Raw genomic sequence first — 54,029 nt, forward strand, 5'->3', positions numbered from 1 at the left:
GGAGCAGCGCATCCATCGCGATCAGGTTCTTCTCGACATCGTCGACGACGAGGATCTTCACGGCTTCAGGCTGCGGCATGGTCGACCTCCACAGCTATCGGCAGGATGTTGCGCCGGTATATCTTCTCCTCCGACACGAAATCGGCAAAGGCGTCGGCATGAGTGGAGAAGCGCAGATTTTCCTTCGCGCCCAGCCCCAGGAAGCCGCCGCGCACCAGGCTCTGCCCGAACAGGCCGAGCGCGCGATCCTGCAGCACCCGATCGAAATAGATCAGCACGTTGCGGCTCGACACGAGATGCGCTTCGGCGAAGACCTGATCGGTCGCGAGATTATGCTCGGCGAACACCGCCCGGGCGCGCAGGCTCTTGTCGAACACCGCCCGGCCATAGCCCGCGGTATAATGGTCGGAGAGCGATCCCCTGCCGCCCGAGGCGCGGTGGTTCTCGGTGAACAGCGCGATGCGGTCGAGCGCATAGACGCCGGCCTCCGCCCGCTCCAGCGCGGCGGGGCTGATGTCGGTGCAATAGAAGATCGTCCGTTCCTCCAGCCCCTCCTCGCGGAACAGGATGGCGAGCGAGTAGAATTCCTCGCCATTGGCGCAGCCGGCGATCCACACCTTGAGCGACGGGAAAGTGCGCAGATGCGGCACCACCTGCTCGCGGAGCGCGCGGAAATAGGCGGGGTCGCGGAACATCTCGCTCACCTGGATGGTGAGATAGCCCATCAGCTCGGCGAACAGCGCCGGCTCGCGCAGCAGCCGGCCCTGCAGCTGCGACAGGGTGTCGCAGCCGAAGCGCGACTGCGCCCGCTCGAGCCGCCGCCGCAGCGAGCCGCGCGAATAGCCGCGAAAGTCGTGATGGTAGCGCCGCCAGATCGCCTCGAGCAGCAGCTCGAGCTCCAGCGCGTCCACCGGATCCGCGGCATCGCTCATCGCGGCATCCACACCCGGACGAGGCTGAGCAGCTTGTCGACGTCGAGCGGCTTGGCGAGATAGTCGTTCGCGCCCGCCGCGATGCAGTCCTGCTGGTCGCGCGCCATCGCCTTGGCGGTAAGCGCGATCACCGGCAGCCCGCGCCATTCCGGCCGCCCGCGAATCTCGCGGGTGGCGGCGATCCCGTCCATCTCGGGCATCATCACGTCCATCAGCACCAGCTCTACCGGGGCACCCCCGCCCTGCGCCGCGTCGAGCGCCGCCAGCGCCTCGATCCCGTTGCGCGCGATCTGCACCTTCGCGCCGTGCGGCTCGAAGATCGAAGTGAGCGCATAGACGTTGCGGATATCGTCCTCGACGACGAGGATGTGCCGCCCGTCAAGCGCGGCGTCGCGCTTCAGCGCCTGGCTGAGGATCGCCTGCTGCTGCTCGGGCAGGTCCGACACCACCTGGTGCAGGAACAGCGTCACTTCGTCGAGCAGCCGCTCGGGCGACTTCGCGCCCTTGACGATGATCGACTTGGAATAGCGCCGCAGCCGCAACTCCTCATCGGCCGAAAGGTCGCGCCCGGTATAGACGATAACCGGCGGGAAGCCGACGCTCTCGTCCATGCTGAGCTGCTCGAGCAGGTCGAGTCCCGGCATGTCGGGCAGGTTGAGATCGAGCACCATGCAGTCGAACGTCTCGCTGCCGAGCCGCTCCAGCGCCGCGGCGGCGCTGTGCGCGTCGATGGTCTCGACATCGCGCGAGGCGAGCAGCAGCCGCACGCTCTCGGCCTGTAGCGCATCGTCCTCCACCACCAGCACCCGGCGCAGGCGGCGCGTCATGTGCGCCTCCAGCCCCTCGAGCACGCCGACCAGCTGGTCGCGCGGCACGGGCTTGAGCATATAGCCGATCGCCCCGCCGGCGAGCGCCACCTGGCTGTTGTCGTCGGCCGAGACGATGTGCACCGGGATGTGCCGCGTGCGCGGATCGCGCTTGATCCGGTCGAGCACCGACAGGCCGGTATGGTCGGGCAGCCCGATGTCGAGGATCACCGCATTGGGCAGATATTGCCGCGCCATCAGCGCACCCTCGTCGGCGGTGCCCGCGATCAGGCAGTCGAAGCCCAGCTCGTGCGCCAGCTCGTACAGGATGCGCGCGAAGGCGGGATCGTCCTCGACGACGAGCAGCACCCGGCTGTCCCCGCTGAGCTGCTCGCGATCATCGGCCAGTTCGGCGGCGCGCGCCGCGCGCCTGGGCGCAGCCGCCGGGGCCATGGCGGCGGCGAGCAACGGCGCCTCGGCCGGGCGCGCCGCCTCGACCAGCCCCGGATCATAGGCCTCGGGCAGCAGCAGCGTGAAGATGCTGCCCTTGCCGGCGCCGCTCTCCAGCCGGATCTCGCCGCCCAGCAGCCGCGCCAGCTCGCGCGAGATGGAGAGGCCCAGGCCGGTGCCGCCATATTTCCGGCTGATCGTGCCATCCGCCTGGCGGAACGCCTCGAAGATGATCTTCTGCTGTTCGGGCGCGATACCCACGCCGGTGTCGCGCACCGCGAAGCTCAGCCGCCCGTCCGCCGCCCGGCCGACGCTCAGCGCCACTTCGCCCTTGCCGGTGAACTTCACCGCATTGGAGAGGAAGTTGCGGAGCACCTGCTCCAGCCGCTGCGGATCGGTCTCGATGTCGCCGGGCGCGCCGGGCAGCGCCTCGCAGCGCAGCGCCAGCCCCTTGGCCTCCGCCGCCGGCGCGAAGCCCTGGCGGAGCTTCTCGAGCATCGGCGAGATCCGGATGCGGCGCGGCTGCAGCTCCAGCTTGCCCGCTTCGATCTTCGAGATGTCGAGCACATCGTTGATCAGTGCGAGCAGGTCGTTGCCCGACGTCTCGATCGTCTCCGCGTGCCGGATCTGCTCGGCGGTCATGTTGCCCGCGCGGTTCTCGGCGAGCAGCCGGGCCATGATCAGCAGCGAGTTGAGCGGCGTGCGCAGCTCGTGGCTCATATTGGCGAGGAATTCGGACTTGTAGCGGCTCGCCTGCTCCAGTTCGCGCGCCTGGCCGGCGAGCGAGGATTGCGCGCGCGCCAGGTCGTCGCGCTGCGCCTCCAGCGTCTGGGTCTGCTCCTCGAGCTGGGCGTTGCTTTCCTCCAGCTCGGCCTGCTGCACTTCCAGCCGCGCCTGCGATTCCTGGAGCGCGCGGGCCTGTGCCTCCAGTTCCTCGTTGCTCGACCGCAGTTCCTCGCCCTGCGCCTGCAGCTCCTCCGCCTGTGCCTGAGTCTCCTCGAGCAATTCCTGGAGCTGCGCGCGATATTTGGCGGAGCGCACCGCGATGCCGAGCTGCTCGGCGATCCGCGCGAGCAGGTCCTGCGCCGCCGCCGGCATCGCGCCGCCGGCGAAGCCGAGCTCCACCACCGTATTGACCTGGCCGTCGATCCGGGCGGGCGCGATCAGCAGCTGCCCCGGCTTGGCCTGGCCGAGCGCCGAGCCGAAATAGAGATAGCCGTGGGGCACTGGCGCCAGCGCGAAGCTCCGCCCGTCGGCGATCGCCTGGCCGAGCAGCCCGTCGCCTGGCGTCACGCGCTCGGGCACTGCGGCGCCGGCCGGCACGCCGTAGCTCGCCCGGCGCAGGAAACCGTCGCCGTTGCGGATGAAGATCGCCCCTGCGGTCGCGCCCAGATATTCGGCGAGAAAGCGCAGCGCGTTCGCGCCGAGCTTCTCGATCGCAAGGTCGCCGGCGATGGCCTGGCCTAGCCCCACCTGCCCCGCCTGAAGCCATTCCTCGCGGCGAACGGCCAGCCGGTTGCGGACGAACAGCACGCCGACGATGCCCAATGTCCAGGCGGTGAGCACGCCCAGGGTGCGATTGACCCGCGCGATGCTGGGGTCGACGCCGCTGCGCGCCAGCATGAAGCCGGTGATCGTCAGCACCGTCGCGACCAGCGCGACCGCGGCCGGCACCGCCGGGCGCGGCGCCAGATAGGCGAAGACGATCGGCAGCAGGTAGATCACCCATACCGAGGTGCCGAGCGGCAGCTGGAGATCGGCGAGGAACGGCGCCACGAGGAGAGCCGCGAGCGCGCCATAGAGCAGCATTTCGTATTTCGCGCCGAACCGGTGGATCATCAAACCCCGTTCTCTAAGGCAAGCCCGAGAAATTACCGCCTTATTCCAACGGTATCCGGGGATCGCAACCAAGATCGGCGCCGAACGACGCCGCCCGGCGCAACGTTCTGCACGCGGATTCGGTTCCGGGAAATGCGCAAATTACGGACAGCGGTCCGAATCGGGACGGCGATGGCTGGGGCAATGCACGCCGGCACCCGATGGGCGCCAAGGCGTTCGGGTTCCAGGGGATTGGAAACAAGGGGCGGTGGTGGAGCTGAGGGGAATCGAACCCCTGACCTCTGCAGTGCGATTGCAGCGCTCTCCCATCTGAGCTACAGCCCCGCCGCCTGTCCCCGGGTGGCCCCGGGAGGCGCTCCATTAGCGGCGCTTTTTCCCCAATGCAACCGGCTTGAAACAAGCGCGGCAAAACGCTTCGCCCGCGCGCCGAACTGCGCTGAAAAACCGGGCTTTTTCCGGAACCATTGCCAGCACTCGCCCGCTGAATCCGCACCGGCCCAGCCCCCCAAGGGCCGGCAGTGGAGAAGATTCCCATGAGCGACCGTTACTCCGATCCCCGCTATTTCGGCCCCGAAGACCAGTATCAGGTGAGCGGCGCGCGCCGCGCCGGCGGCGAACATTATTCGAGCGCCCGCGAGTATGCCGCGGCCGGCGAGCTCGGCCGAACGCGCGGCCATCGCGGCTATGGCCCCGGCGGATATGGCGGCGAATATCGCGGCGGCTGGGATCGCAGCGCCCGCGACCAGCGCGGCTGGGACGAGCCGCGCTCCTATCGCGGCCAGGATCCGGACCGCGGCTTCTTCGATCGCGCCGGCGACGAAGTCCGCTCCTGGTTCGGCGACCAGGAGGCCGAGCGCCGCCGCGAGGCGGACCTGCGCTACGATGCTCGCCAGGCACGCGATACGCGCTGGTCCTACGGCCCCGACGATCACTATGGCGGCTGGCGCCGCCAGCGCATCGCCGAGCTCGACAGCGACTATGACGAATATCGCCGCGAGAACGCCCAGCGCTTCGAGAGCGAGTTCAACAACTGGCGCACCGATCGCCAGGGCCAGCGCGACGGCCTGCGCCGGGTCGCCGAGCATATGGAAGTGGTCGGCTCGGACGGCAGCCATGTCGGCAAGGTCGACAAGGTGCGCGGCGATCGCATCGTCCTCACCCGGAACGACAGCGATGCCGGCGGCCATCATCATTCGATCCCGTCGCGCTGGATCCAGTCGGTGGACGACAAGGTGACGCTGCGCAAGACTGCCGACGAAGCGCATGCGGCCTGGCGGGACGAGGAGCGCGCCGGCGCGTTGTTCGGCGAACGCGACGACCAGGATTGGAATCGCGACAGGAATCTCAACCGGAGCTTCTCCGGAACCTATTGATCCCCAGATTGGGAATGTGAGCAGAACTGGGCCCGGGAGCATCTCCCGGGCCCTTCTTTCGCCGATCCCCGCGGCTCAGCCGGCCAGGCCGATCCCCGGCTCTGCCGGCAAGGCCGATCCCCGGCTCAGCCGGCAAGAAACGCCGCCAGCGCCGCGCGGAACGCCTCGGGCTGGTCGAGCATGATGAAATGCCCGCTATCGGCCACGCCCTTCACGCTCACCTTGGGCGCGCCGGCATATTCGCGCTTGTAGAGATCGAGCATCGGCGCCTCGCCGCCGCGCGCCGCCAGCCAGGGCACCAGCACGGTGATCGGCGTGGCGATATCCTTCAGGCCGGGGCGCAGATCGGTCTGGAGATCCTCGAACATGGTCTGGGCGGAAACGCGCATGTCCGCCTTGGCCACCCAGGCCGCGACTTGCGCCTGCGATTCGGGCCTGGCCGCGTTCTGCCGCGCGATCGCCTGGCCCACCGCCTCGGGCAATGGCTTGCCATGGAGGCCCGCCATCTGGGCGCGCATCGCCTCGGCCTGGGGCTTGACCGATTCGACCGTCGAGCCCGGGAAAAAGGCCGAGCCGACAAACGGCATCGCATCGACGATCAGCGCCTTGCCGACATCGCCGGGATGCGCCTTGGCCAGCATCAGCGTCAGCAGCCCGCCCATCGAATGGCCCACCACCGCGGCCCCCGCGATCCTGCGCTCCGCGACCAGCTTGTGCAGCTCGGCGACCATGGCCGGGAGCAGCCCCTCGCCCAGATTGGCGCCCGGCGCGTCGCCGCCGAAGCCATTGACCTGGACGAGATACACGGTGTGCGTCTTCGCCAGCTCGGGCGCCACGCCGTCCCATACCGCGCGCGGGCTCGACAGGCCGGGGATCAGGATCACCGGGCTGCCCTTGCCGATCACCTGCACCGAGAGATGGTCCATCTGGATCAGCTCGGGCGCCGCCGGCGCGGTCGCGGCATGCGCTGCGGGGGCATGGAGGATGGCGGGGATGCTGGCAGTGGCGAGCAGGGCGAAGGCGATGCGCTTGATCATGACGGTCAATCCTTGCGGTTGGGGTTGGTGAAGATCTCTTCGATGGTCAGGCCGAACACGTCGGCGATCTTGAAGGCGAGCGGGAGCGAGGGGTCGTAGCGGCCGGTCTCGATCGCGTTGACGCTCTGGCGCGACACTTCGAGCCGCTCGGCCAGGTCCTGCTGGCTCCAGGCGCGCTCGGCCCGCAGCACGCGGAGGCGATTGATCATTCGCCGCCTCCGCGCATCGCCGCGAGCTTGTTGAAGCAGCGGCCCACGCCCAGCCCGGCGAACCACAGGATCGCGGCATAATAGGCATAGACGTGCGGCACGAGGCCGAAATTCTCGAGAAAGCCCCAGGCCGTCGCGATGCTCAGCGCGAAACCGGTGGCGACCAGCGCCTGGCGCGTCACCTGCACACGCAGATATTCGTCCTGCTCCTCGACGAGATAGCGCCCGAGGACGAAGAACACGCCGATCACCGGCAGCGCGGGCAGCACGCCGGCGACATAGCCCAGCAGCCCGTGCAGCGGGCTGTTCCGCGCATGCATGACCACGCCGATCAGGATCAGCACATAGCTCATCATCAGCAGGATCACCGATTTCGTGTAGCGCCGCTGCGCCCGATTGCCGGCCATGATTGGCTTCCTTTGCAGTTTGTAAAGGGAGCTTTACTCATCGAGTCGCGCAATGTCAACCATGCTTTCCATATGGGAAAGCTTGCCAGACTAGATGCTAATCGCGCTTTCCAGTCGACGCTTCGACATCGAGGTGCCAGCCCTCGAACTCGCGGATCATCGGCCTGCCGCACCCCTCGCACCAGGAACGGAAGGCAGTGCCGTCATTCCATGCACGGCTACGGCTGCGGTGATGTTTGCCGACAAGACAATAGATTGGCTGCAGCAAGCGCATGTGCCGCCTCCCCGGAATCTCGCGGGAATGGTGGCATTTCCACGCAAAAAGTCCATGTTTTTGCGCAACTATGCGAAAATATTACGGGTTTTTAATCCTGGAGCCGCGCCAGCATCTCCGCGGCGAGATGACTGAGCGTGTCGTCGCGCGCGCCCATCACCACGATGCGATCGCCGGCGCGCGCCGCGGCGACGAGATGCGCCGCCGCCGCCGCGCGATCGGGAATGTGGAGCGCGTGGCGCCCGGTCGCCGCGACGTCGGCGACGATGTCGGCGCTGGTCACTTCGCGGCTGGTGGTGCCGCCCTGGTAGACCGGGTCGGGCAGCACCAGCACGTCCTCATCGCTCAGCTTCTCGGCGAACATCGCGACGAGCTCGGCGCGCATCACCTTGAGCGGGCCATAGCCGTGCGGTTGGAACAGCAGGAGCAGCCTGCCCTCAAAGGCGTGCAGCGTGTCCAGTGTCGCGGCGATCTTGTCGGGATTGTGCCCGAAATCGTCGATCACGGCGATCCCGCCCGCCTCGCCGACCAGCTCGAAGCGCCGCTTGAGGCCCTGAAAGCCCTGGATCGCCTGGGCAGCCTCCGCCACCGCGATCCCCGCCGCCGCCGCCGCGCCGATCGCCGCCAGCGCGTTGGAGACATTGTGCCGGCCCGGCACCTGCAGCGTCACCGGGATCGACGCCTCGCCCTCGCGCGCCAGCTCGAAGGTGATGCCGTAGCGCTGCTCGCGCAGGTTGATCGCGACCAGATCCGCCGGCGCGCCGATCGCGAAGGTGAGCAGCCGCGCGCGCGGCATCGTCGCCGCCAGCAACGCGCCCTCGCCATTGTCGAGGTTGATCACCGCCTTGCCCGCCCGCGCGATGAATGCGCCGAACAGCTCGATCAGCTTGTCCATCGGCAGGTGATCGAGGCTGACATTGTTGAGCACCGCCACGCCCGGGCGATAGAGCGCGATCGAACCGTCGCTCTCGTCGACCTCGCTCACATAGGCCCCGCCCCCGCCGACCAGCGCGCTGGCGAAGGGCGCGTCGGGCGTGACGAAATTCTTCATCACCGCGCCGTTCATCACCGTGGGGTCACGGCCCAGCGCATGGAAGATCCAGCCGATCATGCCCGTGACGGTGGACTTGCCGCTGGTGCCCGCCACGCCGATCGAGAGCGGCGCGGCGTTGAACAGCCGGGCGTTGAGCTCCGCCCGGGTCATCCGTGCATTGCCCAGTTCGGCGGCGCGGCGCGCATCGGGCACGGTCTCCTCGATCGCGGCCGAGGCGACGACGATCTGCTCGGCCGAGCCGATCCCGCTGCCGTCCTGCGGGAACAGGGCGATGCCGCTGCGCGCGAGGAAATCGAACTTCGCGGGCAGCCGCGCCTGGTCGAGGCTGCGGTCTGACCCCGCCACCCTGGCGCCCTGTCCGGCCAGGATCATCGCCAGGGGCATCATGCCCGACCCGCCAATGCCCACGAAGAAGTAAGGTTTGCGATGCTCCATGGCCTCGCGCTATCGGCAATTCGAAGCGAAGGGGCAAGGCATGCGCATCGGAGTCGTCGCACCAGCAAGACCGGTCAGCCGCGAGGGATCGCTGCGCATGGCCGCGTTCATGGCGCTGACCTATCCGGGGCACGAGATCGTGTTCCATCCGCAATGCTATCTGCAGGCCGGCCATTTCGCCGGCACCGACGCCCAGCGCGCCGCCGCTTTTCTCGAATTCGCCAATGATCCGGCGTTCGACGCGATCTGGTTCGCGCGCGGCGGCTATGGCTCGAACCGCATTCTCGAAGCGGTGATGCCGAAGCTCGGGCCGGCGGCTCACCACAAGACCTATGTCGGCTTCTCGGACATGGGGTTCCTGCTCGGCGCGCTCTATGCCCGGCGGATCGGCCGGGTGGCGCATGGCGCGATGGCCTCCAGCCTGGGCATGAACGATACCGGCGAGGGCGCCGGCTGGGTGCTCGGCTGGCTGATCGACGGCGACCGGCGCGGCTTCGAGCCGGGCCTTGCCGACGGGCGCCCCGCCGCCGCGTTCAACCTCGCCATCCTGGCCGCGCTGATCGGCACCAAATATCTGCCCGACCTTACCGATCACGTGCTCTATATCGAGGAAGTCGACGAGCCGCTCTACCGGATCGACCGGATGCTGTTCCAGATGGCGCACGCCACCCAGCTCAAGGGCATCGCCGGCGTGCGGCTGGGCGCGGTCACCGCGGTCAAGGACAATGGCGAGGCCGACGGCAATTACAGCTTCGGCGAGACCATCGACGAGATGATCCTGCGCTGGTGCGGGGAAATGGGCGTCCCCTATCTCGGCCGCGCCGAGATCGGCCATGTCGAGCTGAACCGCGTGGTGCCGTTCGGACTGGTGTAGGGGCCTGAAGCACAATCGGCGAGCACCACCTCCCGCCACTCTCTCCGCCCTCCCGCTCTTTCCCGCTCCTCCCCGTCCTCCTCGCTACCCATCCATCATCCCCGCTACCCTCCCGTCATCCCCGCGCAGGCGGGGATCCAGGGCCAGGAGCAATGGTCGTGCGGTCCGTTCTGCCTTCTCCGGCAAGTCGCACCCGCGATTGCTTCGATCGTCCCGAGCTACCCTGGATTCCCGCCTGCGCGGGAATGACGGACCAATCCTGGATGCTCGCTTGGGTTCTAACCCTGGCCCCGCTTCCGGCACCACAGATGGAACATGCCCGCGAAGAGATGCGGGAAATCCGCCTCCAGCCGATCCCACAGCATCAGGTCGTGCCGGTCCGCCGCCGTTCCGAAGCGCTCGGCGAAGCGGGCCTGCGCCTCGGGCGGGGCGTCGAGCATCAGCGGCTCGAAGCCCGCCGCCGCGAGCATCGCCTGGATCGCGGGCAGGCGATACCAATGCTCGCGGACATGGAAGCACAGGTCGCGGCAGCCGCTCAGCGTGTAGAAATCGTCGCTCTCGCGCAGGCCCGCCAGCGGCCGCTCGGGCGGCAGGGAAAGCACATGCGCGCGAAAAGCCCGGATCCCCGCCGCGCTCGCGTCCCAGCCATGTTCGGCGATCGCGCGGCGCGCCTCGGCCACCCGGGCCCGCGCCCGCTCGCTGTAGAGCGCGACGCGCAGCACGCCGCCCGGCACGAGCGCATCCGCAAGCGCGGCCAGCCCCTGCTCGGGCCGCTCCATATGGTGGAGCACTCCGGTGCAGCTCACCATGGCGAAACGCTCGCCCAGCCCAGCCATGTCGAGGATGTCGCCCTGGACGAAGCGCACATTCTCCACGCCCAGCACACCAGCCATGCGCTGGCCATGGGCCAGGCTCGCGGCACTCAGGTCGAGCGCGGTGATCGATAGCGACGGGTCCATCCGCGCCAGGTCGATCGGCTCGAACCCGGTGCCGCAACCCGCGACCAGCACCGCGAGCGGCTCGGCCTGCTGGGCGCCCAGCGAAGCGAGATGCCGGGCCAGCGCGGCATGCGGCCGCGCCGGCGGCACCCGCCAGCGCGGATAGGGATTGGCTTCGTACTGGGCGCGCACCGCCCGCGAGATCGCGTCTCCGGGAATGCCGAGCGACGGCATCGCTTCGGCCAATGCCCGCTCCTCGGCGATCTCGGCGGCGGCGGCGGGAGGAACGCCCAGCGCTTCCCCGCCCCAGGCATATTCGCTCGCAAAAGCCTGTATCGCCAGGGCCTTGCGCAACCCGTCCGGCAGCACCCGCCCGGCGAGCCAGGCCAGCCGCGCCTCCATCGCCGGATCGACATTGATGCAGCGGGTCAGGAACGCGTCCCACAACGGGTCCTCCGCCACTACCGGCTCGGGATATTTGACCAGCAGCATGCGCGCCGCCGTCCGCGCCAGCATCTGGGGATCGGGCGAGCCGGCGCACAGGCAGGTTGCCAGGTCCGCTTCGAGCTGCGGCGGCCAGCCGGTGAGCGACAGCCGGGCGAGCAGATCGGCATAGGCCGGCGCGACGCCCTCGATGTCGAGCGCGAGCGCACGGCTCAGCATCGGCAGGGCCTGGCCATATTGGCCCCGCCGCGCCGCCTCCGCCGCCATGCCCAGCAGTTGCGCGGCTTCAGGATGCAATGCGGCCCACCCGCACCAGCGTCCCGTCCGGATCGCTCACCGCGAACTCATAGCAGCCCCAGGGCTTTAGGCTCGGCCCTTCCTTCTCGATGATCAGCTCGCGCACGCGCTCCGCCACCCCGTCGACATCGTCGGTGTAGAGATAGATGCCGAACGGATTGTGCCCGGGCACCAGCCAGCCGAGCACTGCCTTGTTGAGGTGCAGATGCCAGCCCCTGCCGTCCTCGAGGATCTTGTAGTCGCCATAGTCGCTCACGAGCCGGAAGCCGAGCCGTTCGTAAAAGGCCAGGCTCGCGCCAAGGTCGTTGCAGGGCAGAATGGTGGCGACGCGGTGGTCTTCGGACATCTGGCTACTTTCCGGCAAGGGCGCGGAGCCCCATCTAGCGCGAACGCCGTCCTTGCCCTATAGCGATCCATATGCAGCGTAAGCGCGCCTTCGCCACGACTACTACCGTCCCGGTTTACCGGGAAGTGTTCGGCGCGCGCATCTTCCGCTAACGCTTGCCGAGCACCTCACCCGGACGGGTGAGGTCGCGCCTTCCTCCCTCGTTCGGCCAATCACGGGGCGCCCGAGGGACGACGATGCGATATTATCTGGACAGCGAATTCAACGGCAATGGCGGGCAATTGCTCAGCATTGCCCTGGTGCGCGCCGACGGTGCGGAATTCTACGAAGTGCTGCACGCGCACGAATTGATCGTGCCCTGGGTGAAGGCAAATGTGATGCCCGTGCTGGAGCGGCAGCCGATCGACCGTGCCACGGTGGTGAAGAAGCTGCAGAAATTCCTGCGCAAGGATCCGGGCCCGCACAGCTTCATCGCGGACTGGCCCGAGGATATCGCGCATTTCTGCAAGCTGCTGGTGCGCGATCATGGCAAGCGCAACGATCCGCTACGCTTCCGCTGCCTGTTGCTCGACTTGCCGGGGTTCGACACCGCAAATGCCAGTGCCGCACCCCATAACGCCCTGTCGGATGCCCGGAGCCTGCGCGATCATGTGGAGGCCGGGCTCGCGCCTGGCGGCGAGGGCCTGTCGCCCGAGGACCTCGCCTTGTTGCACGGCAGCTGAGCAGCTCGATCCGACCTTGCCTATATCATGCCCGGGCGGGCATAAGCCGCCCGCCTCGATTTCAACCCTGTAAGTGAAAGCCCATCATGTCCGAGATGTTCCGCATAACGCTGCCCGACGGTTCCGTCCGCGAGGTAGCCCCGGGGACTACCCCGGCGGACATCGCCGCCGCGATCGGCCCGGGCCTGGCCAAGGCCGCGCTCGCCGCGCGCGTCGATGGCGAGCTGCGCGACATCGGCCGCCCGTTCGAGGGCGACGCCCAGCTGGCGCTCGTCACGGCGAAGGACGAGAAGGACGCGCTCGAGCTCGCGCGCCACGATTATGCGCACATCCTGGCCGAAGCGGTGCAGAACCTGTTCCCCGGCACGCAGATCACCTTCGGCCCGGCGACCGACGATGGCTTCTATTACGACTTCGCGCCCAAGGACCGCCCCTTCACCGAGGAGGACCTGCCGGCGATCGAGGCCGAGATGCGCAGGATCATCGCCGCCGACGCGCCGCTGATCCGCGAGGTCTGGTCGCGCCAGCAGCTCATCGACCGCTGGACGAAGCAGGGCGAGACCTTCAAGGCCGAATGGGCGCAGGAACTGCCCGAGGGCGAGGAACTGACCGTGTACCGCGCCGGCAAGGGCGAGGACGCCTGGCTCGACATGTGCCGCGGGCCGCACCTCGCCTCCACCGGCAAGGTCGATCCCAACGCGTTCAAGCTGACGCGCGTCTCGGGCGCCTATTGGCGCGGCGACCAGAAGAACGCGATGCTCTCGCGCATCTACGGCACGGGCTGGCTCAACAGGAAGCAGCTCGACGAGCATCTGATGCGCCTGGAGGAAGCCGCCAAGCGCGACCATCGCAAGCTCGGCCAGGAGATGGACCTGTTCCACCTCCAGCAGGAAGCGCATGGCTCGGTATTCTGGCACCCCCACGGCTTCACCATCTGGCGGGCGCTCGAAGCCTATATGCGCCGGGCGATCGATGCCGCCGGCTATAGCGAAGTGAAGACGCCGCAGGTGATGGATGCGCGCCAATGGGAGCAGTCCGGCCATTGGGGCAAGTATCGCGAGAACATGTTCGTCATTCCGGACGAGGTGCCGAACGTCGATGACGAGGGCCCGATCGTCTCCGACGCCGCCGACTGGATGGCGCTCAAGCCGATGAACTGCCCGGCGCACGTGCTGATCTTCCGCCAGGGCATCAAATCGTATCGCGAGCTGCCGATCCGGCTCTACGAGAACGGCTGCTGCCACCGCAACGAGCCGCATGGCGCGCTGCACGGGCTGATGCGCGTCCGCCAGTTCACGCAGGACGATGCGCACATCTTCTGCCGCGAGGACCAGATCGTCGAGGAAGTGCAGGCCTTCTGCCGCCTCGCCGACCGCATCTATCGCGACTTCGGGTTCAAATATTCGATCAAGCTGGCGCTGCGCCCCGACAAGCGCTTCGGTACCGAGGAGATGTGGGACAAGGCCGAGGCGGAACTGCGCGACGCCGTGGTCCGCGCCGGCCTGGCCACCGAGGAATATGGCTGGGAAGAGCTGCCCGGCGAAGGCGCCTTCTATGCGCCGAAGCTCGAATGGCACCTGACCGACGCGATCGGCCGCACCTGGCAGGTCGGCACGATCCAGTCGGACCGCGTGCTGCCCGAGCGCCTCGACGCGTCCTATGTCGGCGAGGATGGCGAGCGCCACCGCCCGGTGATGCTCCACCGCGCGATCTTCGGTTCGTACGAGCGCTTCATCGGCATCCTGATCGAGCATTTCGCCGGCAAGCTGCCGGCCTGGCTGGCTCCAACCCAGGCAGTGGTGGCGACGATCGTCTCGGATGCCGACGACTATGCGCACGAAGTAACCCGGAAGCTCCAGGCGGCCGGCATCCGCGTCGCGAGCGACCTGCGCAACGAGAAGATCAACTACAAGGTGCGCGAGCATTCGGTCGCCAAGGTCCCGAACCTGCTGGTGGTCGGCAAGCGCGAGGCCGAGGAGGGCACGGTGGCGCTGCGCGTGCTGGGCAGCCAGGGCCAGCAGATGCTGAGCCTGGACGAGGTGGTGGCGAAGCTGGTGGCCGAGGCGACTCCGCCCGACCTCGGATGAGCCCGGCCGGCACCCGGCGGGCCAATTGGGTCCTGTTCGCAGCGGCCGTTACCGGTGCACTGGCAGCTGCGTTCATCCTGTTCGGCTTCCTGGCGCTCGGCGAATGCCTGCCGCGCGACGGCGGCGCCGCGATGCAGGCATGCGACGCCGCGAAGCAGCGCGAGTTCTGGCTCTATCCCGCGCTCGTGATCGTGTCGCTCGCGGCCGCGGCCAGGCTTCATGCGGCCCGGCCGGCCCGGGGCCTGGCACTGGCGGTCGCCAGCCCGCTTCTCGGCATGATCCTGCTCGTGTCGATCGAGAGGCTGGTCGGCGGATGAACCCGGCCACGCTTGCGATCTACGCGGTCGCCGCGCTGGCGGAGATCGCGGGCTGCTTCGCCTTCTGGGGCGTGCTGCGGCTGGGCAAGCCCGCCTGGTGGCTCGTCCCCGGCGGCGCCTCGCTCGCCCTGTTCGCCTGGCTGCTCACCCTGAGCAGCGCGGACGCGGCCGGACGCGCCTATGCCGCCTATGGCGGTATCTACATCCTGGCCTCGCTCGGCTGGCTGGTGCTGGTCGAGCGGGTGCCGCCCACACGCTGGGACCTGGCCGGCGCGGCGCTGGCGGTGCTCGGCTGCGTGGTCATCCTGTGGGGGCGCCGCTGATGGCCCATATCCGCCCAGGCACCGAAGCGGACGTACCGCGCGCGCTGGCGATCTGGCGCGCCGCGGTGGACGCGACGCACGGCTTCCTCTCGCCCGAGCATCGCGCCGAGATCGACATGATCGTCGCCGAGCAGTTCCTGCCCGTCGCCCCGCTCTGGCTGGTCGAGGACGACGCCGGCACGGTGCAGGGCTTCCTCGCCATGGACGGGGCGATGATCGACGCGCTGTTCGTCGATCCGGCCGCCCATGGCCGCGGCTTCGGCACCGCGCTGATCGATCATGCGCTGGCGCTCTCGCCGGACGCGCTGGTCGATGCCAATGAGCAGGCGGACAATGCCCTGCCCTTCTATCTCGCCCGCGGCTTCGAAGTGATCGGCCGCTCGGAGACCGATCCGCACGGCCGGCCCTATCCGATCATCCATCTGCGCCATGCAGGGGTGCCGGCCTGACTAGGCACAGGCGCACGGGGACCTGCACCCCGAGCAGCAGGCCACGCGCCCGCAGCCACGCAAGCGGCGCCGGTTCGTGCCGTTCGAAGTTCGCCGCGCGCAGCACCTGCCCGCCGGCGCACGGCGCCTTGCCGAGCGTGAGCAGGTCACGGCGCGGCGCTTCCTCCACCAGCGGCAGGGCGGCGGCGCCGGGGACCAGCGCGAAGGTCCGCCGCGTCCATTCGTCGGTCGCGAGGCTTCCCGGCGGCGCCGCCGCGATCCAGGCCGAGGCGGCAACCCGCGCCGATGCGAGGTCGGGCTGGTCATAGGCCGTCAGCAGCGCGCGGCCGGCGAGCAGGGCGAAGAGCGCCGCGACGATCAGCCGGCCGCCGTCGCGCCAGGCCCGCGCCCCGAGCACGCCCAGCGTCGCCGCCGCCGCGGCATAGGCGAAGGGAAACATGCGCGGCTTGGGGTCGACTGCCAGCACATAGGTCAGCAGCATGAAATGGAGCAGCGCCGCGACCGCGATCAGGCGCAGCCACCGGTCGCGCCGCCAGGCCCCGGCCCGCGCCACCGCGAGCGCCAGCGCGCCGCACAGCGTCAGCCCGCATAGCGGATCGGCGAGCAGGTTGAGCAGCGGGTCCACCGTCCAATGGACATGGATGCCCATGCTGCGCCGCCAGTTGCGGATGAAGTCTAGGTTGAGCAGCGGGCTGCGGCTGGTGTCCACGCCCGCCGCCAGCTCGGTGGTGGGGATGCGGCCATGATGGAGCGACAGCTTCCAGCCATATAGCGGATCGCCGGTCGCCATCGCATAGCCGAGCGCCTCGATGCCGAGCAGCGCCACGGCCGCGGCGGCGAAGGGCAGCGCGAGCCGCCGCCGGTCCGGCACCAGCATCAGCCACCCCAGGCCGAGCAGCGGCAGCAGCGCCAGGCTGCTCATCCGCGTCATCACGGCCAGCGCCAGCATCGCGCCCGCGATCGCGGCCCAGCGCGCGGCGTTCCGCTCGAGCGCGATCTGGAGGGCGAGCAGACAGGCCATGGTCCAGGCGAATTCGGGCTGGTCGACCAGCGGCTGGAGCGCGTTGAGCGGGAACAGCGGCGTCAGTGCCAGCGCCGAGCCCGCCAGCATCGCCGCCGTGGCGCCGAAGCGGCGCTCGACATTGCCGACGAACAACAGCAGCCCCGCCATGGTGTAGAGCAGCGGCACCAGCCCCACCGTCCAGGGCCGCTCGCCGAACAGGGCCAGTACGGCGCCCATCGGCGCCACCAGCGGAAAGCGCGCCGCCCAATGCGTGCCGGGAAGACAGATGCCGTTCCGGGCCACGCACCGCGCCGCCTCGAGATAATGCCAGTCGTCGCCGCCTCCACCGACATAGAAGCGTGGAAACAGCAGCACGACCCCGAGCAGCAGCGCGAGCGGCGGCGCCCAGGCGGGCATGCGCCCCCCGGTTCCGCTCGAATCGATCGCGGCGATGCGCGCCATGCCCTGCCCTTTCGGCCGTCTTCATGGCCCGGCCGGCCCTAAGCCATCGCTAAAACCGGGCTTGCGGGCAGCGGCTTTACACCCGATATCTGCGGTTGCCGTGCCACAGTGCGCGGAATTTCGGCGGAAATGCAGGTGCCGGACTACCGGAGTGCCGCATCCTGCGTTATTGAGCCGCCCAAACCCCGAGTCTGCAACAACAGGAGCAAGTCGTATACGTCCGCCCATGAATCGCCGCTCGATGGTGGCGCCGCCGATGAACGGTCCGCGGTTTAACGAATTCATTCAGTCGCCCAAGGTCCGCGTGATCGACCATGAGGGTGAGAATCTCGGCGTGATGTACACGCGCGAGGCGATGGAACAGGCGCAGGAGCTCGGGCTCGACCTGGTCGAGGTGTCTCCCAATGCGGACCCGCCCGTCGCCAAGTTCCTCGATGTCGGCAAGTTCAAGTACGAGGCGCAGAAAAAGGCGAACCTCGCCCGGAAGAGCCAGAAGACGCAGGAGATCAAGGAGATCAAGATGCGTCCGAACATCGACGATCACGATTATGACGTGAAGATGAAGGCGATCCACAAGTTCATCGGCGAAGGCGACAAGGTGAAGGTCACCCTGCGCTTCCGCGGCCGCGAGCTTTCGCACGGCCAGCTCGGCATGGCGCTGCTCCAGCGCGTCCAGCAGGATTGCGCCGAGGATGCCAAGGTCGAATCCTATCCGCGCATGGAAGGCCGCCAGATGCTGATGGTGCTGGCGCCCAAGTGATCCGATGCGGCGCCCTGGCGGCGGCACTACTGCTGCCGGGCGCCGCTTCTGCCCAGACGATCCAGGCCCCGCTCTCCACCGCCCATGCCGACGAGCCGATGGCGGTGCCGGCCGACTATGTCCGGGTCTGGTCCGACGAGTTCGACGGCAAGCGCCTCGATCCGCGCAAATGGGCCTATGACACCAGCCGCAACAAGGAAGGCTGGTGGAACAACGAGCTGCAATATTACGCCGCGAACCGCCGCGAGAATGTCCGTCTCGAGCGCGGCAAGCTCGTCATCGAGGCGCGCAGGGAGCGGCTGAGCGGCCGCGCCGATTATGGCGGCCAGGACTATAGCTCGGGCAAGATCCAGACCCGCGGCCTCGCCGACTGGACCAATGGCTTCGTCACGGTCCGGGCGAAGCTGGCCTGCGGCAAGGGGATGTGGCCGGCGATCTGGATGCTCGGCAGCGACGAGAAGGCCGGCTGGCCGGGCCTGGGCGAGATCGACATCATGGAGCATGTCGGCTGGGATCCCGGCCGCGTCCATGGCTCGATCCACACCAAGGCCTATAACCACGTCGCCAAGACGCAGAAGACCGCCCAGGCGATAGTGCCCGACGCCTGCACCGCCTTCCACGACTACCAGCTGGACTGGAACCAGGACCGCATGCTGATCGGCGTCGACGGCCGGGCATTTCTGCGCTTCGACAACGACCGCAAGGGCAATCCCGACACCTGGCCCTTTGCGGGACCCCAATATCTGATCCTCAACGTCGCAGTCGGCGGCTGGGGCGGCGACAAGGGGATCGACGCGGATGCGTTCCCGTCGCGCATGGAAGTGGATTATGTGCGGGTGTGGCAGAAGAAGCGGGATTAACGGCGAGCCGGGGAAGGCGCAAAGCCCCGGCCATCGCCTTCCTCTCCATCGGCATCCCGCCCCACGCCGTCATCCCGGCCGAAGCTCAGGCCAGGGGCGGCTCCCACAGCTCGATCGGATTGCCCTCGGGGTCGTGGATGCGGGCGAAGCGGCCGGTCTCCGGCGTGTCCCATTCGTCCTTGGTGATGATCTCGATCCCGCGCGCGTTGAGTTGCTCGAGCAGGCTGTCGAGATCGCGCACGCGGAAGTTGAGCATGCAGCTCTTGTCCGACGCGAAATAGTCGGTCGTCGCCTTGAACGGCTCGAACACCACCGGGCCGGGCTCCGGATGCCAGAACCACGGGCTGGCCTGGCCGCTCTCGTCGGCCCCGAAGCCGCCGCCCACGCCCAGCACCTCGCCATACCAGGCCTTGAGCCCCTCGGGGTCCTGCGCCCGGAAGAAGAAGCCCCCCAGTCCGATCACCGGCATCGTCGATCTCCTTCGCTCAGGCGGCCTCGGCCACCGTTCCATCGCCCGCGGCGGCCTCGAGCAGGCGGCGCTCGATCGTCTTCAGCCGGCCACCGCTTTCGATCTTATCGCCGATCAGGTCGGTCAGATAGAAGGTATCGACCGCGCGCTCGCCATAAGTGGCGACATGCGCCGAATGGATCGTCACCTTCGACTGGAACAGCGCATAGGCGAGGTGGAACAACAGGGCCGGCCGGTCGCGCGCATTGATCTCGACCACGGTGAAGCGGTTCGAGGCATTGTTGTCGATCAGCACGTTCGGCTCGATCGCGAAGGCCTCCGCGCGCGGCCGGACCAGCGGCTTGGCCTTGAGCCGGTCCTGGAGCTTGGCGCGGTTAGCCAGCGCGTCGGCGATCGTCGCCTTGATCCGGTTGAGCCGCGCCTCCTCGTCGAAGGGGCGCCCCAGCGGATCCTGGATCAGGAAATTGTCGAGCGCCATGCCGTCGCGCGTGGTGTGGATGCGCGCGTCGATGATGTTGCCGCCCGCGACATGGATCGCGCCGGCTATGCGATAGAACAGGCCGGGATGGTCGGCGGCATAGACCGTCACCAGCGTCGCCCCGCGCTCGGGATAGACCTGCGCCTCGACCGAGAGCTGAGCATCGCCCGCCGCGTCGATCTGGCGGGCGTTGCGCTCGAGCACGTCGGCCGGCTCGGCGATCCAGTAGCTCTCGGTCATCCGCTTCCGGAATGCGGCCATGCGCGCCTCGTCCCAGCGGAGCAGCTGGGCGAGCTCCTCCTGCTTGGCGGCGATCCGCTCGGTCCGCCCGCGCTGCTTGTGGCCGAGGCGGAGCACTTCCTCGGTGGCGTCGTAGAGATCGGCGAGCAGCTGGCGCTTCCAGCCGTTCCACACGCCGGGCCCCACCGCGCGAATGTCGACGATGGTGAGAAGCAGCAGCATGCGCAGCCGCTCGGGGCTCTGCACATGGCCGGCAAAGTCGAGGATCGTCTTGAAGTCGCTCAGGTCGCGCTTGAAGGCGGTGGCGGACATGATCAGGTGCCAGCGCACCAGCCATGCCACCGTCTCGGTCTCGGCCGGGCTCATCCCCAGGCGCGGGCAGAACCGCCCGGCGACTTCGGCGCCCAGGATCGAATGATCGCCGCCGCGGCCCTTGGCGATGTCGTGCAGCAGCACCGCGACATAGAGCGCGCGGCGCTGGGCGATCTGCTTGAAGATGCTGGTCCCGAGCGGATGGTCGTCCTTGAGCTCGCCCTTCTCGATCTGGTTGAGCAGCCCGATCGCCCGGATCGAATGCTCGTCCACCGTGTAGTGATGGTACATGTCGAACTGCATCTGCGCGACGACCCGGCCGAAATCGGGCACGAAACGGCCGAACACGCCCGCCTCGTTCATCCAGCGCAGCACCGTCTCCGGGTTGCGCGGCGAAGTCAGCACGTCGAGGAACAGGGCGTTGGCGCGGGGATCGTCGCGAACATCATCGACCAGCTTGGCGTCGCGCGCGGCGGCGCGCATCGCCAGCGGATGGACCTCCAGATTGTGCAGGTCGGCGAGCTGGAACAGCTCGATCAGCCGGACCGGGTCTTCCCGGAAGAAATCGTCGCGCGGCAGGGCGAGCCGGCCCCGATCGAGCGTGAAGCCCTTGAGCTTGCGGGGGCGGCGCCACAATGTCGGGAAGCCGAAGCGGCTGCCGCGCGCCGCGAACTTCTCGTCCAGATGGGCCAGGAACACGCCGGTCAGGTCACCCACCACCTTCGCCTGAAGGAAATAGAAGCGCATGAACCGCTCGACCTTCGACATGCCGGGCCGGTCCGCATAGCGCATCCGCTCGGCGATCTCGCGCTGGACGTCGAAGGTCAGCCGGTCCTCGGCGCGGCCGGTGATCAGGTGGAGATGGCAGCGCACCGCCCAGAGGAAATTCTCGGCCCGGCGGAACTGGCGGAACTCGAGCTTGGTGAGCAGCCCCTTCTCGACCAGTTCGGCCGGCTCGCGGACATTATAGGCGTATTTCCCGATCCAGAAGAGCGTATGCAGGTCGCGCAGGCCGCCCTTGCCCTCCTTGACATTGGGCTCGACGACATAGCGGCTGTCCCCCATCCGCTTGTGCCGCGCCTCGCGCTCGGCGAGCTTCTCGGCGATGAAGGTGCGCGCGGTATCGGCCTGGACCTCCGCCTTGAAGCGCGCCGCGGCCTCGTCGTAGAGCGCGGTGTCGCCCCATACATAGCGCGCCTCGAGCAAGGCGGTGCGCACCGTCACATCGGCCTTGGACTGGCGCACCATCTCGTCGAGCGACCGCGACGAATGCCCCACCTTCAGCTGCATGTCCCACAGCGAATAGAGCATCGATTCGATCACCTGCTCGCACCAGCCGGTGACTTTCCAGGGCGCGAGGAAGCCGATGTCGATATCCGAATGCGGCGCCATCTCGCCGCGGCCGTAGCCGCCCACCGCGATCAGCACCATGCGCTCGGCGGCGCTGGGATTGGGATTGGGGTGCAGCCGCTCCGTGGTGAAATCCCAGAGCAGGCGCAGGAGCTGGTCGATCAGAAAGGCACCCGCCGCCGCGATCTCGTGCCCCCGGGAGGGATGTTCGGCGAGACGGGCGGCGATCTCGGCCCGACCGGCATCGAGCGCCGCCTTGAGCTCCTTCGTCCCCGCCGCGCGCAGCTTCGCGCCATCCCTGGCCTGCAGCGCGTGGAGCCGCTCGGCAACGCCGCGCCGGTCGATCAGCGCACGGCGATTGGGGACATTGTCGAAGCGGCTGGACATGCCGCGGAGATAGGGCGTGCCGGCCCGCACGTCACGTGCAAAGCCGGAAAGCACCTGGCATTCCCTGCCTCCGCCATTCCGGCGAAAGCCGGGATGACAGGCAAGCGAGGCTAATCGCCGGCCTCAGCCGACAAAGGCGCGTTCCAGCACGAAGCTGCCGGGGTTCGCGTTCGAGCCCTCCGTGAAGCCATGGCCCTCGAGCATGTGCGCGAAATCCTTGATCATCGCGTTCGAGCCGCAGAGCATGATGCGATCGGTCTCGGGATTGAGCGCGCGATCGCCCACCACGGGCGGCTGGAACAGCCAGCCATTCTCGATCAGCTGGCCGATCCGCCCCGTGGTGCGGAACGGCTCGCGGGTGACGGTGGCGATATAGTGGAACTGGAGCAGCGCCTGGTCCGCCACCAGCGGATCGCCCGCCAGCTGCGCGGTCAGCTCGTCATGATAGGCAAGGTCGCTCACCCGGCGCGTCGAGTGGACGATCACCACCTGGCTGAACCGGTCATAGATGTCGGGATCGCGCGCCAGGCTCAGGAACGGCGCCAGGCCGGTGCCGGTGGCGAGCATGAAGAGCCGCTTGCCGGGCAGCAGCGCATCGGCGACGAGCGTGCCGGTCGGCTTCTTGCCGAGATATACCTGGTCGCCCGGGCGGACGAGCTGCAGGCGCGACGTGAGCGGGCCGTCCTCCACCTTGATCGAGAGGAACTCGATCTCGTCCGACCAAGTCGGGCTGGCGATCGAATAGGCGCGCATCAGCGGCTTGCCGTCCACCTCGAGCCCGATCATCACGAACTCGCCCGCGCGGAAGCGGAAGCTTGCCGGGCGCTCGATCGCGAAGCTGAACAAATGCTCATTCCAATGCCTCACCCAGCGGACGGCGCAGGTCTGGAACGCGGCGTGCTCGGGAAGGACGATCGGCGGACGGGCATGCATGTTCACGGGATCAGGTCTCTCTAACTTCACTTCAGCGCCCGACGGCGACGGCAATCCGCGCCACCGCTACGGATAGCGGGAGGCGCGCCTCGGGCTTCACGATCTGCTCGATGATGGCATCGACGCGCGGCTGCGCGCCGGCGCGTGCTAGCGCATGCAGCGAAAGGAGCAAGGCCTCGTCGTCGCCTATTTCCGCCGCGAAGGGCGGTTTGAAGCGAAGTTGGGACAATGATTCACGCTCGAGCAGCAGCATCGACATATTGAGGTCGGGGAGCATCTCCGCAAGCCCCTGCCCCAGCAGCGCCGGCCCCAGCGCCGAGCACGGGCAACGCCCGGCACGCACGCTCGCCACCCATTGCCGCATCGAGGAGAGCAGCAATCGGTCGATCGGCGAGACCTCGGCGATGGAGCGATCCAGGAACTGGTACAAAGGCGATCCCCATGCCCCGGGGGGGAATCCGGGCACGCGAATCGCCTTAGCGCTTGTTGCGAATGATTAGCAATAGCGTAGTTTTTATTCGACCCGCGAAAGCCTGGCTATCTCCGCGGTCAGCGCGTCGATCTTCGCGTGCAGGCTGTCGATCTGCACCTCCGTGCGCAGATTGGTCTCATAGTCGAGCCGCGCCTCGAGCCGGTCCTTCGCCGCCTGGCGGTTCTGGCTCATCATGATGATCGGGGCCTGCAGCGCGGCGAGCATCGACAGCATCAGGTTGAGGAAGATGAAGGGAAAGGGATCAAAGGCATGCGCGCCGAGCAGCACCGTGTTCAGCAGCGCCCAGGCGCCGAGGAACAGGCCGAAGCCGATGATGAAGCTCCACGAGCCGCCCACCGCGGCGACCCGGTCGGCCAGCTTCTCGCCAAAGGTCAGCCGCGCGTCGAACAGCGCGTTCGGATCGCGCCCGATGCCCAGGCGGCGGAGATCCGACAGGAAACGGATGGCTGCGTTCATATTACACCTCACTGCCGACCGGCCGCCCTTCCCGATTCCTCGGGGGCCGGTGCGCGAGGTGAGCAGATCAGCTCAGCGCGGCGGCCCTGGGCGGCACGGTCGATCGACTATGATCGTTGCTGGACATGCCCCCATTCTCGGAGTTGTGGCGGTTGCGGGCGCACGATTGTGCGTCCAGCGTCGAGATGGCGGTGCCATCCCCCGATTTCAAATGAAAAAGCCGTCATGTTTCGCATCGGCAGCCCCCGCGAATCCGCGACCCGTTCCTTCCGGATGCTTAAGCAGTTGCTGGGCACCCCATCCGGGTGCGATGACGGATATGTCTGAGCAACACGGATTGGAAAGTCGCGATGCTTCGGGGATGGGCCGATCTCTTGCCGCCGGATGAAAGGCTCCGGGCCTTCGGGCCGGGACGCCGGCGCGCGATCGCCGTCATCGCGATCGCGGCATGAACGAGCTGCCGGCCGGACTGACCGCCGAGCAGGTCGAGGTGCTGCGCCTCGTCCAGCAGAACCTGTCCTCCAAGGAAATTGCCCGCCTGCTCGGGATCTCGAAATCGGCCATCGACCAGCGGCTCGACCGCGCGCGCCAGGTGCTCGGCGCCTCCTCGCGGCGCGAGGCCGCGCGCATCTTCGCCGGGCTCGAGCCGGGATATGACCGAATCACACGTGACCCGGCGGCGCTTGTCTATCCGGCCCCGGCCACTGCATTTCCGTCGGCGGCGGACAGGAACGACATGCCCGTCCAGCGGGTCCAGGCGACGCGGAGCGCGTTCGACATGGAGCCCGGGGTCGGACATGTCAGCCTGCGCCAGCTGTTGAAGGGGGTACGGCCAAATGATCTCAGTACCGCACAGCGGTTCATCCTCACGCTGCTGGTCGCCATCGGCGTGCCGATGCTGCTCGGCGGGTTGAGCATGCTGCTCTACGGCGTCGTCGCCATAGGCCGCCTCTTCCTCCGCTAGCCCTCGCCAAAACCCAATGTCGCAACAACCTGCGCCGGCCCTGCCGCGCGGGGAAAGGAAAACGCATGTCCAATCTCCCGCATCTCGACGCCATCACCATCGTGGCCAAGGCCACCATCGCCGGCGAGCAGGCCTCGGACGCCGCATTGCGCAACCTGGCGGACCTGGTGAGCGCGACCACGACGCAGGCCGAGGCGATCCAGCTCCCGCCCCATGCCACCCAGCCGACGCTCGACCATCTCCGCACCGCGATGATCGCCGCCTTCGACAGCCGCCGCGCGGTGGTCATGGCCCATCAGGAGCTCGGCGCGCTCGCGCAGCGGCTCGGCGCGTCGCCGGAATCCTTCGGCGACCTCTGGCCGTGCCCGCGTTTCCCGACCGGCGCCACCGAGCAGCCGCCGCGCCTGCGTGCCGCCGCCTAACGGCTTGACCGCGCCCCATGGGACGGGCAGCCGTCCGTCCCATGTGGCACGTCGCAGTCTTTCTGATCCTGCTCGTCGCGAGCGTCGGCTATGCTTTCTGGCGTGGCGGCCCGCCCGAGAGGATCGGGGCGGCGGTCCTGCTGGGAGGCACGCTGGCATCGTTCTTCGCCGTGTCCGGCGCGCATGCGCGCTGGCTCAATCTGGAAACGGGCCTGCTGATCGTCGACGCGGCGATGCTGGCCGCGATTCTGATCCTACTCGTCCGGGCTAATCGATTATGGCCGATTCCCATGGCCGCGTTGCTGATCGTTCAGGTCGCGGGGCACTTCCTCAAGACCCTCGACCCGCACATCTATCCGTTCCTCTATTGGCTCACGAGCAGCCTGTGGAGCTATCTGGTCACGGCCATCCTGATCGTGGCGACGCACAATCATCGCCGGCGCCTGAAGAAATTCGGGCAGGACATCTCGTGGAACGCCTCATCGCGCCGTTCCTCGGCGAACGATCGGGCAATCTCGCGCGAACCCTGATCGCCGCGCACGGCTCGCTCGCCGCGGTGCTGAGCGCGGACGAAGCACTGCTCGGCGAGGAGCTGGACGGGGACGATCGCGCCGCCGCGCTGCTCGCGACCGCGCGCGAGATCCATCTGTTCCTGCTGCGCGAACGCATCCGGGATCGCGAGATCGTCGGCAACTATGCCGACCTCGTCGCCTATCTGCGCGCGGACCTGACCTACAAGCGCACCGAACAGGTTCGCGTGCTCTATCTCAGCTCGGCGAACCGCCTGCTCCGCGACGAAATGGTCAGCGAAGGCTGCCTCGACGAAGCGCCCCTCTATGTGCGGGATATCCTCCGCCGCGCCCTTCAGGTGGGCGCGGGCGCGATCATCGTGGTCCACAATCACCCGTCAGGGGACGCGACGCCCAGCAAGGCCGATATCGACATCACCCGGCAATTGATCGAGGCAGGCAAGACGCTAGGCGTCGTCGTCCACGATCACCTAGTCGTTGCCGGCAGCGGGGTCGTCAGCATGCGGAATCTGGGACTCATCTAAGCCCCAGATCCAGCGGTCCTGCCGCACCCGGCGCGGCGTCTGGGCGATCAGGTCGTGCCCGTGCTGGAGATAGGTCGCAGCGATGTCGAGCCCCGCTTCGTCGCAGATCTCGATGGCCTCGGCGGCCAGGCGCAGGGCGCGGACGCGCGCATCTTCGTTCGACATGCGGGGAAAATATAGCCGTGCGGACGCAGGGTAAAGGACGCGTCCCCACAATCGCTACCGTTACGGATGCATCCCCGCGCTCAGTCCACCTTCTTCGCGACGCCGACCAGTGCCGGGCGGAGCAGCCGGTCGCGGATCATATAGCCCGACTGGATCTCCTGCACGATCGTGCCCGGCTCGGCCTCGGCGCTCGGCACTTCCATCATCGCCTGGTGGCGATTGGGATCGAGCGCCTCGCCCAGCGCGACGATCTTCGAGATGCCATGGCGCGCAAAGACCGAATCGAGCTCGCGGCCGGTCGCCTCCAGGCCGGTCACCAGCCCCTTGAACTTCTCGTCGTCCTTGAGCTCGACGGGAATCGCGGCAAGCGCGCGCGAGAGATTGTCGGCCACCGACAGCACGTCGCGCGCGAAGCCGGTCGCGGCATAGGTCTTGGCGTCCTGCGCCTCCTTCTCCGCACGGCGGCGGACATTCTGCGTCTCCGCCTGGGCATACATCACCGCCGACTTCGCCTCGGCGAGTTGCGCCTCGAGCTCAGCCACCCGGTCCTGCTCGGCCACGGGCGCGGCCTCCGCGGTTTCCGCGCGCAGCGTCGTGTCGTCCGTGTCCGTCACCTTCGATTCTTCCGTCATATTTCCCTGTTCAGGTCAGCAATCGGGCCAATGTGGCCGCCGTGAAATCCACCATGGGGACGACTCGCGCATAGTTCAACCGCGTCGGGCCGATCACCCCCACCACGCCGACCATCCGCCCGTCCAGCGCGCGCACCGGCTTGGCGATCACCGAAGAGCCGGACAAGGCGAACAGCTTGTTCTCCGATCCGATGAAGATGCGCGTCGCCTCGCCCTCCCGGGCCGAATCGAGCAGGCGGGCGATCTCCTCCTGCCCTTCGAGCTCATCGAGCAGGCGGCTGACCTTGTCGAGATCCTCCGTAGCGGCGGTGTCGATCAGCCGGGCCTGGCCACGCACGATCAACACCGGACGGCGGCCGCCATCCTCGCTCCACACCGCCAGCCCGCGCGCCACCAGCGCCGCCGCCGCGCTGTCGAGCGCCGCGCGCTGCTGGCCGAGCTCATGCTCCACCCTGGCCCGTGCCTGGCTGAGCGTCAGCCCGCCAAAGGTGCCGGTGAGATAATTCGCCGCGCGCTGCAGCGCCGCCGGGTCCATGCCGGGCAGCTCGACCACCCGGTTCTCGACCGAGCCGTCCTCGCCCACCAGCACCGCCAGCGCGCGGTCGCGGCTCAGGGGCACGAAGCCGAACTGGCGGAGCACCGGCTCGGCCTTGGGCACCAGCACGAGCCCCGCACAGGCCGACAGGCCGGAAAGCGCGGCGGTGGTATTGGCCAGCGCCTCTTCCACCGGCCCGCGCTCGGCGGCGTTGCGCTCGATCGCGGCGCGCTCCTCCACCGAGGGCTCGCTCGCCTGCATCATGCCGTCGACGAACAGGCGCAGGCCGGTCTCGGTGGGCATGCGGCCGGCGCTGGTATGCGGCGCCGCGAGCAGGCCCAGTTCCTCCAGGTCCTGCATCACGTTGCGGATCGAGGCGGGCGAAAGATTAAGCCCCGAGATCTGCGCGATCGTGCGCGAGCCGACCGGCGCGCCGGTGTCGATATAGGACTCGACCACCATGCGGAACACGTCGCGGGCGCGGTCGGTCAGCTCACGGATCGGCGGGGTGGTCATGTTCCCGATCTAGGGGCAGCCGCCCCCCGGCTTCAAGGCCGCTCGCCGATCAGCGCCTGGATCGGCAATGCCTCCACCGCCTCGCCCAGCACCTGGCCGAGCGCGCGGTTCCTATCCGCCCGGCAGCCATAATAGAAATAGAGCCCCTGGCTGTCGCCGATCGCACGGGTCCAGGTGACATCGACGCTGGGCATGTCGGTCGCCGCCGGCTCGCAATTCTTCTCGCCCGGCGCGTAGCGGACCTGCCCGCTCTCCGGCCGGTATGGTGCCAGCCTGGCGGCGAAGGCATCATATTGCGCGCGGCTGAGCCTGAACGCCCGCTCGCCGGTCACCGCGGTGAAGCGCTTGCCCTCAAACACGCCGGTGCCGTCGGGGCGGACGGTGACGGCGTAGATCGGGCAGCGGCCGAAACAGGCGCCGGTCTCGTAGCGGATCGAATCGCCTTCGATCGCCACTGGCCGGCCCGGCCCGCCGCTGGGCGCTACGCAGCCCGCCAGCCCCAGCGTGCCCAGTCCCATGATCAACAGCCTGCGCATTCCCCGTTCCTCCACGGATTACCCGCCGAGACTGGCGCGTTCCCACCGTTACGTCTACGTGCCGCTGCGAACCTTGCAGGAGACTGAAGCAGATGCGCCCTTCCGGCCGCGCCCCCGACGAAATGCGTGCGATCACGATCGAGCCCCATTTCACCCGCCATGCCGAGGGTTCGGTGCTGATCAGCTTCGGCGACACGCGCGTGCTCGTCACCGCCAGCGTCGAGGAGCGGCTGCCGCCCTGGCTTAAGGGCAAGGGCGAAGGCTGGGTCACCGCCGAATATGGCATGCTTCCCCGCGCCACCCATACGCGCGGCCAGCGCGAGGCGGCCAAGGGCAAGCAGTCCGGCCGCACGCAGGAGATCCAGCGCCTGATCGGCCGCAGCCTGCGCGCCGTGACGGATCTCAAGCTGCTCGGCGAGCGCCAGATCACGCTCGATTGCGACGTGATCCAGGCCGATGGCGGCACCCGCACCGCGGCGATCTCGGGCGCCTTCGTGGCGCTGCGCATCGCGGTGAACAAGCTGATGGCCCAGGGCCTGATCAAGGAAGACCCGATCACCTCCCAGGTCGCCGCGGTCTCCTGCGGCATCTACAAGGGCGCCCCGGTGCTCGACCTCGATTATGACGAGGACAGCGCGGCCGATGCCGATGCCAATTTCGTCCTGCTCTCCAACGGCAACATCGCCGAGGCGCAGGCGACCGCCGAAGGCGCGACCTATGACGAGGAAGGGCTGCTCCGCCTGCTCCGCCTCGCGCGAATCGGCTGCAACCAAATCTTCGACGCGCAGCGGAAGGCAATCGGATGACCGGCGAAGGCGAGACTTCCAGGGATGTCGGCCCCCAGGCCATCCGCGCGCTGAAGCCGGGCAGGCTGGTGATCGCCAGCCACAATGCCGGCAAGGTGCGCGAGATCCGTGAGCTGCTGGGCCCCTATGGGATCGAGCCGGTCTCGGCGGCCGAGCTGGACCTGCCCGAGCCCGAGGAGACCGGCACCACTTTCGTCGCCAATGCCGAGCTCAAGGCGCTGCAGGCGGCGGACCTGTCGGGCCTGCCCGCGCTCGCCGATGATTCGGGGCTGTGCGTCGAGGCACTGAACAACGAGCCCGGCATCTTCTCCGCGCGCTGGGCGGGGGAGAGCAAGGACTTCGGCTTCGCGATGCGGCTAGTGGAGGAGCGGCTCGCGGCGCTGCCGCCGGAGACCAGCCGCGACGCGCATTTCGTCTGCGCCCTCGCCCTTGCCTGGCCCGACGGGCATGTCGAATGGTTCGAAGGTCGGGTCGACGGCACCCTCGTCTGGCCGCCGCGCGGCGACCAGGGCTTCGGCTATGACCCGATGTTCGTGCCCGCCGGCCATGCGCAGAGCTTTGGCGAGATGGAGCCCGCGGCCAAGCACGCGATGAGCCATCGCGCCGATGCCTTCCGCCAGCTCGTTGCCGCGGTGCTCGGCCAGGAAAGGTGATTCGCGCCGCGTTAAGGATTTATTTCCCGCAACCTCGAACCCAAAGTTAAGTTATGACCCTTGCAATTAGAGCCAAGCGAGGGGTCGCAGAAATGGGTTCGTTCCGCCAGCTGGCGACGATGATACGACACGTCCACGAGACGCATGTCCACGGCATCACCGAAGAGGATGCGGAAGAAGTCGCGCTCGCACAGGGTGAGACCGACACCTGCCAGCCCGGATTCGCCGATGCCGGGCAGGTTACCGAAATCGAGGATCTGCAAGCCTGACCGCCCGGGGGAGCCTGCTCTCCCGGGCCATTTCCCTGTTCTGCGAAAGGCCCTCGGGGCCGGGCCCTTAGGGGGCGGTGGTGGACAGGGCTGGATTCGAACCAGCGTACGCTTGCACGGGCAGATTTACAGTCTGCTGCCTTTAACCACTCGGCCACCTGTCCATGGCGCCGTTCGGCGAGAGGGGGCCCATTGCCGAAGCCCCGCGTCCCTGTCAACGCCTTGCGCGCAACCTTTGTGCGGCATAGCGTCCGCCGTTTCCATACAGGGGGGCCCCAATGCGCCGACTTTCCTTCGCCATCGCCGCGCTGCTCGCCGCGACCGCCACGATACCGCTCGCCACCGCCAAGGGCCCGGAGGGCCCGAGCGCGCCGGTCGACCAGATCGTCGACCAGGGCACCCGTCACAGCGAAGTGATGCGCATCGCCCAGTATCTCACCGACGTGATCGGCGGCCGCCTCACCAATTCGCCCGGCATGCGCCAGGCCGAGGACTGGACCCAGGCCAAGTTCCGCGAATGGGGCCTGGTCAATGTCCACAAGGAAGGTTTCGAGTTCGGCCGCGGCTGGTCCGCCAGGAACGCCAGCGTGAAGATGGTCGCCCCGCGCCCGCTCACCCTGATCGCCGCGCCGCTCGCCTGGACGCCCGGCACCGGCGGCCCGATCACCGGCCAGGTGGTGCTCGCCCCGATGGCCGACGAAGCCGCGCTCGACCAGTACAAGGGCAAGCTCAAGGGCAAGATCGTGCTGATAACGGAGCCGACGGACATCGCCGACGCGACCGTTCCGGACTTCCGCCGCTATGGAGACGCCGATCTCGACAAGGCCGACACGTTCGAGCTGCCGGGCGGCCCTTCCGCCGCCACGCGCCGGCCGCGCGGCCCCTCGCGCCAGATTTTCCTCGCCAAGCGCGATGCCTTTCTAAAGGCCGAGGGCGCAATTGCATACGCGACCATGTCGACGCGCAACGGCAAGCTGGTCCATGGCCAGAACAGCCAGTTCCGGGTCGGCGCCACGCCGCCGCTCCCCGGCTTCGAGATCGCCGCCGAGGATTATCGCCGCCTCGTCCGCCTGGCCAAGATGGGCGCGACGCCCAGCCTCGAGCTGAACAGCGACGTCACTTATGACGACAGCGACACCAAGGCCTACAACATCATGGCCGACATTCCCGGCACCGATGCCAAGGCGGGCTATGTGATGGCCGGCGCACATATGGACAGCTGGGCGATGGGCGATGGCGCGGCGGACAATGCCGCTGGCGTATCGATGGTGATGGAGGCCGCGCGCATCATCAAGACCCTGGGCGTCAAGACGAAGCGCTCGATCCGCTTCGTGCTGTGGTCGGGCGAGGAGCAGGGCCTGCTCGGCTCGATGGCCTATATCGAGGACCATATCGCCACCCGCACGATCGACCCGACGCTGAGCGGCCCCGCCCGCTACGCGGCCTGGGGCAAGTCCTACCCGATCAAGCCGGGCCCGGACCATGCGAAGCTCGCCGCCTATTTCAACCTCGACAACGGCTCGGGCAAGATCCGCGGCATCTATACCCAGGGCAACACCGCGGTGGTGCCGATCTTCCGCGACTGGCTGGCGCCGTTCAGCTCGTTCGGGGCCACCAAGGTGGCGACCGCCCTCACCGACAGCACGGATCACGTGTTCTTCGACGTGGTGGGCATCCCGGCGTTCCAGTTCATCCAGGATCCGCTCGACTATGCCTCGACGGTCCACCACACCGATGTCGACACCTTCGATCACCTGAAGCCCGAGGACATGCGCCAGGGCGCGATCATCCTCGCCGCTTTCCTGATCAACGCGGCCAACACGCCCGATCCGCTGCCGCGCGTGCCGCTGGCGACCCAGCCCAAGACATTGGACGAATTCTACCCGGCGCCGGGAGCGAAGTAATGGCCAAGCGTGGACACCGGCCGAGCCAGGCATCGTCGAACCGCCCCCGTTTCTACGGGCGGCACGCGGTGCTGGCGGCACTCGACAATCCCGAGCGCGTGGTACGCAAGCTCTGGGGCACGCACGAAGCGCTGGCCGGGCTCGACATTCCGTCGACGATTCCGATCACGTTCGCCAATGCCGCCGATCTCGGCCGGCTGGTGCCGAACGACGCGCCGCATCAGGGCCTGGTCGCCGAAGTCGATCCGTTGGAGGAGATGTGGCTGGGCGACCTGCTCGCCCAGGGCGCCGGCGACAATCGCCCGCTGCTCGTGCTCGACCAGGTGACCGATCCGCACAATGTCGGCGCGATCCTGCGCTCGGCCGCGGCGTTCGACGCGCTCGGCATCGTCACGCAGGACCGGCATGCCCCGTCGGAGACGGGCACGCTCGCCCGCTCGGCCGCCGGCACGCTGGAGGCGGTGCCCTGGTGCCGCGTGGTGAACCTGGCCCGCGCGCTCGAGGAGATCGCCGAGGCGGGCTATTGGCGCATCGGGCTGACCGGCCATGCCAAGGGCACGCTGGCCGAGGTGATGGGCGATCAGCGCAGGATCGCCCTGGTGCTCGGCGCCGAGGGCGAGGGCATGCGCCAGAACACCGAGGCGCATTGCGACGAACTCGCGAAGCTGCCGATCTCAGACAAGGTCGAGAGCCTGAACGTGTCGAACGCGGCAGCGATCGCGCTCTATGCGGTGACGGTGCGCGGGTAGCCCCGGGCAAGCAATCCTTTCCGTCATCCCCGCCCGCGCGGGGATGACGACGAAAGAGTGCGGAAAGCCCCGCCCGCTCAGTCCTCTTCGGCGATCCGCACGCGCAACCCGTCCAGCTCGGGTCCGAACGGGATCTGGCACGACAGCCGCGAAGTCGCGTCACGGTCGCCCGCGCTGTCGAGCAGATCATCCTCGTCCATGCTCATCTTCGGCAGTCTGGCCGCAAATTCCGGATCGACATGCACATGGCAGGTCGCGCAGGAGCAGCAGCCGCCGCACAGCGCGAGCAGCTCGTCAAAGCCGTTCTCGCGGATCACTTCCATCACGCTCAGGCCCGCTTCCCCCATGACCTCGCGCTCTTCACCACTCCTGGTCACGACGATAAGCTTGGGCATGAGATTCTCCTGTTCCGGCCCCGTCCATGCCGCCGAAAACGGCGCTTCGCAAGGCAGGCGCGCATGGGCCTGACCGCCGACCAGCTCAAGGCGTCGCTCGATGCGCTGGCGGAGCGCGAGCCGCTGATCGCCGCCGCGATCGGGCGGGTGGGCTATCCCCCGCCCCGCATCCGCGACCGCGGCTACGAGACGCTGCTGCGCACGATCGTGGGCCAGCAGGTGAGCGTTGCCGCCGCGCAATCGATCTGGAACAAGATGGCGGCGCAGCTGGGGGCGCTCACCGATCCCGGCAGCATCGCCCGTGCCAGCGACGAGGAGCTGCGCGCCGCCGGCCTCTCGCGCCAGAAGATCGCCTATGCGCGCAGCCTGGCCGAGGAAGTGACCAGCGGCCGGCTCGACTTCGCGCACCTGGCCGAGGACGACGAGGAAGCCATCGCCCAGCTCGTCCGGATCAAGGGCATCGGCCGCTGGTCCGCCGAGATCTACCTGCTGTTCGCCGAGGGGCGCCCCGATATCTGGCCCGCCGGAGACCTGGCGGTGCAGATCGAGGTCGGCCGGATCATGGGCCATCCCGAACGGCCGAGCGAGAAGCTGACGCGGGAAATCGCCGAAGCCTGGCGCCCCCATCGCGGCGCCGCGGCGGTGCTGGCCTGGCACCATTATAATTCGGAGATGGAAGTGATTTGAGGGCGAAGTTGGGCTAGCCCCCTTCGCATGCATGCGGAGGACAGCATCACTTCGGCCGAACTGCTCGCACGCTATGCGCGTGGTGTTCGCGAATTCAGGAATCTGGAGGTTTCGGATGCGAACGAAACCCCGTTGGTCGGCGCGGATCTGCGCGGCATCGTGATCGAAGATTGCTTCGTCACCTGCGACCTCGCCGGTGCCGATCTGCGTGGCGCTCAGGTTCATGCCAACGTCAAGACCTGCATCTTCGCCAACGCAGATTTGCGCGATGCCGATTTCGCCGGCTCGGCGCTGTGCAGCACGACTTTCATCGGTGCGAAGATGGAAGGCGCAAACTTCGAAGACGCCTGTTATCACGGTATCGACTTCGCCGCCGGGTATTTGCCCGAATGGTGATCGTCGGCGGGATGGGCCTCAGGCGCGCGCGCCCAGCCCCACCGCGATCGCCCCCAGCGGCCCGGCCATCGTGCCCAGCCCCGGCGTCCCCAGCCGCGTCTCGATATCCTCCGCCCATTCGGCCAGCGCGCCATAGCCGCCCAGGCTCTCGACCAGCCGCGCGCGCAGTTTCGGGAACAGATAGGGCCGCGCGGCCGTCACTCCGCCCCCGATCGCGATTCGCTCGGGCGCGGCGGTGACGACGAGATTGTGGAGCATGCCGGCCAGGTCGTGGACGAACAGATCCCATGCGGGAGCATCGTCGGGCAACTGGTCGCCGGGCATGCCGAAGCGCTCGGCAAGCGCCGGTCCGGCGATCAGCCCTTCCAGGCAATCGCCATGGAAGCGGCACCAGCCCGGATAGGTATCGCCCGGCGCGCGCGGCAGGCGCATATGCCCCGCCTCGCCATGCGCCCAGCCCATCACCGGCCTGCCGCCGGTCACCAGGCCCACCCCCACGCCGGTGCCGATGGTGATATAGGCATGCGCTGCCATGCCCTGGGCCGCCCCCCAGCGCCCCTCGGCGAGCGCGGCGCCGTTGACGTCGGTCTGGAAACCGGTCGGCTTGCCGTAGCGCGCCGTCAGGCGGCCGATCAGGTCGGTGCCGCTCCACCCGGGCTTGGTCGTCGCGGTGATCGCGCCGTAATCGGCACGCGCCGGATCTAGCCCCACCGGCCCGAAGCTCGCCACGCCGATCGCGTCGAAGGTCCAGCGATCGAGCACCCCCTCGATCGCCGCCAGCGTCGCCTGCGGATCGGTGGTGGGCACGGTCACCCGGTCGCGCACATCGTCCGGCCCGGTCGCCAGCAACGCCACGCATTTGGTGCCGCCCAGCTCGATGCCCGCGATCAGTCTCAGCTCAGTCATGGCGCCCGTTAACCCGGTTCCGCGGGACAAAAAAGGGGCCACCCGCAGGCGGCCCGCCATCCCCTGAACGATGGTTCGGCAGTGGCGGCCGGTGAAAGGCCGGCCGCCACTCCCCCTTTGCCGTGAGGCCCTAGAACCGGCCCCGCAGCCCGACCATGACCTGGCGGCCCGGATCGTAGAGCGTGAAGGCAGCATTGCTGAACTGGAAGTAGCTGCGCTGCTTCTCCTTGGTGAGGTTGATCACGTCGAGCGTCAGCTCCGGCGCCCATTTCAGGTCGAGCACCTTGGCGAAGTCGAGGCTCGCCGACATGTCGTATTGCTGATAGTCGTTCGAATAGAGCCGGGCGAGCGCGATGCCGTTCTGGTTCGCGTCCGACGAGACCGAGCCACGCTGGAAGGTGGTCGACACGCGGATGTTGATGCCGCCCCGCTCATAATAGCCGGTGATGTTGTAGGTCACCGGCGACACCCCCACCGCGACCGCCGGGGCGGCGCCCGAGCCGGTCTGGTCGATCAGCGTCAGGTTCGCGTTGAACCCGAACCCGTTCAGCCCGATCTTGCCGAGCAGGAAGTCGAGCGGCTGCACCCAGTTCACTTCAAGGCCGTTGACCTTGAGCGTGCCGGTCGCATTCACCTGCTGGTTCAGCACCACCGTGGCGCTGGTCGGGCCGCCGCGCGAATTGATCGCTGCCTGCTGGGTGGGCGTCAGCGTGTCGAAGGTGACGCCATACGCGCCCAGTGCCGAGAAGGGCACCGTCACCGTGCCGGTGGTGGTGAAGCCGGTCACTGCCTTGCGGAAGGCCGTGAAGCCGACATAGCCTTCCTTGCCGGTATAATATTCGAAGCCCAGATCGATATTGGTCGAGAGATAGGGCTGGAGCGACGGATTGCCGACCGAGCCGACATCGGCCGAGGGGCTCGAGAAGTTGAGGCCCGGCAGCATCGTGTTCGGGTTGGGCCGGGTCATCGTCCGCGATGCCGCGGCGCGGACCACCGCCGCATCGCCGATATGGAAGGCCCCGCTGACCGAGGGTAGCCAGTTCGTGTAGCTCGTATCGGTGTAGACGAAATTGGTGATGTTCGGATAGCAGCTGCCGTCGCGCGGATTGCCGGTGCCGGGGCAGGCCGCGGGCAGCGGGCCGGGGCCGTCCGGGTCCTGCGAGTTGCGCGGATCCGAGATCGAGACGCGGCCGCCGATCGTCTGATCGGTATGCACATAGCGGACGCCGGCATTGTAGTTGAGGTGATTGTCGCCCAGCTGCAGATCGCCATTCACTTCGGCATAGGCGCCGATCACCTTCTCGCGGACATAGCCGCCGCTGGCGCCGGTGTTCGACGAGCCCGCCTCGGGCGCGGCATTGTGGAAGGCGTCATAGTTGGATGCCGCCTTGAACGCGTTCCAGTCCACCGTGACGAAGCCCGCCGATGTCGGGCGCAACAGCCCGGCAAGCTGCGAATTCGAGATCAGCGAGCCGCCATAGGTCACCCCGCCGCTCGCGCCGGAGGAATAGCCGGTGCCATAGGCCGGATAGGTGGGATAGCCCGCCGGCGCCGCGCCGGGCTGGACCAGGCCGTTGCACGGCGGCTGGGTATTGGGCGAGGGCAGGAACACGCTGGGGCGATTGCCGCACACCGCATTCTGCCAGGCCTGGCTGTTGTCATAGGCGTTGATGCGCCGCGAGGTGTCGTCATAGGCGGCACCGACCTTGAGGTTGAACGCATTGTCACCCCAGGTCAGGTTGCCGCGAACGCCCTTGGTCTCGGTCTGCCGCTTCTCGTCCTGGATGTTCACGCGCCCGCCCGGCCAGGCGAAGTTGGCGGGATTGTTCAAGTCGATGTTCGTCGAGATCGTGGGCACGTCGCCGCTGCTGTTGTCATAGTTCACCACCACGCCCGAATTGGGAGCGCTGAGCACCACCACGCTCGGCGATTCGCGGTGGAAGCTGGACCAGGTGTAATTGCCCTGCAGGTCGAACTTCAGCTTGTCGGCGATCTCCCATTCGAGCCCGGGATTGACGCCCCAGAACTTGGTCTTCTCGATGAAGGGCCGATATTCGAGGAACCATTGGGCGTTGGCATAGGTGCCCTTGGTGACCACGCAGCCCTGGGTGCAGTCCGAACGGTCATATTGCGTGTTGAGCGGGATCGCGGCGCCGTTCCGGCCGACCCAGTTCATGTCGACGCGCTCGAGCTGGTTGTCCTTCCAGCCGAACATGCCGTCGACATAGGCATGGAAACGCTCGCCCTTATATTCCAGGCTGGCGATCGCGTTGATGCGGTCCTTGGTGCCTTCCTCGAACATCCTGCGGCCGAGGCGCGGGATGATGCCGTTGTCGATCTGCGAGATCGTCGCCCCCGGATTGCGCGCGAGCAGGAACGCCTGGTCGATCGTGGCACCGGTGGGCAGGCCCGCGCCCGAATTGGCCGGCACCGTCCCCGGGATCGTCCAGTTGCCGCCGCCGGTGGGATTGCAGCCGCTGGTCGCGCCGCACTGGGCGGCGGACAGGTTCGGGTTGGTCCAGCCGATCGTCTCGAAGCCGGTGGTGCGCACCTTGTTGTGCACGCCGGCCACGCCGAGCAGGATGCCGAAATCGCCCATCGTGGTGCTGCCCAGCAGCGAGCCGCGATAGCCCCAATCCTTCGAATTGGTGTTCTTGGTCAGCTGCGCGCCATAAGTGATGCGCGTGCCCGAGCGGTCGAACGGCCGCGCGCTGCGCATGTTGACCGTGCCGGCGGCGCCGCCTTCCACCTGGTCGGCGATCCCGCTCTTGTTCACCGTCAGCGACGTGAACAGCTCGGTCGGAAACATGTCGAGATCGACTTCGCGGTTGGTGTTCTGCGAGTCGGTCCGGCCGGTCGAGGCGACCGCCACCGGGGCGCCGTTCAGCAGCACGCGGGTGAAATTGGTGCCGAGGCCGCGGATCGTGACATTGAGGCCCTCGCCCGTCACTTCGCGGGCGATGGTCACGCCGGGAATGCGGTTGAAGCTCTCGGCGATGTTGGTGTCGGGGAACTTGCCGATGTCCTCGGCGAAGATCGAATCGGTGAAGCCCACCGAGTTCTTCTTCGCGTTGGTCGAGCTCTGCAGCGATGCGCGATATCCGGTGACGACGATCGACTGCTCCGTTTCCGGGACGCTCTGGTCCTGGGCGGCGGCGGGCGTGTCGCCGGACTGGGTCTGGGCAAGCGCGGGCCAGGCCGTGCCGGCGAGCAACGCGGCGCCGATCATCCCTAGACGACGCGCAGTGAAACGAGGCGCAACTCGAGCGTGCATATTCCCCTCCTGTGAAGGCCTCTTCCCGGGCCATTGAGCCAATCGCGCGGATCGCGATGTTAGCGGTCACATTTGGCTATGCCGCGCCTGCGATGCTGTCAACTCATACATTTGCATCGATCTAGATCGGCGCGAGAACAATCACTTATCGGATCGACGCAAGGGAATTGCCGCATCGCACCATATTGTATGAGTTTTTTGACACCGTTGCCAGCGCCCGACTCAGTCCGATTTTCGCCGCGCCGGGCATTGCGGCGGCGGCTCCCGGACCACATCTGCGGAGCCTCTCCCTCTCGCTCCCAGGGGTATCCCATGCGCTACAACCGGCTCGGCCGCACCGGCCTGATCGTCTCGGAACTCTGCCTCGGCACCATGACTTTCGGCGGCGACGAGGGCATATGGGGCCGGATCGGCCAGTTGCAGCAGGAAGAAGCCGACGGGCTGGTCAAGGCCGCGCTGGATGCCGGTATCAATTTCTTCGACACGGCGAACATCTATGCCGAGGGGCGTTCGGAGCGGATACTCGGCCAGGCGCTCAGGAACCTGGGCGTGGCGCGCGACGAGGTCGTGGTCGCCACCAAGGTGGTCGGCCGCATGCACGCGGGCCCGAACGGCGCCGGCGCGTCGCGCGGCCATATCCTGGCCCAGGTCGAGAAGAGCCTCGAGCGGCTCGATACCGGCCATATCGATCTCTACCAGATCCACGGCTTCGACGCGGCGACGCCGATCGAGGAGACGCTCCAGGCGCTCGACAGCCTCGTGCGGCGCGGGACGGTGCGGTACATCGGCCTCTCCAACTGGGCGGCCTGGCAAGTGATGAAGGCGGTCGGCATCGCGGCGGCGCGGGACTATGCCCCGATCGCCTCGCTCCAGGCCTATTACACGATCGCCGGCCGCGACCTGGAACGCGAAGTGATCCCGATGCTCGAATCCGAAGGCGTCGGCCTGATGGTGTGGAGCCCGCTCGCCGGCGGCTTCCTGTCGGGGAAATATACGCGTGACGGCGACGGCGACGGCCGGCGCGCCGGCTTCGACTTCCCGCCGGTGGACAAGGCGCGCGGCTATGACGTGGTCGACGTGCTGCGCGAACTGGCCGAAGCCAAGGGTCGCTCGGTTGCCCAGCTGGCGCTGGCCTGGCTGCTCCATCAACGCGCGGTCTCCAGCGTCATCATCGGCGCCAAGCGGCCCGAGCAACTGGCCGACAATCTCGCCGCGGTGGACGTGGAATTCACGCCCGACGAGCTTGCCCGGCTCGATGCGGTGAGCAAGCTGCCGGCGGAATATCCCGGTTGGATGCTCGAGCGCCAGGGCGGCTATCGCGGCGGCCCGTCGCCGCGGCGCTGAGCCTCAGTCTCTGCGGCGCAGCCCTGCAATCGGCATCCCGGCGCCAACGGGGATGCCGGAAGGGAAGCCGCCGCCCCCCAGCCTCAGTCGAACACCAGGGTCAGCGACTCCGCGAACGCCCCGTTCTTCGCCAGCCGCCCCGCCCCGCCCGGCGCCCTTCGAAGATTGGGGCGCCTCAACAAGGGCTTGAGCATGAGGTGCAGCGTCGCGCGGTTGATGTGGCGGCCGAAGCACTGGTGCAGATCATAGCCGAAGTGAATATAGTCGCTCGCCGGGCGATGCGGATCGAAACGGGCGGGATCGGTCAGCCGGCGCGGATCCATCATCGCGGAGGCAAAGGCGGCGAGCACCGTGTCGCCCGCCTTCACCACAGTCTCATGGGCCGTGCCGCGCGCGATCACGCCATCGGCCAGCACGATGCGCGGCAGCCCCGGCGCGAGCGGATCGAAGCGCATCGCCTCCTGGACATAGCCCCAGAGCAAATCATCGTCCCCGGCCCGCGCCGCCGCCTGCGCCGCCGCCAGCTCCTTCGGCCGGCGCAGCAGCTGCTCCATCGCCTGCGGCACGACCATCGGCGGCTGGGGCGGCCCGCCGACGATGAAGCCCATCAGATTGGTGCGGATCTCCACATCGGAAAAGCCCGGCACGCCGCGCTTCTGCTGGGCGAGACAGCGGGACAGCACATCGTCCTTGCCCGGCGCCGCCTTCCGCCGGACGATCTCCTTGTCGATATGCGCGCGCAGCGCCGGGGCGATCTGGTCGACATCCGCGCGCAGCGCCGGATCGCCCTTGGGATCGGCGAACTGGAACTCGAACAGCCGCGTGCCCCACACCCGCAGATCGCCCCCGGCCGGATCGGGCACGCCGAAATAATCGCCGAGCACGCTGAAGGTCACGCGCCGGACCAGCGTATCCACCACTTCGAGCCGCCCCGGCGACGCCGCGACGATCGCCTCGGCCATCGCCTCCGCCTTCTGCGCCAGCCCGGGCAGGTCGCCGGGGCGCACCACGGTGCGCATCGCATCGGTATCGCGGTGGTAGAGCGGCATGTCCGCCATGCCCAGGAAGAAGGGCTCGCCGCCCATGATCACGTCGAGCTTGGGCGCATAGGGCACGCCGAACACCGGATCGGTAGCGAACACCTCGCGCACATCGTCATGCCGCGAGGTCAGCACCATGCCGCCAAGCTTCGCCACCGGCTTCCAGCGCCGCAGGAAAGCGAAGGCATAGGGCATGAGCGCGAACACCCGCCCCTCGATCCAGCGCGCGATCCCTTTCTTGCCGGGGCGCAGCACCGCGCGCGAGACGAGCGCGTTCACAGCGCCCCCAGATAGTCGAGCGCCGGCATGCTCGGCAGGAAGAAATATTCCCCGCCCGCCATCTGCACGAAGGTCTCGACATCGATGATCCGCCGCAGCGGATCCTCCGGGATCGTCATCGTGCCCTTGGGGCCAATCAGCGGATCGGTCTCGTCATACAGCGTCGCGAAGTTCGGGTTGAGCACCCAGGTCTGCTGAACGAACTCGAACTGGCGCGTGATGTCGGTATTCAGGCAAATGAACAGCAGCCCGCGATCGACGTCGTCGGGCGTCGGCGGCACGCTGATCGTCTTGCCATATTTGCGGCCCCGGCGGAGGATGCGGTGATTGTTCGCCGCGTCGAGCAGGGTCTGCTTGTCCGCCTCGGTCGGCGCCAGGCCGTCACGGGGATTGGCGCGGCGGACATGGCTGCCCAGCGGGCAGCCCATGCCGTGAGGATCGCGATCCCAGAAGCCGAAGTCATTGTCCGCCACCGGGATCGCCCCGCCCAGCGGACAGAGCAGATTGCCATGCGTGTCGCGCCCCACCACCCGCTCGGCGAGCCAGGTGGTGGTGACGTGCGCCGACCCCTCGGGATCACGCTCGCGGATGTGCCGGGCGGCGGCGCGCATCGATTCCCAAAAGGCGTAGACGTCCTGCTTGAGCTCGCGCACCACCATGTAGCTGCCGTTGCGCCCCAGGTCGCGAAAGCCCACGCCCTTGGGATGCGGCGGCAGCCCGGCGGTGTCGCCGATCCCGTCCGCGACCACCGGACCCTGCGCGATCTCGTTGTGCCCGTTGCGATGACCCATCAGCACTTCGCCCAGCGGCACGCCGTTCCAATAATCCTTCGGCACGTCGCCGCCGTCCCGATAGACGACCGTGCCCGCCTCGAACGGGATCGGCTGCGAGATGCCGTCCGCGAAGCCGAAATGCTCGCGGGCGATGCCCTGGGGATCGAGCCGCAGGTCGAGCGGCAGGTGATGGACCACCCGCACTTCGAAGGGTTCGAGCGTCTTGCTCACGCGTTCGCACCAGTCCTCGGCCACCTCGTCATGCTCGCAATAGAGCAGCAGCAGCGCATGGACGGTCAGCGGCGTCTTCACCCGCTGCTCGGGATCCTCCTGCCGGTCGTCAAAGGCGCGCGCCTCGTCGTCCACCGCGGCGCCGTCGAGCGGCGTGTTGCCGCTCCATCTGGGCCCGCCAGGGATCACCGTGCCCTGCCAGGCGTCGCCGCGCCGATCGCCCAGCCGCCGCAGGCGGTCCTCCTGGAACATGCCTTCCTTGAACGGGCGATCGAACGAGGCGAGCGCATTGGCGTTCAGCCCCATCTTCTGCAGCCCCGACCAGGTGAAGCCCATCGCCGCCGCGCGCGGATCGGGCTTTTCGGCGTCGCTCACCCGCGCCACCTTGCGCAGTGCTTCCAGCCAGGCACCGCCGCCCTTCTTCTTCACGCCCTTCCAGCCGAACTCGAGGAACAGCGCCCGGCCGGTGGGCAGCGCGGCGAAGCCGCTCACCACCAGCCCCTGGGTCTGCGCATTGTCCGGCGCGGCGAGATGCCAGCTCGGGGTGCGGCCGCCCTCGCTCACAGGTCGTTGATCCACGCCGCGGCCTCCTTCTCGCTGAGCTGCTTCTTCCTCAGGCCGCAGGCGATGCGGTAATTCCGCTCCACCTGCTCCGCGGTGAGATCCTTATAGGCCGAATACCAGAAGCGGCTGACCGCCATCGAATGGCGCGCCCATTCCTTGAACTGGCGGCCATGGCTGGCGCCGTCCTTCACCAGGAAGCGCGTCGGCGGGAAGCCCACCCCGCAGCTCCAGGCGAGCGTGAGCCCGGCATGCGCCTTCTCGATGAAATCGTCGAGATAGCTCTCCCAGGTCTGGTCGAAGTTCGAGAAGAACATCAGCCGGCTGTTGTTGTTCACGCGCGCCCAATGCGCGAAATGAATCGTCCGCATCGAGCCGAGATAGCCCTGGCGCGTCCTGGGCAGCACGCGCAGCAACAGGTGGAGGCCGCGATGCCCCAGGCGGATGATCACGGTGCGCAGCACGCCCGGCTTGATCAGCACCACCGAGCCCATGTGGTTCTGCGGAATCCAGTCCTCCCGCCGCGCCATCTCGCGCAGCATCCGGGGATCCACCGGCGGCGCGTCCTGCGAGGCGTCGCGCCGCTCGAGCCAGCGCAGCCAGACGAGCAGGCCCGCCACCGTCACCGCGACGCTGCCCGCGCTCCACCCGGCCCAGATCGCCATGTCCCGCCAGGCCGCCCAGAAGGCCCGGTGCGCGATCGCCGACCAGATCGGCGCCGCGAGGAAGGCGGCGACCACGACATAGGCCGCCGCCGCGATCGCCACCGGCACCAGCAGCTTCTTCAGGAAGAAACCGAGAAAGCTGAACCGCGTCGGCGTCGCCGTGCCGGGCAGGGCCTTGCCCATCCGGTAGAGCATGCCGGTGAACAGCGCGAACAGCGCCGCGCAGAGGAGCAGATAATGCGGCCAGGCCAGCTGGCTCTTGAGGACCAGCCCGGGGATCGACAGCGCGAACACCAGCGCCAGCGCGAACAGGGCGAGCCGGGCATAGTCGCCGATGCTCTGCGCCAGCGGGATGCGCGCCGGCGCTTTCTGGCCGAGCCAGCCGAACTGTGGGAGCAGCGCCGCGCGCAGCCGGGCATGGATCTCCGCGGGCGTGAGCTTGCGATAGGGGCTCGGCCCGCCATCATTGCTGTTCGCCAGCTCGGCGCGGGTGGCGAGGAACAGCTTGCCCTCGGCAAGGATGCGGTCGCGCGTCATGCCGCGATTGCCGTGGTGGAACACGGTGGGGGTGAGCGTCCGCGCCTCCAGATAGGGGGCGATCGGCGCCCGGCTGTCCGGCGCCGTCACGGCGTCGAACAACGGGCCGGTATGATCGAGCGGGCACTTGCAGCAGCGCAGGAAGCTCCGGAGATCGGGCCCGATCGCGGCTTCCAGCTGCGCCCAGAAGGGACCGGGCGCGCCGTCGAAATTGGCCTCGATCACGAAGAGCGGGTCATAGTCGAAGCCCGGGAACACGCTGAGCGACAGGAAATGCACCGCCGGCACCGTCGTCAAGAAATCGGCATAGGGGCCCTGGCCCCCCGACGGATCCTGGCTGCGCCGGTCGCGCAACGCGTCGAGCAGGCCCGACAGATGGTCGAAGCTCTCCGGCTTCACCTCGAGTGCCACCGATAGCGTGGTCTGCCGCATCCGCGTCCGCTCCCCCCAAACGTGGGACGTTTGTAGCCACGGCATTTCCAACAAGAATAGGAAATATTCGACTTCCCGCCAAAGTGGACACAACGGACACCAAAGGCGGCGGCTTCAGCGCCGATACGGCCTCTTCCCTCCGGATGACATCGGTGTCATAAGTTTTGGAAAAGGAGAGGCACGGTATGGACATCAGTCGGCGCGCGGCATTTGGAGCGGCTCTGGCAGGAGGCGCGGCGGCGCTGCTGCGGCCGGGCACGGCGGAGGCCGCACCGAACCCGATGCTCCCGGATGCCACGCCCCCCGACTGGAAGCGCGGCTTCGACAACCAGCGCGTCTGCGACCTGGGCGACGGGCGCTTCCTCAACCCGCTCCTCGCCGGCGACCATCCCGATCCCGCCATCCTGAAGGACGGGGCGGACTATTACATGACCTTCTCGAGCTTCGATTCCTATCCCGGCCTGACCATCTGGCACAGCCGCGACCTGGTGAACTGGCAGCCGCGCGGCGCGGCGCTCACGAAGAACATCGGCGCGGTCTGGGCAGTGAGCCTGGAGAAGCATGCGGGTCGCTACTTCCTCTACATCCCGGTAAAGGCCAGCCCCAACTCGATCTTCGTGATCTGGGCCGACCATATCGACGGTCCGTGGAGCGAGCCGATCGACCTGGGCCTGCACGATCATATCGATCCCTGCCACGCCGTGGGCGAGGACGGCTCGCGCTGGCTGTTCCTGTCGGGCGGCGACCGGGTGCGGCTTGCGGAGGACGGGCTGTCCACCATCGGCAAGGTCGAACATGTCTACGACCCCTGGCACTATCCCGAGGAATGGGACGTCGAGAGCTTCTCGCCCGAGGGGCCGAAGATCCACCGCCACAAGGGCTGGTTCTACATGATCACCGCGGTGGGCGGCACCGCCGGGCCGCCGACCGGGCACATGGTGATCGCGGCACGCGCACGCTCGATTCACGGGCCCTGGGAGCAATGCCCCGCCAACCCGCTTGTCCGCACTGTCCGCGACGACGAGGCCTGGTGGTCGCGCGGCCATGCCTCGCTGGTCGAGGCTCCGGACGGCAGCTGGTGGTCGGTCTATCACGGCTTCGAGAACGGCTATTGGACGCTGGGGCGCCAGGCGCTGCTCGATCCCGTCGAATGGACGGCGGACGGCTGGTTCCGGATGACCGGCGGCGACCTGTCGAAACCGATCCGCAAGCCCGGCGGCGGTGCGCGGGTGCCGCATGGCCAGGCGCTGTCGGACGATTTCTCCGGCCCGCTGGCGCTCGGGCGCAAGTGGAATTTCTTCAAGCCGGGTCCGGGAGAAGCGGAGCGCGCGCGCATCGAAGCCGGCGCGCTGCTGCTCCAGGCATCGGGCAAGGCGCCGGTGGATTCGTCGCCGCTGCTGCTGATCGCCGGCGACACCGGATACGCGTTCGAATGCGACATCGAGATCGCGCCGGGCGGCACGGCGGGGCTGGTGCTTTTCTATGACGAGAAGCTCTATTGCGGGCTCGGCTTCGACGAGAAGCGCTTCGTGACGCACCAATACGGCATGGAGCGCGGGCGGCCGGCCAACCCCTATGGCCGGCGGCTGCGCATGCGGGTGACCAACCGGCAGCACATCGTCTCCTTCCACCTCTCGGGCGATGGCGGCAGGACATGGAAGCGCTTCGACCGGGGAATGGAAGTATCCGGCTATCACCATAATGTGCGCGGCGGCTTCCTGATGCTGCGGCCGGGGCTCTATTCGGCGGGCGCGGGCGCGGCGAAGTTCCGGGATTTCCGGTTCCGGGCGCTGTAGGCAATCGTCATCCCGGCGAAAGCCGCGATAACGGTTCAGGGGAAGCATTGGCGCGCCCTAGCGCAGATGCGGCAGCCGCCATGCGCCGAGGAGCGCGGCGGTACGCAGCGCGAAGATGGCGAGGCCGCCGATCGCTCCCGCCAGGTCCGGGCGGACCCCGAACCGCCGGACCAGCAGGACGAGCAACGTCGCGCCGGCAATCGCGGCGGTGGCGTAGAAATCCTCGTGCAGGACCCTTGGGACCCGCGCGATCAGCACATCGCGCACCATGCCGCCGCCGCATCCATTGACCGTGGCGATGATCACGACCGAGGCGCTGTTGAGCCTGTAGTCCAGGCATTTGCGGGCACCGGCTACCGCGGCGAGCGCGAGGCCGCCGCCTTCGAAAATGTCGACGAGGAGCGGCGGCGTGAAGTTCGCGATCCGGCCGAGGAGGAGCGACGCGACGATGACGGCGGACGTCGCCGCCAGCGCCAGCGCCGCATAGCGCCAGTCGCGGAACGGCGCGGGGGGATGCTCGCCAAGCAGCAGGTCGCGGATGACTGCGCCGCCGACCGAACCGACAAAGGACAGCACCAATATGCCGAACAGATCGAAATCCGCCCGGACCGCGGTCAACGCGCATTCCGTCGCCAGGACGAAGGTCGCGGCGAGGTCGACGGCGTCCAGCATCCGGTCGCGGATGCGGCTCGCGGCATTGTCGTCGAGCTTCATGGGGCGATCCTCCCTGGGGCTTCGAATCCGGAATGGAGCAGGTCGGGGCCGGGAAGCAATCCGGTGCGGCTCCTTTCATTCTTCCCCCCGGAGGAGGAGGGTTGAAGCGATCCAAGGATGACGAATGAGGCGCTGGCCCTTCCCCTACCCCAAGGCTAAGCTCCGCACCGCATGGGCAAGAGGCGTATCCTGATCGTCGGCGGGGGCACCGCGGGGTGGCTTGCGGCCGCCTATCTCGCGCGTTTCCTCGATCTCGCCGACCAGGCCCAGATCGAGATCACCCTGCTCGAATCGCCCGAGCTCGGCATCATCGGCGTGGGCGAGGGCACCTTCCCCACCATCCGGTCGACGCTGAAGTTCCTCGGCATCGACGAGACGCGCTTCATCCGCGCCACCTCGGCCACGTTCAAGCAGGGCATCCGCTTCAACGACTGGCTGCACGCGCCGTTGCCCGACGGCACCCGCCACCATTATCTCCATCCGTTCGAAGCCCCCTTCTACACCGAGGGGACCAGCCTGGTGCCCTATTGGCTGCTCCAGGACGAAGCGACGCGCCCGCCCTTCGCGCAGGCCGTAACGATCCAGAACCGCGTCGCCGAGAGCCGCCGCGCGCCCAAGAAACAGGGCGAGGGCGAATTCTCCGGCCCGCTCAACTATGCCTATCATTTCGATGCCGTCCGGCTCGCCCGCATCCTGCGGGAGCGCGCCGAGGAACTGGGCGTGCGCCACCTCAGCGGGTTGCTCACCGATGTCGAGCTGGGCGAGGACGGCGCGATCGCCCGCATCGTCACGCGCGAGCAGGGCGCGCTGGAGGCGGATCTCTATGTCGACTGTTCGGGCTTCCGCGCCGAGCTGATCGGCAAGGCGCTGGGCGTCCGCTTCAAGTCGGTGCGCGACATCTTGTTCACCGACCGGGCGCTCGCCTGCAAGATCCCCTATGCCGAGCCCGACGCCCCGATCGAGAGCTTCACCATCGCCGCAGCCCATGAGGCGGGCTGGACCTGGGACATCGGGCTTGAAGGCGCGCGCGGCATCGGCACCGTCTATTCCTCCGCCCACATGTCCGACGACGAAGCGGCACGGGTGCTGCGCGCCTATGTCGGGCATGGCGACTATCAGGCGCGCATCATCCCGTTCGAGCCCGGCTATCGCGAGGCGCAATGGGTGAAGAACTGCGTCGCGGTCGGGCTGTCGGGCGGCTTTCTCGAGCCGCTGGAATCGACCGGGGTGGTGCTGATCGAGGCGGCGGTGGGGATGATCGCCGAGCTGTTCCCGCACAACGGCCCCGTGGACGCGCCGGCCCGGCGCTTCAACGAGCTGATCGTCGGGCGCTACGAGCGGATCATCGCCTTTCTCAAGCTGCATTATTGCCTGAGCCGGCGCGAGGAGCCCTTCTGGCGCGACAATGCCGATCCGGCCTCGATCCCGGAGGGGCTGCAGGAGCTGCTGCGCCAGTGGCGCCACCGCCCGCCGGGGCGCTTCGACTTCCTGCTCGACCTCGAGAGCTTCGCCTTCTTCAACTATCAGTACATCCTCTACGGAATGGACTATCGCACCGACCTATCGGGCGGGCGCGGCGACTTTCCCAATGTCGAGGCGGCGGAGAGGCTGTTCGCGCGCATCCGCGCCTTTTCCGAGCGCGCGACCGAGGACCTGCCGACGCACCGCGAGCTGATCCGCGCGATCAACGGCTGATCGGTCCCTCCCCCTCCCCGGAAGGGAATTCGAGCCCGAGAATTTCTACAGCGCCCAGTCCAGCTGGAGCCAGAACTTGTCGGTATCCGTCGCGAACCTGTCCGCCTTGTAATGCGCATAGCGGGCCGAGAGCGCGTAATGGCCGCGCTTCACTCCGGCGATCAGGTCGAGCTCGTCGCCATAATGCTGGCCGAGCCGGTCGCTCCCGAACCGGTGCCAGGTGGCGCCCAGGTTGATCGCGTCGAGCGGCCCCACCTTCTTCCAGCCATAGCTCACCGTCCCATAGAGGTCGCGCAGGCCGCCCGGCGGCGTGGTACCGAACTTGCCCGCCCAGCCGTTGAACTTGAAATAGGACGCCAGCGGCGTCTGCACGCTGGTCAGCGCCACGCCCTGGTCCGCGCCCAGCACCTCATGGCCCGCGGTCAGGCTCAGCGCCTTCGCGGTCAGGTTCAGCTCGCCCAGCCAATAATCCGCGGCATAGCGATTGGGGTTGCGATGCCAGTCGCTCTGCCGCGCCCAGCTGGCGACATAGCCGAGCGAGACGTCCTTGCCCAAAGCCTGCCGGCCGGCGAAGCGCAGGCCATAGGTCTGGCTCGACAGGCGATAGCCCTGCAGCGCCGCCAGGTCCTGGTCGACCAGATAGGCGAAGCCGCTCAGCGTGCCGGCCCCGGTGCCATAGCCGATCACCGCGAAGACATTGTCGCCGCCGACCGACACCGGCCGCGCGCCCGTGCCGTTGCGGCCGTTTATCGTGCGCACGTCCCAGCTATAGGCAAGGTCGAGATTGAGCCCGAGCGGCTTGCCATATTGGACGCGCACCGCGTCGAAGGTCTGCTCGCTCTGGCGCCAGGGGGCGTTGCCGACGAAACGATCGTCGACGAAGTTCAGCCGCTGCCGGCCGACGGTAACGGCCAGCCCGTCGTTGCCGGCATAGCGAAGCTGCGCGCGGTTGAGCTCGATATTCTCCGGATCGACGACCAGCGGATAGCGCGTCCTGCCGTTGGTGCCGTCATTATAGCCGCCCGCGAGCGCGACCACGCCCTCGCCCTCCACCAGCGCCGACCAGCCCCGCCAGCTGGCGGCCAGGCCCGGGCGGACGCGCAGCGTCACCGCATCGGCGTCCCTCGGCAGCCCGTCCTGGCCGACATGCTCGTAGCGCAGCCGCACCTCGGCGGTGGGCGTCAGCTTCACGTCCTGGGCATGCGCGGCACCGGCGGCGAGCAGCCCCGTGGCGCACAGAAGCGCTCGTCTCATCATGCTTCCTTCGGAAAGTCCCGTCCCGCAGGGGTGTTGCGGGACGGGGAGGAGGACCTCAGGCGGCGGCCGCGAGCTTCGGGTCGAGCGCTTCCAGCTCGCCGCTCTCGCGGGCCTTGCGGCCATAGACCGCTTCGAACAGGGGCGTGGCCATCACGGTGGTGACGATTGCCATCAGCACCAGCATCGAGAACAGCGTGGGGCCGATGATGCCCTTTTGCAGGCCGATATTGATGATGATCAGCTCCATCAGCCCGCGCGAGTTCATCAGCGCGCCGATGCCGAGGGCAGTGCGATTGTCCTCGCCGGCGAGGCGGGCGGCGGCCCAGCAGGCACCGAACTTGGCAAGGACCGACACCGCGAGCACGCCCAGCGCGATCAGCAGCAGCTCGACCGAGTTGACCATGTCCATCCGGGTGTTGAGGCCCGAATAGGTGAAGAACATCGGCAGCAGCAGCACGACGGCGAGCGGCTCGACCTTGCGCTTCAGCTCTTCGACGAACAGGCCGCGCGGCATGCACACACCCATCAGGAAGCCGCCGAAGATCGCATGGATGCCGATCGCGTCCATGATGAAGGCAGAGGTGCAGAACAGCATCATGGTGACGGCGAGCATCGCGGTGCTCATCTCGCCCTTCGCCTCGACGATGCGGCCGAGCGGAGCGAGCAGCTTGCGCCCGAACAGGAGCATGAACGCAGTGTAGAGCACGGCGCCCCCGATCGCGAGCACCGCCACGCCCGGCCCGGCCCCGAAAGTGGCGAGCACCAGGGCGAGGACACACCAGGACGCCGCGTCGTCGAACGCGCCGGCGGTGAGCGAGAGCGTGCCGAGCGAGGAACTGGCCAACCCACGCTCATTGATGATGCGCGCGAGCATCGGGAAGGCGGTGAGCGCGATGCAGGCGCCCATGAACAGCGTGGCGTTCGCCTGGCTGATGCCGGGCGTGAACAGGCCGGGCACGGTGAGCAGGAACGGAGTGATCAGCGCGGCAAGCAGGAACGGCGCGACGATGCCCGCGGCGGAGACGCCGGCGGCGCTCTTCGCCTTGGACTGGAAATGGTCGAGCCGCAGCGTCAGGCCGACCATGAACATGTAGAGGCCGACGCCCAGCTGCGCGCCGGTATAAAGCACGTTGCGCGTCTCCTTGGGGAAGATCGCGAGTTGGAGATCGGGGAAGAACAGGCCGAACAGCGACGGGCCGAGCACCACGCCGGCAATCATCTCGCCTACCACCTGGGGCTGCTTGAGCAGCTTCTGGCCAAGCCAGCCTACCACGCGGCAGGCCAGGATGATGATGGCCAGCTGCAGGAAGAAATGGATGCTGTAGTCGCCCGGCGCATAGCTCTTCGCGGCGTTCACCGCGGGCCCGTGCGGGCTGAGCACATCGGTCAATGCGTGCCAGGCACTGTTCAGCAGATCGAGCATGGTAACCTCCCCCCAATTCCCGGCGCGGTGCGTTGCCCGCCCGTCGCGCGGCTTTGGGAAAGGGAGCGCGCGGCAAAGCCTGCACGCAACTGCAAATCGCCGCACCCCCTTATTTTTCCGCCCCGGCCGCGCTTTGTGTTGCAAGGAGCGCACATAGTAGTAACGTACCTACATGACAACGCAGACAATATAGGTACGTAGGCACGAAATGAAGGTGATTACCAGCCGCGAATTCAACCAGGACGTCAGCGCGGCCAAGCGATTCGCCCGGGCCGAGCCGGTGTTCGTCACCGATCGCGGGCGCCCCACCCATGTGCTGATGAGCATCGACCTGTTCCGCCGGCTGAACGGCGAGCGCGAGAGCATCGTCGACTTGCTCGCCCTGCCCGCCGGCGCTTCCGACGCCGCGCTCGCGCCACCGGAGCGCTGGTGATGTTCCTGCTCGACACGCCGATCGTCTTCGAGCTGCGCAAGGCGCGGGCGGGCGGAGCCGAGGCCGGGCTCACCGCCTGGGCCACGGGTGTGGCGCGTGAGCGGCTGTTCCTCTCGGCGATCTCGCTGGTGGAGCTGGAAGTCGCCGCCACCGAGGCGGCACGGCGCGACAAGGCGGCGGGCACGGTGCTGCGCGGCTGGATCGATGCGCAGCTCGTCCCCGCCTTCGAAGGGCATGTCCTGCCGCTCGACGCCGCGATCGCCCGCCGCCGCGGCCAGCTCGCGCTCGCCGAGACTCGCGATGCGCTGTTCGCCGCGACTGCGCTCGAGCACGGCCTCACCCTGGTGACGCGCAACACCGCCGCCTATCGCGGCGCGCGGGTGAAGCTGTTCGACCCCCGGGGCTACACCGCCGATACGGCCGAGGAGGACGGCGATTGGCGCGACGCCGCCCGCACCGGGCCGCTCTGGCTCAAGAACCTGTTCGTCCGCGCCTGAGGACATGCTGCGACGGCGCGGAAGGCCGGGCCGCATTGGTTACGCCGTCTGCAATCCTCTCCGGAAGGGAGAGGGGCATGAGCGGGTCGCCCGTGTCCTCCGCGGGGCCGGCCGAACGACACTCAAACCAAGGCGGAAACCCAAGCAAACCTTTGAAAATACGTCCATTATCCCCGCCAAGGCGGGGGTGCCGCTGGATAGTATCAGCCCCCAACCCTAAGCGCCCGCTTCGTCCTGCAGGCTCGCGTCATCCAGCATTTCGGCCACGCGCCGCACCAGCAGCTCGGGCGCGAACGGCTTCACCAGACAGGCATTGGCCCCCGCAGCCATCGCCTCATCCATTTCCGCCTCGCCGCCCCCGGCCGACAGCATCAGGATCGGCGTGCGGCAAAGCGCCGGCAGCCGCCGCAGCGCCCGCACTATGTCGAGGCCCTGCCCATCCGGCAGCGACTGGTCGAGGATCACCAGATCGGGCCGGTTGAAGGCGATCGTGTCGAAGGCGAGCATGCCGTGATCGATCAGGCCCACCAGGTGCCCCGCCTCGCGCAGCGCCTGCTGCACCTCGGCCCCGACCTGCGCGTCGTCCTCGACATAGATGATCCGGGCCATTCCACCTCGCATTTCGGGAGCGGACCGGCGCCGCCCCATCTGGATTATCACGCACGGATGACAGTTGGTTGCGCGTCCGTTTCCATATCTGTGGCGATCATGCCTTTCCGTCGTTTTGCAGAAACGCGCCGAACCGGGCGTTAAGGCTTTTTTCCGCGAAATCATCGCGATGCACGGAATAGCTATGTGCCGCGCCCATCCGGATGGCGCGATCGTCGCGCAGTGGCTGCGCGACGATCGCATATCGCGCTACCCTCGGCCGATAACGCCGATTCGGAAAAGAACGGGAGCAGGATCATGGGAGCAGCCACCGCCTATATCGTCGATGCCGTGCGAACCGCCGGGGGGCGGCGCGGCGGCAAGCTCGCCGGATGGCACCCGGCGGACATGGCGGCCGAAATGCTCGACGCCATCGTCGCGCGCAGCGGCATCGATCCCGCCGCGATCGAGGACGTCATCATGGGCTGTGTCGGCCAGGGCGGCGAGCAGGGCTTCCAGGTCGGCCGGGGCGCCGTGCTCGCCTCGCGCCTGCCCGAGAGCGTGCCCGCGGTGACGATCGATCGCCAGTGCGGCAGCTCGCAACAGGCGATCCAGTTCGCCGCCCAGGCCGTGCTCTCGGGCACGCAGGACGTGGTGATCGCGGCCGGCGTGGAGAGCATGACGCGGGTGCCGATGGGCGCCACCGTCGCGCTCTTCGCCCAGGCCGGGCTCGGCGGACCCAAATCGCCACGCCAGGAGGCGCGCTATCCGGGCGTGCAGTTCAGCCAGTTCATGGGCGCCGAGATGATGGCCCGCAAGCACGGCCTCGGCCGCGCCGAGCTCGACGCCTATGCGCTGGCGAGCCATCGCCGCGCCGCCGCCGCGACCGAGCGCGGCGATTTCGAGGCCGAGATCGTGCCGCTGGCGATCGAGACGCCGGAGGGGCCGGCGATCCACGCCCGCGACGAGGGCATCCGCTTCGACGCGACTGCCGAGAGCATCGGATCGGTCAAGCTGCTCGCCGAGGGCGGCGTGATCAGCGCGGCCAATGCCAGCCAGATCTGCGACGGCGCCAGCGCCGTGCT

General features: G+C 68.0%; 55 protein-coding genes and 2 tRNA genes (2 of these 57 cut by a window edge). 26 read left to right on the plus strand and 31 right to left on the minus strand.

Annotation, left to right across the window (positions count from 1 at the left end; genetic code table 11):
• From OMP43_RS08825 to OMP43_RS08840, 4 genes are all read right to left on the minus strand, one after another.
• A protein-coding gene (locus OMP43_RS08825; RefSeq protein WP_280279351.1) for a response regulator crosses the window boundary here: on the minus strand, positions 1 to 79 show its start. Its footprint begins 1,742 nt before the window's first position; the window shows 79 of its 1,821 coding nt (coding positions 1-79); its start codon is at positions 77 to 79; its stop codon lies off the left edge, out of view.
• Positions 66 to 944 carry a CheR family methyltransferase gene (locus OMP43_RS08830; RefSeq protein ID WP_280279352.1) on the minus strand — a complete coding sequence of 293 codons (879 nt, stop codon included), beginning with the start codon at positions 942 to 944 and terminating at the stop codon, positions 66 to 68. The genes OMP43_RS08825 and OMP43_RS08830 overlap by 14 nt, the downstream gene beginning before the upstream one ends.
• Positions 929 to 3,997, minus strand: coding sequence for a response regulator (locus OMP43_RS08835; RefSeq protein WP_280279582.1), 3,069 nt, complete (start codon positions 3,995 to 3,997; stop codon positions 929 to 931). The genes OMP43_RS08830 and OMP43_RS08835 overlap by 16 nt, the downstream gene beginning before the upstream one ends.
• 278 nt (positions 3,998 to 4,275) lie before the next feature.
• A tRNA-Ala gene (locus tag OMP43_RS08840) sits at positions 4,276 to 4,351 on the minus strand.
• A gap of 209 nt (positions 4,352 to 4,560) precedes the next feature.
• Here OMP43_RS08840 and OMP43_RS08845 point away from each other — a divergent pair.
• The gene (locus OMP43_RS08845) at positions 4,561 to 5,400 is read left to right on the plus strand and encodes a DUF2171 domain-containing protein (protein WP_280279353.1); all 840 of its coding nucleotides are present in this window, start codon (positions 4,561 to 4,563) and stop codon (positions 5,398 to 5,400) included.
• Positions 5,401 to 5,525: 125 nt separating this feature from the next.
• On the opposite strand, the gene OMP43_RS08850 is transcribed toward OMP43_RS08845, so the two are convergent.
• The 4 genes from OMP43_RS08850 to OMP43_RS08865 all read right to left on the minus strand — a co-directional run bounded on the left by OMP43_RS08850 (position 5,526) and on the right by OMP43_RS08865 (position 8,816).
• Positions 5,526 to 6,437: an alpha/beta hydrolase gene (locus tag OMP43_RS08850; RefSeq protein ID WP_280279354.1), complete on the minus strand. Its 912-nt coding sequence runs from the start codon at positions 6,435 to 6,437 to the stop codon at positions 5,526 to 5,528.
• 5 nt (positions 6,438 to 6,442) lie between these two features.
• Positions 6,443 to 6,646: a helix-turn-helix transcriptional regulator gene (locus tag OMP43_RS08855; RefSeq protein WP_280279355.1), complete on the minus strand. Its 204-nt coding sequence runs from the start codon at positions 6,644 to 6,646 to the stop codon at positions 6,443 to 6,445.
• Positions 6,643 to 7,053: a hypothetical protein gene (locus tag OMP43_RS08860; protein WP_280279356.1), complete on the minus strand. Its 411-nt coding sequence runs from the start codon at positions 7,051 to 7,053 to the stop codon at positions 6,643 to 6,645. Before OMP43_RS08860 ends, OMP43_RS08855 begins: the two co-directional genes overlap by 4 nt.
• A 365-nt stretch (positions 7,054 to 7,418) precedes the next feature.
• A complete protein-coding gene (locus tag OMP43_RS08865) occupies positions 7,419 to 8,816 on the minus strand; it encodes a Mur ligase family protein (RefSeq protein WP_280279357.1) in 1,398 nt (465 codons plus the stop codon).
• 40 nt (positions 8,817 to 8,856) lie between these two features.
• Here OMP43_RS08865 and OMP43_RS08870 point away from each other — a divergent pair, with 40 nt between their 5' ends.
• Complete coding sequence (locus OMP43_RS08870; RefSeq protein WP_280279358.1) at positions 8,857 to 9,690, plus strand: LD-carboxypeptidase; 834 nt, start codon at positions 8,857 to 8,859, stop codon at positions 9,688 to 9,690.
• Positions 9,691 to 9,968: 278 nt separating this feature from the next.
• Here the strand turns inward: OMP43_RS08870 and OMP43_RS08875 are convergent, their stop codons facing one another.
• Positions 9,969 to 11,369, minus strand: coding sequence for a class I SAM-dependent methyltransferase (locus OMP43_RS08875; RefSeq protein ID WP_280279359.1), 1,401 nt, complete (start codon positions 11,367 to 11,369; stop codon positions 9,969 to 9,971).
• A complete protein-coding gene (locus tag OMP43_RS08880) occupies positions 11,359 to 11,715 on the minus strand; it encodes a VOC family protein (RefSeq protein ID WP_280279360.1) in 357 nt (118 codons plus the stop codon). Before OMP43_RS08880 ends, OMP43_RS08875 begins: the two co-directional genes overlap by 11 nt.
• 236 nt (positions 11,716 to 11,951) lie before the next feature.
• On the opposite strand from OMP43_RS08880, the gene OMP43_RS08885 reads away from it, so the two are divergent.
• From OMP43_RS08885 to OMP43_RS08905, 5 genes are all read left to right on the plus strand, one after another.
• On the plus strand, positions 11,952 to 12,437 hold the full coding sequence (locus tag OMP43_RS08885) for a hypothetical protein (protein ID WP_280279361.1): 486 nt from the start codon (positions 11,952 to 11,954) through the stop codon (positions 12,435 to 12,437).
• An 86-nt stretch (positions 12,438 to 12,523) separates the two neighbouring features.
• On the plus strand, positions 12,524 to 14,524 hold the full coding sequence (thrS, locus tag OMP43_RS08890) for a threonine--tRNA ligase (protein ID WP_280279362.1): 2,001 nt from the start codon (positions 12,524 to 12,526) through the stop codon (positions 14,522 to 14,524).
• Positions 14,521 to 14,841, plus strand: a complete 321-nt coding sequence (locus OMP43_RS08895) for a hypothetical protein (protein ID WP_280279363.1) — start codon at positions 14,521 to 14,523, stop codon at positions 14,839 to 14,841. The genes thrS and OMP43_RS08895 overlap by 4 nt, the downstream gene beginning before the upstream one ends.
• Positions 14,838 to 15,164, plus strand: coding sequence for a YnfA family protein (locus OMP43_RS08900; protein WP_280279364.1), 327 nt, complete (start codon positions 14,838 to 14,840; stop codon positions 15,162 to 15,164). Before OMP43_RS08895 ends, OMP43_RS08900 begins: the two co-directional genes overlap by 4 nt.
• Entirely contained in the window at positions 15,164 to 15,613 is a 450-nt protein-coding gene (locus OMP43_RS08905; protein ID WP_280279365.1) for an acetyltransferase, read from the plus strand. The genes OMP43_RS08900 and OMP43_RS08905 overlap by 1 nt, the downstream gene beginning before the upstream one ends.
• Here OMP43_RS08905 and OMP43_RS08910 read toward each other — a convergent pair.
• Positions 15,579 to 17,078 carry a glycosyltransferase family 39 protein gene (locus OMP43_RS08910; RefSeq protein WP_280279366.1) on the minus strand — a complete coding sequence of 500 codons (1,500 nt, stop codon included), beginning with the start codon at positions 17,076 to 17,078 and terminating at the stop codon, positions 15,579 to 15,581. The two genes, OMP43_RS08905 and OMP43_RS08910, sit on opposite strands and share 35 nt — an antisense overlap.
• Before the next feature lie 226 nt (positions 17,079 to 17,304).
• Here OMP43_RS08910 and infC point away from each other — a divergent pair, with 226 nt between their 5' ends.
• Together infC and OMP43_RS08920 are read left to right on the plus strand one after the other, a co-directional pair.
• On the plus strand, positions 17,305 to 17,838 hold the full coding sequence (gene infC / locus OMP43_RS08915; RefSeq protein ID WP_086127343.1) for a translation initiation factor IF-3: 534 nt from the start codon (positions 17,305 to 17,307) through the stop codon (positions 17,836 to 17,838).
• Positions 17,835 to 18,698: a glycoside hydrolase family 16 protein gene (locus tag OMP43_RS08920; RefSeq protein ID WP_280279367.1), complete on the plus strand. Its 864-nt coding sequence runs from the start codon at positions 17,835 to 17,837 to the stop codon at positions 18,696 to 18,698. The genes infC and OMP43_RS08920 overlap by 4 nt, the downstream gene beginning before the upstream one ends.
• Positions 18,699 to 18,783: 85 nt before the next feature.
• Here OMP43_RS08920 and OMP43_RS08925 read toward each other — a convergent pair whose 3' ends face one another.
• The 5 genes from OMP43_RS08925 to OMP43_RS08945 form a co-directional block, all read right to left on the minus strand.
• On the minus strand, positions 18,784 to 19,167 hold the full coding sequence (locus OMP43_RS08925; RefSeq protein WP_280279368.1) for a VOC family protein: 384 nt from the start codon (positions 19,165 to 19,167) through the stop codon (positions 18,784 to 18,786).
• Between the two features lie 16 nt (positions 19,168 to 19,183).
• A complete protein-coding gene (locus OMP43_RS08930) occupies positions 19,184 to 21,934 on the minus strand; it encodes a [protein-PII] uridylyltransferase (protein ID WP_280279583.1) in 2,751 nt (916 codons plus the stop codon).
• A 123-nt stretch (positions 21,935 to 22,057) separates the two neighbouring features.
• Positions 22,058 to 22,867 carry a ferredoxin--NADP reductase gene (locus OMP43_RS08935; RefSeq protein WP_280279584.1) on the minus strand — a complete coding sequence of 270 codons (810 nt, stop codon included), beginning with the start codon at positions 22,865 to 22,867 and terminating at the stop codon, positions 22,058 to 22,060.
• 31 nt (positions 22,868 to 22,898) lie between these two features.
• The gene (locus tag OMP43_RS08940; protein ID WP_280279369.1) at positions 22,899 to 23,297 is read right to left on the minus strand and encodes a hypothetical protein; all 399 of its coding nucleotides are present in this window, start codon (positions 23,295 to 23,297) and stop codon (positions 22,899 to 22,901) included.
• Positions 23,298 to 23,381: 84 nt separating this feature from the next.
• Positions 23,382 to 23,816 carry a DUF1003 domain-containing protein gene (locus tag OMP43_RS08945; protein WP_280279370.1) on the minus strand — a complete coding sequence of 145 codons (435 nt, stop codon included), beginning with the start codon at positions 23,814 to 23,816 and terminating at the stop codon, positions 23,382 to 23,384.
• A gap of 448 nt (positions 23,817 to 24,264) precedes the next feature.
• Between OMP43_RS08945 and OMP43_RS08950 the strand changes: the two genes are divergently transcribed.
• The 4 genes from OMP43_RS08950 (at position 24,265) to radC (ending at position 26,256) form a co-directional block, all read left to right on the plus strand.
• Complete coding sequence (locus tag OMP43_RS08950; RefSeq protein WP_280279371.1) at positions 24,265 to 24,780, plus strand: helix-turn-helix transcriptional regulator; 516 nt, start codon at positions 24,265 to 24,267, stop codon at positions 24,778 to 24,780.
• A gap of 65 nt (positions 24,781 to 24,845) precedes the next feature.
• Entirely contained in the window at positions 24,846 to 25,202 is a 357-nt protein-coding gene (locus tag OMP43_RS08955) for a hypothetical protein (protein ID WP_280279372.1), read from the plus strand.
• A 17-nt stretch (positions 25,203 to 25,219) separates the two neighbouring features.
• Positions 25,220 to 25,732, plus strand: a complete 513-nt coding sequence (locus OMP43_RS08960; protein WP_280279373.1) for a hypothetical protein — start codon at positions 25,220 to 25,222, stop codon at positions 25,730 to 25,732.
• The gene (radC, locus tag OMP43_RS08965; protein ID WP_280279374.1) at positions 25,672 to 26,256 is read left to right on the plus strand and encodes a DNA repair protein RadC; all 585 of its coding nucleotides are present in this window, start codon (positions 25,672 to 25,674) and stop codon (positions 26,254 to 26,256) included. The genes OMP43_RS08960 and radC overlap by 61 nt, the downstream gene beginning before the upstream one ends.
• On the opposite strand, the gene OMP43_RS08970 is transcribed toward radC, so the two are convergent.
• The 4 genes from OMP43_RS08970 to OMP43_RS08985 all read right to left on the minus strand — a co-directional run bounded on the left by OMP43_RS08970 (position 26,203) and on the right by OMP43_RS08985 (position 28,640).
• Positions 26,203 to 26,421 carry a hypothetical protein gene (locus OMP43_RS08970; RefSeq protein ID WP_280279375.1) on the minus strand — a complete coding sequence of 73 codons (219 nt, stop codon included), beginning with the start codon at positions 26,419 to 26,421 and terminating at the stop codon, positions 26,203 to 26,205. The genes radC and OMP43_RS08970 overlap by 54 nt on opposite strands.
• Before the next feature lie 80 nt (positions 26,422 to 26,501).
• A complete protein-coding gene (gene grpE, locus OMP43_RS08975) occupies positions 26,502 to 27,053 on the minus strand; it encodes a nucleotide exchange factor GrpE (protein ID WP_280279376.1) in 552 nt (183 codons plus the stop codon).
• A gap of 10 nt (positions 27,054 to 27,063) precedes the next feature.
• Entirely contained in the window at positions 27,064 to 28,104 is a 1,041-nt protein-coding gene (gene hrcA, locus OMP43_RS08980; RefSeq protein WP_280279377.1) for a heat-inducible transcriptional repressor HrcA, read from the minus strand.
• Between the two features lie 32 nt (positions 28,105 to 28,136).
• Complete coding sequence (locus OMP43_RS08985) at positions 28,137 to 28,640, minus strand: DUF6438 domain-containing protein (protein ID WP_280279378.1); 504 nt, start codon at positions 28,638 to 28,640, stop codon at positions 28,137 to 28,139.
• Positions 28,641 to 28,732: 92 nt separating this feature from the next.
• Between OMP43_RS08985 and rph the strand changes: the two genes are divergently transcribed.
• The 3 genes from rph to OMP43_RS09000 all read left to right on the plus strand — a co-directional run bounded on the left by rph (position 28,733) and on the right by OMP43_RS09000 (position 30,368).
• Positions 28,733 to 29,446 carry a ribonuclease PH gene (gene rph, locus OMP43_RS08990; RefSeq protein ID WP_280279379.1) on the plus strand — a complete coding sequence of 238 codons (714 nt, stop codon included), beginning with the start codon at positions 28,733 to 28,735 and terminating at the stop codon, positions 29,444 to 29,446.
• The gene (gene rdgB, locus OMP43_RS08995) at positions 29,443 to 30,099 is read left to right on the plus strand and encodes an RdgB/HAM1 family non-canonical purine NTP pyrophosphatase (RefSeq protein ID WP_280279380.1); all 657 of its coding nucleotides are present in this window, start codon (positions 29,443 to 29,445) and stop codon (positions 30,097 to 30,099) included. The genes rph and rdgB overlap by 4 nt, the downstream gene beginning before the upstream one ends.
• 92 nt (positions 30,100 to 30,191) lie before the next feature.
• Positions 30,192 to 30,368 (plus strand): hypothetical protein, encoded by a 177-nt coding sequence (locus tag OMP43_RS09000; RefSeq protein WP_280279381.1) that lies wholly within the window; start codon positions 30,192 to 30,194, stop codon positions 30,366 to 30,368.
• Between the two features lie 78 nt (positions 30,369 to 30,446).
• Here the strand turns inward: OMP43_RS09000 and OMP43_RS09005 are convergent.
• A tRNA-Tyr gene (locus tag OMP43_RS09005) sits at positions 30,447 to 30,532 on the minus strand.
• A 114-nt stretch (positions 30,533 to 30,646) separates the two neighbouring features.
• Between OMP43_RS09005 and OMP43_RS09010 the strand changes: the two genes are divergently transcribed.
• Both OMP43_RS09010 and rlmB read left to right on the plus strand, forming a co-directional pair.
• Positions 30,647 to 32,272: a M20/M25/M40 family metallo-hydrolase gene (locus OMP43_RS09010; RefSeq protein WP_280279382.1), complete on the plus strand. Its 1,626-nt coding sequence runs from the start codon at positions 30,647 to 30,649 to the stop codon at positions 32,270 to 32,272.
• Positions 32,272 to 33,021 carry a 23S rRNA (guanosine(2251)-2'-O)-methyltransferase RlmB gene (gene rlmB, locus OMP43_RS09015; RefSeq protein ID WP_280279383.1) on the plus strand — a complete coding sequence of 250 codons (750 nt, stop codon included), beginning with the start codon at positions 32,272 to 32,274 and terminating at the stop codon, positions 33,019 to 33,021. Before OMP43_RS09010 ends, rlmB begins: the two co-directional genes overlap by 1 nt.
• 77 nt (positions 33,022 to 33,098) lie before the next feature.
• On the opposite strand, the gene OMP43_RS09020 is transcribed toward rlmB, so the two are convergent.
• On the minus strand, positions 33,099 to 33,416 hold the full coding sequence (locus OMP43_RS09020; RefSeq protein WP_280279384.1) for a 2Fe-2S iron-sulfur cluster-binding protein: 318 nt from the start codon (positions 33,414 to 33,416) through the stop codon (positions 33,099 to 33,101).
• Between the two features lie 63 nt (positions 33,417 to 33,479).
• Between OMP43_RS09020 and OMP43_RS09025 the strand changes: the two genes are divergently transcribed.
• Positions 33,480 to 34,103, plus strand: a complete 624-nt coding sequence (locus OMP43_RS09025) for a DNA-3-methyladenine glycosylase 2 family protein (RefSeq protein ID WP_280279385.1) — start codon at positions 33,480 to 33,482, stop codon at positions 34,101 to 34,103.
• 27 nt (positions 34,104 to 34,130) lie between these two features.
• Entirely contained in the window at positions 34,131 to 34,499 is a 369-nt protein-coding gene (locus OMP43_RS09030; protein ID WP_280279386.1) for a pentapeptide repeat-containing protein, read from the plus strand.
• 18 nt (positions 34,500 to 34,517) lie between these two features.
• Here the strand turns inward: OMP43_RS09030 and OMP43_RS09035 are convergent, their stop codons facing one another.
• Positions 34,518 to 35,405: an ROK family protein gene (locus OMP43_RS09035; RefSeq protein ID WP_280279387.1), complete on the minus strand. Its 888-nt coding sequence runs from the start codon at positions 35,403 to 35,405 to the stop codon at positions 34,518 to 34,520.
• 130 nt (positions 35,406 to 35,535) lie between these two features.
• Positions 35,536 to 38,679 (minus strand): TonB-dependent receptor, encoded by a 3,144-nt coding sequence (locus tag OMP43_RS09040; RefSeq protein ID WP_280279388.1) that lies wholly within the window; start codon positions 38,677 to 38,679, stop codon positions 35,536 to 35,538.
• A gap of 312 nt (positions 38,680 to 38,991) precedes the next feature.
• Between OMP43_RS09040 and OMP43_RS09045 the strand changes: the two genes are divergently transcribed.
• Positions 38,992 to 40,023 carry an aldo/keto reductase gene (locus OMP43_RS09045; protein ID WP_280279389.1) on the plus strand — a complete coding sequence of 344 codons (1,032 nt, stop codon included), beginning with the start codon at positions 38,992 to 38,994 and terminating at the stop codon, positions 40,021 to 40,023.
• Between the two features lie 83 nt (positions 40,024 to 40,106).
• Here OMP43_RS09045 and OMP43_RS09050 read toward each other — a convergent pair whose 3' ends face one another.
• From OMP43_RS09050 to OMP43_RS09060, 3 genes are read right to left on the minus strand one after another with little or no spacing between them, the layout of a single operon-like run.
• Positions 40,107 to 41,342: a cytochrome P450 gene (locus OMP43_RS09050; protein ID WP_280279390.1), complete on the minus strand. Its 1,236-nt coding sequence runs from the start codon at positions 41,340 to 41,342 to the stop codon at positions 40,107 to 40,109.
• Positions 41,339 to 42,925, minus strand: coding sequence for a hypothetical protein (locus OMP43_RS09055; protein WP_280279391.1), 1,587 nt, complete (start codon positions 42,923 to 42,925; stop codon positions 41,339 to 41,341). The genes OMP43_RS09050 and OMP43_RS09055 overlap by 4 nt, the downstream gene beginning before the upstream one ends.
• A complete protein-coding gene (locus OMP43_RS09060) occupies positions 42,907 to 44,541 on the minus strand; it encodes a hypothetical protein (RefSeq protein WP_280279392.1) in 1,635 nt (544 codons plus the stop codon). The genes OMP43_RS09055 and OMP43_RS09060 overlap by 19 nt, the downstream gene beginning before the upstream one ends.
• A gap of 185 nt (positions 44,542 to 44,726) precedes the next feature.
• Between OMP43_RS09060 and OMP43_RS09065 the strand changes: the two genes are divergently transcribed.
• The gene (locus tag OMP43_RS09065) at positions 44,727 to 46,337 is read left to right on the plus strand and encodes a family 43 glycosylhydrolase (protein ID WP_280279393.1); all 1,611 of its coding nucleotides are present in this window, start codon (positions 44,727 to 44,729) and stop codon (positions 46,335 to 46,337) included.
• 57 nt (positions 46,338 to 46,394) lie between these two features.
• On the opposite strand, the gene OMP43_RS09070 is transcribed toward OMP43_RS09065, so the two are convergent.
• A complete protein-coding gene (locus OMP43_RS09070; RefSeq protein ID WP_280279394.1) occupies positions 46,395 to 47,051 on the minus strand; it encodes a TRIC cation channel family protein in 657 nt (218 codons plus the stop codon).
• 171 nt (positions 47,052 to 47,222) lie between these two features.
• On the opposite strand from OMP43_RS09070, the gene OMP43_RS09075 reads away from it, so the two are divergent.
• Positions 47,223 to 48,746 carry a tryptophan 7-halogenase gene (locus OMP43_RS09075; RefSeq protein WP_280279395.1) on the plus strand — a complete coding sequence of 508 codons (1,524 nt, stop codon included), beginning with the start codon at positions 47,223 to 47,225 and terminating at the stop codon, positions 48,744 to 48,746.
• Between the two features lie 45 nt (positions 48,747 to 48,791).
• Here the strand turns inward: OMP43_RS09075 and OMP43_RS09080 are convergent, their stop codons facing one another.
• Complete coding sequence (locus tag OMP43_RS09080) at positions 48,792 to 50,000, minus strand: alginate export family protein (protein WP_280279396.1); 1,209 nt, start codon at positions 49,998 to 50,000, stop codon at positions 48,792 to 48,794.
• Between the two features lie 58 nt (positions 50,001 to 50,058).
• A complete protein-coding gene (locus OMP43_RS09085; RefSeq protein WP_280279397.1) occupies positions 50,059 to 51,426 on the minus strand; it encodes a cation:proton antiporter in 1,368 nt (455 codons plus the stop codon).
• Positions 51,427 to 51,634: 208 nt separating this feature from the next.
• Here OMP43_RS09085 and OMP43_RS09090 point away from each other — a divergent pair, with 208 nt between their 5' ends.
• Entirely contained in the window at positions 51,635 to 51,859 is a 225-nt protein-coding gene (locus OMP43_RS09090) for a type II toxin-antitoxin system Phd/YefM family antitoxin (protein WP_280279398.1), read from the plus strand.
• A complete protein-coding gene (locus OMP43_RS09095) occupies positions 51,859 to 52,356 on the plus strand; it encodes a PIN domain-containing protein (protein ID WP_280279399.1) in 498 nt (165 codons plus the stop codon). Before OMP43_RS09090 ends, OMP43_RS09095 begins: the two co-directional genes overlap by 1 nt.
• Positions 52,357 to 52,572: 216 nt before the next feature.
• Here the strand turns inward: OMP43_RS09095 and OMP43_RS09100 are convergent, their stop codons facing one another.
• Positions 52,573 to 52,965, minus strand: coding sequence for a response regulator (locus OMP43_RS09100; RefSeq protein WP_280279400.1), 393 nt, complete (start codon positions 52,963 to 52,965; stop codon positions 52,573 to 52,575).
• A 297-nt stretch (positions 52,966 to 53,262) separates the two neighbouring features.
• Here OMP43_RS09100 and OMP43_RS09105 point away from each other — a divergent pair, with 297 nt between their 5' ends.
• On the plus strand, positions 53,263 to 54,029 hold the 5' portion of the coding sequence (locus OMP43_RS09105; protein WP_280279401.1) for an acetyl-CoA C-acetyltransferase. Its footprint extends 409 nt past the window's final position; the window shows 767 of its 1,176 coding nt (coding positions 1-767); it begins with the start codon at positions 53,263 to 53,265; its stop codon lies off the right edge, out of view.

The sequence above is a fragment of the Sphingomonas sp. CBMAI 2297 genome, from assembly GCF_029870595.1.
Classification (GTDB): Bacteria; Pseudomonadota; Alphaproteobacteria; order Sphingomonadales; family Sphingomonadaceae; genus Sphingomonas.

What these genes read in the sequence shown, in the direction of transcription:
- OMP43_RS08895 (WP_280279363.1), top strand. Translation starts at nt 14,521, where the DNA reads ATGAGCCCGGCCGGCACCCGGCGGGCCAATTGGGTCCTGTTCGCAGCG.
- rlmB (WP_280279383.1), top strand. Translation starts at nt 32,272, where the DNA reads ATGGCCAAGCGTGGACACCGGCCGAGCCAGGCATCGTCGAACCGCCCC.
- OMP43_RS09070 (WP_280279394.1), bottom strand. Translation starts at nt 47,051, where the DNA reads ATGAAGCTCGACGACAATGCCGCGAGCCGCATCCGCGACCGGATGCTG.
- OMP43_RS09080 (WP_280279396.1), bottom strand. Translation starts at nt 50,000, where the DNA reads ATGAGACGAGCGCTTCTGTGCGCCACGGGGCTGCTCGCCGCCGGTGCC.
- OMP43_RS09060 (WP_280279392.1), bottom strand. Translation starts at nt 44,541, where the DNA reads ATGCGGCAGACCACGCTATCGGTGGCACTCGAGGTGAAGCCGGAGAGC.
- infC (WP_086127343.1), top strand. Translation starts at nt 17,305, where the DNA reads ATGAATCGCCGCTCGATGGTGGCGCCGCCGATGAACGGTCCGCGGTTT.
- OMP43_RS09000 (WP_280279381.1), top strand. Translation starts at nt 30,192, where the DNA reads ATGGGTTCGTTCCGCCAGCTGGCGACGATGATACGACACGTCCACGAG.
- OMP43_RS09010 (WP_280279382.1), top strand. Translation starts at nt 30,647, where the DNA reads ATGCGCCGACTTTCCTTCGCCATCGCCGCGCTGCTCGCCGCGACCGCC.
- OMP43_RS09065 (WP_280279393.1), top strand. Translation starts at nt 44,727, where the DNA reads ATGGACATCAGTCGGCGCGCGGCATTTGGAGCGGCTCTGGCAGGAGGC.
- OMP43_RS08985 (WP_280279378.1), bottom strand. Translation starts at nt 28,640, where the DNA reads ATGCGCAGGCTGTTGATCATGGGACTGGGCACGCTGGGGCTGGCGGGC.
- OMP43_RS08835 (WP_280279582.1), bottom strand. Translation starts at nt 3,997, where the DNA reads ATGCTGCTCTATGGCGCGCTCGCGGCTCTCCTCGTGGCGCCGTTCCTC.
- OMP43_RS09095 (WP_280279399.1), top strand. Translation starts at nt 51,859, where the DNA reads ATGTTCCTGCTCGACACGCCGATCGTCTTCGAGCTGCGCAAGGCGCGG.
- OMP43_RS09075 (WP_280279395.1), top strand. Translation starts at nt 47,223, where the DNA reads ATGGGCAAGAGGCGTATCCTGATCGTCGGCGGGGGCACCGCGGGGTGG.
- OMP43_RS09030 (WP_280279386.1), top strand. Translation starts at nt 34,131, where the DNA reads ATGCATGCGGAGGACAGCATCACTTCGGCCGAACTGCTCGCACGCTAT.
- OMP43_RS08930 (WP_280279583.1), bottom strand. Translation starts at nt 21,934, where the DNA reads ATGTCCAGCCGCTTCGACAATGTCCCCAATCGCCGTGCGCTGATCGAC.
- OMP43_RS08855 (WP_280279355.1), bottom strand. Translation starts at nt 6,646, where the DNA reads ATGATCAATCGCCTCCGCGTGCTGCGGGCCGAGCGCGCCTGGAGCCAG.
- thrS (WP_280279362.1), top strand. Translation starts at nt 12,524, where the DNA reads ATGTCCGAGATGTTCCGCATAACGCTGCCCGACGGTTCCGTCCGCGAG.
- OMP43_RS08905 (WP_280279365.1), top strand. Translation starts at nt 15,164, where the DNA reads ATGGCCCATATCCGCCCAGGCACCGAAGCGGACGTACCGCGCGCGCTG.
- OMP43_RS08845 (WP_280279353.1), top strand. Translation starts at nt 4,561, where the DNA reads ATGAGCGACCGTTACTCCGATCCCCGCTATTTCGGCCCCGAAGACCAG.
- OMP43_RS08950 (WP_280279371.1), top strand. Translation starts at nt 24,265, where the DNA reads ATGAACGAGCTGCCGGCCGGACTGACCGCCGAGCAGGTCGAGGTGCTG.
- rdgB (WP_280279380.1), top strand. Translation starts at nt 29,443, where the DNA reads ATGACCGGCGAAGGCGAGACTTCCAGGGATGTCGGCCCCCAGGCCATC.
- OMP43_RS09100 (WP_280279400.1), bottom strand. Translation starts at nt 52,965, where the DNA reads ATGGCCCGGATCATCTATGTCGAGGACGACGCGCAGGTCGGGGCCGAG.
- OMP43_RS08960 (WP_280279373.1), top strand. Translation starts at nt 25,220, where the DNA reads ATGGGACGGGCAGCCGTCCGTCCCATGTGGCACGTCGCAGTCTTTCTG.
- OMP43_RS08925 (WP_280279368.1), bottom strand. Translation starts at nt 19,167, where the DNA reads ATGCCGGTGATCGGACTGGGGGGCTTCTTCTTCCGGGCGCAGGACCCC.
- OMP43_RS08935 (WP_280279584.1), bottom strand. Translation starts at nt 22,867, where the DNA reads ATGCATGCCCGTCCGCCGATCGTCCTTCCCGAGCACGCCGCGTTCCAG.
- OMP43_RS08910 (WP_280279366.1), bottom strand. Translation starts at nt 17,078, where the DNA reads ATGGCGCGCATCGCCGCGATCGATTCGAGCGGAACCGGGGGGCGCATG.
- OMP43_RS09040 (WP_280279388.1), bottom strand. Translation starts at nt 38,679, where the DNA reads ATGCACGCTCGAGTTGCGCCTCGTTTCACTGCGCGTCGTCTAGGGATG.
- OMP43_RS08865 (WP_280279357.1), bottom strand. Translation starts at nt 8,816, where the DNA reads ATGGAGCATCGCAAACCTTACTTCTTCGTGGGCATTGGCGGGTCGGGC.
- OMP43_RS09035 (WP_280279387.1), bottom strand. Translation starts at nt 35,405, where the DNA reads ATGACTGAGCTGAGACTGATCGCGGGCATCGAGCTGGGCGGCACCAAA.
- OMP43_RS08880 (WP_280279360.1), bottom strand. Translation starts at nt 11,715, where the DNA reads ATGTCCGAAGACCACCGCGTCGCCACCATTCTGCCCTGCAACGACCTT.
- OMP43_RS09025 (WP_280279385.1), top strand. Translation starts at nt 33,480, where the DNA reads ATGGGCCTGACCGCCGACCAGCTCAAGGCGTCGCTCGATGCGCTGGCG.
- OMP43_RS08900 (WP_280279364.1), top strand. Translation starts at nt 14,838, where the DNA reads ATGAACCCGGCCACGCTTGCGATCTACGCGGTCGCCGCGCTGGCGGAG.
- OMP43_RS08850 (WP_280279354.1), bottom strand. Translation starts at nt 6,437, where the DNA reads ATGATCAAGCGCATCGCCTTCGCCCTGCTCGCCACTGCCAGCATCCCC.
- OMP43_RS08970 (WP_280279375.1), bottom strand. Translation starts at nt 26,421, where the DNA reads ATGTCGAACGAAGATGCGCGCGTCCGCGCCCTGCGCCTGGCCGCCGAG.
- OMP43_RS09090 (WP_280279398.1), top strand. Translation starts at nt 51,635, where the DNA reads ATGAAGGTGATTACCAGCCGCGAATTCAACCAGGACGTCAGCGCGGCC.
- OMP43_RS08945 (WP_280279370.1), bottom strand. Translation starts at nt 23,816, where the DNA reads ATGAACGCAGCCATCCGTTTCCTGTCGGATCTCCGCCGCCTGGGCATC.
- OMP43_RS08870 (WP_280279358.1), top strand. Translation starts at nt 8,857, where the DNA reads ATGCGCATCGGAGTCGTCGCACCAGCAAGACCGGTCAGCCGCGAGGGA.
- OMP43_RS09045 (WP_280279389.1), top strand. Translation starts at nt 38,992, where the DNA reads ATGCGCTACAACCGGCTCGGCCGCACCGGCCTGATCGTCTCGGAACTC.
- OMP43_RS08955 (WP_280279372.1), top strand. Translation starts at nt 24,846, where the DNA reads ATGTCCAATCTCCCGCATCTCGACGCCATCACCATCGTGGCCAAGGCC.
- OMP43_RS08885 (WP_280279361.1), top strand. Translation starts at nt 11,952, where the DNA reads ATGCGATATTATCTGGACAGCGAATTCAACGGCAATGGCGGGCAATTG.
- OMP43_RS09020 (WP_280279384.1), bottom strand. Translation starts at nt 33,416, where the DNA reads ATGCCCAAGCTTATCGTCGTGACCAGGAGTGGTGAAGAGCGCGAGGTC.
- rph (WP_280279379.1), top strand. Translation starts at nt 28,733, where the DNA reads ATGCGCCCTTCCGGCCGCGCCCCCGACGAAATGCGTGCGATCACGATC.
- hrcA (WP_280279377.1), bottom strand. Translation starts at nt 28,104, where the DNA reads ATGACCACCCCGCCGATCCGTGAGCTGACCGACCGCGCCCGCGACGTG.
- grpE (WP_280279376.1), bottom strand. Translation starts at nt 27,053, where the DNA reads ATGACGGAAGAATCGAAGGTGACGGACACGGACGACACGACGCTGCGC.
- OMP43_RS08860 (WP_280279356.1), bottom strand. Translation starts at nt 7,053, where the DNA reads ATGGCCGGCAATCGGGCGCAGCGGCGCTACACGAAATCGGTGATCCTG.
- OMP43_RS09085 (WP_280279397.1), bottom strand. Translation starts at nt 51,426, where the DNA reads ATGCTCGATCTGCTGAACAGTGCCTGGCACGCATTGACCGATGTGCTC.